The sequence below is a fragment of the Sphingorhabdus sp. genome, assembly GCF_044239005.1.
Taxonomy (GTDB): Bacteria; Pseudomonadota; Alphaproteobacteria; order Sphingomonadales; family Sphingomonadaceae; genus Sphingorhabdus_B.
The window spans coordinates 1-43,242 of record NZ_JBIICH010000002.1 but is presented as its reverse complement, the minus strand read 5'-3'; the positions used below and the strand labels follow the sequence as shown (position 1 = coordinate 43,242).

The 43,242-nt window shown below is 56.2% G+C and carries 36 protein-coding genes and 1 tRNA gene; 10 read left to right on the top strand and 27 right to left on the bottom strand.

What is annotated here, in order from left to right; translation table 11 throughout:
* The 3 genes from ACILQA_RS00400 to ACILQA_RS00390 all read right to left on the bottom strand — a co-directional run.
* Positions 1-952, bottom strand: a 952-nt coding sequence (locus ACILQA_RS00400; protein WP_395627896.1) for a DNA polymerase III subunit delta', incomplete at its 3' end; no start/stop codon positions are given.
* A complete protein-coding gene (tmk, locus tag ACILQA_RS00395; protein WP_395627895.1) occupies positions 952-1,590 on the bottom strand; it encodes a dTMP kinase in 639 nt (212 codons plus the stop codon). The genes ACILQA_RS00400 and tmk, both read right to left, overlap by 1 nt.
* 198 nt (positions 1,591-1,788) lie before the next feature.
* A complete protein-coding gene (locus tag ACILQA_RS00390; RefSeq protein ID WP_395627900.1) occupies positions 1,789-2,778 on the bottom strand; it encodes a lytic transglycosylase domain-containing protein in 990 nt (329 codons plus the stop codon).
* Between the two features lie 247 nt (positions 2,779-3,025).
* On the opposite strand from ACILQA_RS00390, the gene ACILQA_RS00385 reads away from it, so the two are divergent.
* Positions 3,026-3,115, top strand: a tRNA-Ser gene (locus ACILQA_RS00385).
* Between the two features lie 39 nt (positions 3,116-3,154).
* Here the strand turns inward: ACILQA_RS00385 and ACILQA_RS00380 are convergent.
* From ACILQA_RS00380 to ACILQA_RS00360, 5 genes are all read right to left on the bottom strand, one after another.
* Positions 3,155-3,499 carry a hypothetical protein gene (locus ACILQA_RS00380; RefSeq protein WP_395627894.1) on the bottom strand — a complete coding sequence of 115 codons (345 nt, stop codon included), beginning with the start codon at positions 3,497-3,499 and terminating at the stop codon, positions 3,155-3,157.
* Positions 3,500-3,591: 92 nt separating this feature from the next.
* The gene (locus tag ACILQA_RS00375) at positions 3,592-4,893 is read right to left on the bottom strand and encodes an amidohydrolase family protein (RefSeq protein WP_395627893.1); all 1,302 of its coding nucleotides are present in this window, start codon (positions 4,891-4,893) and stop codon (positions 3,592-3,594) included.
* A gap of 83 nt (positions 4,894-4,976) precedes the next feature.
* Positions 4,977-5,627, bottom strand: coding sequence for a phosphatase PAP2 family protein (locus ACILQA_RS00370; RefSeq protein WP_395627892.1), 651 nt, complete (start codon positions 5,625-5,627; stop codon positions 4,977-4,979).
* Entirely contained in the window at positions 5,624-7,015 is a 1,392-nt protein-coding gene (gene lpdA / locus ACILQA_RS00365; protein WP_395627891.1) for a dihydrolipoyl dehydrogenase, read from the bottom strand. The genes ACILQA_RS00370 and lpdA overlap by 4 nt, the downstream gene beginning before the upstream one ends.
* Before the next feature lies 1 nt (position 7,016).
* Positions 7,017-8,297, bottom strand: coding sequence for a pyruvate dehydrogenase complex dihydrolipoamide acetyltransferase (locus ACILQA_RS00360; RefSeq protein WP_395627890.1), 1,281 nt, complete (start codon positions 8,295-8,297; stop codon positions 7,017-7,019).
* Between the two features lie 153 nt (positions 8,298-8,450).
* Here ACILQA_RS00360 and ACILQA_RS00355 point away from each other — a divergent pair, with 153 nt between their 5' ends.
* Positions 8,451-8,906, top strand: a complete 456-nt coding sequence (locus tag ACILQA_RS00355; RefSeq protein ID WP_324476619.1) for a universal stress protein — start codon at positions 8,451-8,453, stop codon at positions 8,904-8,906.
* Here the strand turns inward: ACILQA_RS00355 and rnr are convergent.
* The 4 genes from rnr to ACILQA_RS00335 are packed head-to-tail and all read right to left on the bottom strand — an operon-like array spanning position 8,903 to position 13,442.
* Positions 8,903-11,176, bottom strand: a complete 2,274-nt coding sequence (gene rnr, locus ACILQA_RS00350; protein WP_395627889.1) for a ribonuclease R — start codon at positions 11,174-11,176, stop codon at positions 8,903-8,905. The two genes, ACILQA_RS00355 and rnr, sit on opposite strands and share 4 nt — an antisense overlap.
* Before the next feature lie 3 nt (positions 11,177-11,179).
* Positions 11,180-12,709 carry a proline--tRNA ligase gene (gene proS, locus ACILQA_RS00345; RefSeq protein WP_395627888.1) on the bottom strand — a complete coding sequence of 510 codons (1,530 nt, stop codon included), beginning with the start codon at positions 12,707-12,709 and terminating at the stop codon, positions 11,180-11,182.
* 38 nt (positions 12,710-12,747) lie between these two features.
* On the bottom strand, positions 12,748-13,305 hold the full coding sequence (phaR, locus tag ACILQA_RS00340) for a polyhydroxyalkanoate synthesis repressor PhaR (protein ID WP_395627887.1): 558 nt from the start codon (positions 13,303-13,305) through the stop codon (positions 12,748-12,750).
* An 11-nt stretch (positions 13,306-13,316) separates the two neighbouring features.
* Positions 13,317-13,442, bottom strand: a complete 126-nt coding sequence (locus ACILQA_RS00335) for a hypothetical protein (RefSeq protein WP_395627886.1) — start codon at positions 13,440-13,442, stop codon at positions 13,317-13,319.
* A gap of 175 nt (positions 13,443-13,617) precedes the next feature.
* Between ACILQA_RS00335 and ACILQA_RS00330 the strand changes: the two genes are divergently transcribed.
* Positions 13,618-16,824, top strand: coding sequence for a TonB-dependent receptor domain-containing protein (locus tag ACILQA_RS00330; protein WP_395627885.1), 3,207 nt, complete (start codon positions 13,618-13,620; stop codon positions 16,822-16,824).
* 90 nt (positions 16,825-16,914) lie between these two features.
* Here ACILQA_RS00330 and alr read toward each other — a convergent pair whose 3' ends face one another.
* Positions 16,915-17,958 carry an alanine racemase gene (alr, locus tag ACILQA_RS00325; protein ID WP_395627884.1) on the bottom strand — a complete coding sequence of 348 codons (1,044 nt, stop codon included), beginning with the start codon at positions 17,956-17,958 and terminating at the stop codon, positions 16,915-16,917.
* A gap of 31 nt (positions 17,959-17,989) precedes the next feature.
* Entirely contained in the window at positions 17,990-19,576 is a 1,587-nt protein-coding gene (locus ACILQA_RS00320; RefSeq protein WP_395627883.1) for an MFS transporter, read from the bottom strand.
* Between the two features lie 111 nt (positions 19,577-19,687).
* Between ACILQA_RS00320 and ACILQA_RS00315 the strand changes: the two genes are divergently transcribed.
* A complete protein-coding gene (locus ACILQA_RS00315; protein WP_395627882.1) occupies positions 19,688-20,455 on the top strand; it encodes a cyclase family protein in 768 nt (255 codons plus the stop codon).
* Positions 20,456-20,470: 15 nt separating this feature from the next.
* Here ACILQA_RS00315 and ACILQA_RS00310 read toward each other — a convergent pair whose 3' ends face one another.
* From ACILQA_RS00310 to ACILQA_RS00280, 7 genes are all read right to left on the bottom strand, one after another.
* The gene (locus ACILQA_RS00310; RefSeq protein ID WP_395627881.1) at positions 20,471-22,492 is read right to left on the bottom strand and encodes a biotin carboxylase N-terminal domain-containing protein; all 2,022 of its coding nucleotides are present in this window, start codon (positions 22,490-22,492) and stop codon (positions 20,471-20,473) included.
* Positions 22,492-22,842: a DUF1330 domain-containing protein gene (locus ACILQA_RS00305; RefSeq protein WP_395627880.1), complete on the bottom strand. Its 351-nt coding sequence runs from the start codon at positions 22,840-22,842 to the stop codon at positions 22,492-22,494. Before ACILQA_RS00305 ends, ACILQA_RS00310 begins: the two co-directional genes overlap by 1 nt.
* A 28-nt stretch (positions 22,843-22,870) precedes the next feature.
* Complete coding sequence (gene bioB / locus ACILQA_RS00300; protein WP_395627879.1) at positions 22,871-23,878, bottom strand: biotin synthase BioB; 1,008 nt, start codon at positions 23,876-23,878, stop codon at positions 22,871-22,873.
* The gene (scpA, locus tag ACILQA_RS00295) at positions 23,875-25,998 is read right to left on the bottom strand and encodes a methylmalonyl-CoA mutase (protein WP_395627878.1); all 2,124 of its coding nucleotides are present in this window, start codon (positions 25,996-25,998) and stop codon (positions 23,875-23,877) included. The genes bioB and scpA overlap by 4 nt, the downstream gene beginning before the upstream one ends.
* 110 nt (positions 25,999-26,108) lie before the next feature.
* Positions 26,109-26,894, bottom strand: a complete 786-nt coding sequence (locus ACILQA_RS00290) for an enoyl-CoA hydratase-related protein (RefSeq protein ID WP_395627877.1) — start codon at positions 26,892-26,894, stop codon at positions 26,109-26,111.
* 132 nt (positions 26,895-27,026) lie between these two features.
* Positions 27,027-27,467, bottom strand: a complete 441-nt coding sequence (gene mce / locus ACILQA_RS00285; protein ID WP_395627876.1) for a methylmalonyl-CoA epimerase — start codon at positions 27,465-27,467, stop codon at positions 27,027-27,029.
* 9 nt (positions 27,468-27,476) lie between these two features.
* On the bottom strand, positions 27,477-29,003 hold the full coding sequence (locus tag ACILQA_RS00280; RefSeq protein WP_395627875.1) for an acyl-CoA carboxylase subunit beta: 1,527 nt from the start codon (positions 29,001-29,003) through the stop codon (positions 27,477-27,479).
* 144 nt (positions 29,004-29,147) lie between these two features.
* On the opposite strand from ACILQA_RS00280, the gene ACILQA_RS00275 reads away from it, so the two are divergent.
* Together ACILQA_RS00275 and ACILQA_RS00270 are read left to right on the top strand one after the other, a co-directional pair.
* Positions 29,148-30,089: a rhodanese-related sulfurtransferase gene (locus ACILQA_RS00275; RefSeq protein WP_395627874.1), complete on the top strand. Its 942-nt coding sequence runs from the start codon at positions 29,148-29,150 to the stop codon at positions 30,087-30,089.
* A complete protein-coding gene (locus ACILQA_RS00270; protein WP_395627873.1) occupies positions 30,082-30,711 on the top strand; it encodes a glutathione S-transferase in 630 nt (209 codons plus the stop codon). Before ACILQA_RS00275 ends, ACILQA_RS00270 begins: the two co-directional genes overlap by 8 nt.
* 59 nt (positions 30,712-30,770) lie before the next feature.
* Here ACILQA_RS00270 and gorA read toward each other — a convergent pair whose 3' ends face one another.
* Positions 30,771-32,117, bottom strand: a complete 1,347-nt coding sequence (gene gorA, locus ACILQA_RS00265) for a glutathione-disulfide reductase (RefSeq protein WP_395627872.1) — start codon at positions 32,115-32,117, stop codon at positions 30,771-30,773.
* Between the two features lie 94 nt (positions 32,118-32,211).
* The gene (pgi, locus tag ACILQA_RS00260; protein WP_395627899.1) at positions 32,212-33,714 is read right to left on the bottom strand and encodes a glucose-6-phosphate isomerase; all 1,503 of its coding nucleotides are present in this window, start codon (positions 33,712-33,714) and stop codon (positions 32,212-32,214) included.
* Positions 33,715-33,870: 156 nt separating this feature from the next.
* Between pgi and lepB the strand changes: the two genes are divergently transcribed.
* Genes lepB through era form a run of 3 tightly spaced genes read left to right on the top strand, consistent with a single transcriptional unit; the run spans position 33,871 to position 36,274 of the window.
* Complete coding sequence (gene lepB / locus ACILQA_RS00255) at positions 33,871-34,719, top strand: signal peptidase I (protein WP_395627898.1); 849 nt, start codon at positions 33,871-33,873, stop codon at positions 34,717-34,719.
* Positions 34,716-35,384 carry a ribonuclease III gene (gene rnc / locus ACILQA_RS00250; protein ID WP_395627871.1) on the top strand — a complete coding sequence of 223 codons (669 nt, stop codon included), beginning with the start codon at positions 34,716-34,718 and terminating at the stop codon, positions 35,382-35,384. Before lepB ends, rnc begins: the two co-directional genes overlap by 4 nt.
* Complete coding sequence (era, locus tag ACILQA_RS00245) at positions 35,381-36,274, top strand: GTPase Era (protein ID WP_395627870.1); 894 nt, start codon at positions 35,381-35,383, stop codon at positions 36,272-36,274. Before rnc ends, era begins: the two co-directional genes overlap by 4 nt.
* Before the next feature lie 129 nt (positions 36,275-36,403).
* On the opposite strand, the gene topA is transcribed toward era, so the two are convergent.
* The 3 genes from topA to plsY form a co-directional block, all read right to left on the bottom strand.
* A complete protein-coding gene (gene topA, locus ACILQA_RS00240) occupies positions 36,404-38,947 on the bottom strand; it encodes a type I DNA topoisomerase (protein WP_395627869.1) in 2,544 nt (847 codons plus the stop codon).
* Between the two features lie 80 nt (positions 38,948-39,027).
* Positions 39,028-40,122: a DNA-processing protein DprA gene (gene dprA, locus ACILQA_RS00235; protein WP_395627868.1), complete on the bottom strand. Its 1,095-nt coding sequence runs from the start codon at positions 40,120-40,122 to the stop codon at positions 39,028-39,030.
* An 8-nt stretch (positions 40,123-40,130) separates the two neighbouring features.
* Complete coding sequence (gene plsY / locus ACILQA_RS00230; protein WP_395627897.1) at positions 40,131-40,709, bottom strand: glycerol-3-phosphate 1-O-acyltransferase PlsY; 579 nt, start codon at positions 40,707-40,709, stop codon at positions 40,131-40,133.
* A gap of 299 nt (positions 40,710-41,008) precedes the next feature.
* Between plsY and hemA the strand changes: the two genes are divergently transcribed.
* A complete protein-coding gene (gene hemA, locus ACILQA_RS00225) occupies positions 41,009-42,268 on the top strand; it encodes a 5-aminolevulinate synthase (protein ID WP_395627867.1) in 1,260 nt (419 codons plus the stop codon).
* Here hemA and ACILQA_RS00220 read toward each other — a convergent pair.
* Positions 42,256-43,242: a threonine/serine dehydratase gene (locus tag ACILQA_RS00220; RefSeq protein ID WP_395627866.1), complete on the bottom strand. Its 987-nt coding sequence runs from the start codon at positions 43,240-43,242 to the stop codon at positions 42,256-42,258. The genes hemA and ACILQA_RS00220 overlap by 13 nt on opposite strands.

Below are 43,242 nucleotides of genomic sequence, written 5' to 3'. Positions count from 1 at the left end.
CCTTATGCGCTTGAACCGATGCCAGCAAGCTTCCCATTTGAAAGACGACGCTCTGCTTGTCCAAACTTAACGCGATGGCGCGTGCGGCCAGCCCGCTTGCGGCCTCCCACGCATCAATCCCGGCGCGTAGCTGACTGACGCCGAGCATCCGCGTATGTTCCGCGATTAGTGCGGGGGCGCGGCGCAGAAATGCTTCATATCGGGGCTGCGCGGCCTTGAGCGACAGTTTTTCGGCCAAAGCGATGCGAATGGCATTATCCCGGTCGCCTGAGCGCAAAATGGACGCCATGGCATCTTCCAACTCGTCGAGCCTTAGCCCAAGGAAATCCAACGCTTGGCCGGGTGCCCCGTTGCCCAAGCGCACCAGCGCATCAAGATCCGACTGGCTCGCCTCAGGCGCGGCGCGTTGCAATGCCTCGGCCATATCTGCGTCACACAAGGGTTCAAAGCGCAATATCTGGCAGCGTGACCGGATGGTCGGAAGCAACCGGTCGCTGGCATGGCTGACCAAAAAGAAATAGGTCCCAACGGGCGGTTCTTCCAAAGATTTCAACAATGCGTTGGCACCGCCGCGTTCAAGGTCGTCCGCAGAATCAATAATGATGGCGCGCTTATCGCTGAGCCCTGGACGCGATGTCAGTACCTGCTGAACACTGCGGATCTGATCGACCGTTATGCTGCGTTTGAGCTCGGTTTCATCGGTGACGTCTTCATCGTCCTTGGGTGCATCCTTCGGAAGCCGCTTAACCCACAAAATATCGGGATGAGAACCGCGTGCGATGAGGTTTGCGTGGACATTCGTTGGGTCAACAAGCGCGGATGCTGCTTTCAGCGCGAATGCAGATTTGCCAAGCCCCCTCGCCCCGGCCAATATCCAGCCATGGTGCGTTTTCCCGCTGTCGCAGGCTTTGGAAAACTGGCGCCATGCCTTGTCATGGCCGACATAGTCCATCAGGCGGGTTCCACCAACAAATCGGATATCTGCGCCAAAAGCCGTGCGGTCACGTCTGCGGCCTCTCCTGACGCGTCCACCAGACGCACTCTGGGTTCGCGCTCAGCATAACCCACAAATGCCATATCGACCTCCGAATGAAAGTCCTCTGCCCGGCCCTGAATACGGTCAGGACGGTTCTGGTCTCGGGCTGCTGCGCGCTGTGCAGCTTCTTTCGGATCGAGGCGCAACACCAATGTGCGATCGGGTAATAGGCCGCGACTGCCGATGCCATGCAGCGTCATGATGTCACCATCCGACAAGCCGGAGCCTGCACCTTGATAGGCACGGCTACTGTCGATGAAGCGGTCCGCAACGACCCATTTGCCGCTCGCTAAGGCGGGTTCGATTAAACGTTCGACATGGTCGCTGCGTGCTGCGGCAAATAACAACGCTTCTGCCCGCGGGGCCCAGCGTTCTGCGCTTCCGCCCAGCAACAGTTTCCGGATGACTTCGGCACCCTCTGTTCCGCCGGGTTCACGCGTCAAAATCACGTCATGCCCATGGCTGCGGATCACATCGGCAAGCGCGTTGATCTGCGTAGACTTGCCCACGCCCTCCCCGCCTTCAATCGACAAAAAACGGCCACGCGCGGTCATGCGGCCACCCATGACGCCAAGCCATTAAAAGCGCGCGTTAAAAAGCCCGCTCGGGCTAGTGATTCGTCAGCCAATAAGGGCATGATTTGCTCTGCTCCGTCCTCATATTTCGCGACAAGCCGTGCACGTGCACACTCCGCTTAATAGGTGCCTTTAACGGCCCCGTATAGCGTTCGTGCCTATCAAACGATAGCTGGCTTAATTCCGAACCGCATCGGCCAATAACCCCACCGATAGCGCGTAAAAATTTGAACAATTATAGTCCAATATCACACGGTAGTTTCCGCCCAGCAAATAAGCGGTCCGGCCGACGCCATCGGGCTCAATCAAGGTCGCCATCATGCTGTCTTTTGGCCAAAATCCGCGTTCTGGCGTGATGCCCAGTGCACGCCATTCGGCGATCGTTTTCCACTGGCTGTGGCGGCCAAAAACGCGTGGGCAGCGCGGCGATGCCATCCGCGAATTCAACGCGGCGCGGTTGAACGACGCGGGCACATTTACAGCAAAACCCCATTCCTCTCCGCGCCGCCAGCCTGTGTTGACGAAATAGTTGGCGATCGACGTCATGGCGTCAACCTCGCTACGCCAGATGTCGGCATATCCGTCGCCGTCCCCATCGCGCGCCAGACGCAAATATACCGACGGCAAAAACTGCGGCTTTCCAAGTGCGCCTGCCCAGCTGCCGGTAATGGCATATTGCGGAACGCCCTTGTCGATCATTTTGAGCACCGCAATCAATTCGGCCTCAAACAAGGAACGACGGCGGCCTTCATATGCGAGCGATGCCAAGGCTTCGGGCGCGTTGAAGTTCCCCATGACCGATCCATAATTGGTTTCATGGCCATAAATGGCGATCATGATTTCTTCCGGCACGCCGGTTTCATTTTCGATCCGCTGCAGCAGTGGGCGAAGCTCGGTATATTTCGCGCGGCCCCGGCTAATTCGCGATGCATCGACATGGCGCGCTTTATAGGGCGCAAAATTGGGAACGGGCGCATTGGAAGCGCCCTCTGGCTGCTGCCGGTCAAGCCGGACAACGCGGGCATTAAAGCTTATCGAAGGCAACACCCGATCGAGCGTGGCCGCAGATACGCCCTCGGTCAGCGCCTTTTGCCGCACTTGGCCAAGATAGGCGCGAAATCTGGCCTCATGTGCATCATTGTCAACAAGGTTGGTCGGCGCGGCAATATCTTGCGCGGTGCTGGCGGGCCCAAACACGCACGCGCTGGTGCAGATTAGCGTTGATAGCCAAAACTTCCGGTTAATGCGCACGCGGCCCCCATTTCAATTGAAGGCCGCATATTGGCACATTGTACCCACCGTGTGAAATGCTTTGGTCCCGGCCAACCCACATCCGGTCGCGAGCAGAACCCACACTTAGTCCGCATCTGCCCTTGCCATCGCTTTGCGGGATGGCTAGGGGCACTTCGTAAGCGGACAGGTGGCCGAGTGGTTTAAGGCAACGGTCTTGAAAACCGTCGTGGGTGGAAGCTCACCGTGGGTTCGAATCCCACCCTGTCCGCCAATTTTCTCAACCGAATTTATTGCACCCACAACGCCGAGATTATTTCTCGGGCGTCAGCTTTGCGCCATTTTCAACATTTTCGTTGAAGCTGGTGACGATTGAGTCGACGATCATCTGAATTTCTTCCGCTGCAAATTTTTCGGCGTCCGCCATGCTTGAACCGTATGAGCGTTCGGATTTGATCAGAATTTCCTTATACGCGGCGCGCTCCGTTGGGCAGGCTGCGTCGCTGGTTTTGATGAAATCGCTGGGGCTCGCTTTTTCGCCAACCGCAGTGTTGTGCGTTTCAATCATGCAATTGTTGAATGCCTTGCGGGCATTGTCCATGGCGTCGCCTTTCATGGCGGCCATGCTGAGCAAAGTTGCTGCGACCAAAGAAATCATAGTTCAAACCCCCAGAAGTTCATCATATCGGTTCTATTTATCACAGTGTGCGGTGCGCAATCAATGCAACATCGCACAATGTCATATTGGCTTTAGTTGACGACCTTGCCACCTTTTACGACGGCATCGACCGATTCCAGTTCGCGAACATTGGCCAACGGATCGCCATCCACCGCAATGATATCGGCAAAGCGGCCGACCGCGATTGCGCCGACATCTTTTTCACGGCCCAACGCCTGCGCCGCATTGCGCGTTGCCGCTTGGATCGCCTCCAGCGGTGTCATGCCATATTCGACCATGACCTTAAACTGCCCGCCGACCAATGCGTGCGGCATAACGCCAGCATCTGAGGCGAAGACCATTTTGACGCCCGCTTTATGCGCTTTACGGAAATTATCGCGTTGGATTTGCGCGACTTCGCGGTCTTTCCTAAGATTATCTTCGAGCACGCCGTTCTTGGCGCCTTCGGACTGGGTGTAGTCGGTGTTGAAGATATCCATGGAGAACCAGACTGGCCGTGGCCGCGCGGCTGCAAGCTTGATGCCTTCATCATCGACAAGGCTGGCATGTTCAATCGTATCAATACCGGCCTTGATCGCAGCCTTAATCCCCTCGCCGCCATGCGCGTGCGCGGCAACGCGAAGACCCCATTGATGCGCCTCGTCCGCGATCACGCGAAGTTCACGTTCAGAAAGCTGCTGCTGTCCGGGTTCGGTATTGCGCGAAAACACGCCGCCCGTTGCGCAAACCTTGATGACCTCTGCGCCATATTTGCGCTGACGTCGCACTTGGTAGCGCAGTTCGTCTTCGCTGTCGGCTATGCCTTCTTCCTTACCCGATTTTTCAAGGCTGGGTGGCAAGAATGTGGAGTCGCAATGGCCGCCAGTCGCACCAAGCGCATAGCCCGCCGGAACAATGCGCGGCCCTGTTGCGTAGCCATTTTCAATGGCTTGTTTCAGGCCGATGTCGTTGCGGTTGCCCGCGCCAACGTTGCGAACCGTCGTAAATCCGGCTTTTAGCATCGCCTGCGCCGATCCCACGGCGGTCATGCCCCAAAAACTGTCGGTGAATTCCAATCCCCGATAGCCGCCAATGTCCGCTGGACCGTCGAGATGGACGTGCATGTCGATCAAGCCAGGCAATATGGTTTTACCGCTGAGGTTGATATGTTTGACGTCACTGCCCCATTTTACGGTGCGTGCATCGGCAATGCTGGTAATGCGGCCATCGGCGCCAACAAAGACGGCGGGATGGTCCACGGTCTTGCCCGTAAGGACGTCGATCATCTTGTCAGCAGTGATAACCGTATTTTGCGCGGATGCAGGGGCAGAAACTGCCGCCAACGCAATCGCGAAAACGCCAGCATTTCTCAGAAAGTAGAGGCTATGTCCCATGGTCGTTTCTCCCGAAAAACTGTTAAGATATATGCATGACAAATTCCGCGCGTGTAGGACAGCAAAAAGCGCAGCTGTGGGTATTAAGGTGCGAGGACCGAAGGAAACTGTCCCTGTCGCTGATGCTCGCGATAGGCAATAACGCCGCCCGCCATAAGCGCGAAGGACGCACCGAGCATCCATCCTCCAAGCACGTCGGTTGGCCAATGGACGCCAAGCATGATCCGCGAAATTCCGGTCAGCAAGATCATCGTCGCGGCCGCCAACTGCCACACAGGATGGCGCGCCTGCGGTACCAGCATGATGAACAATATGTAGACGACTGCCGCATTGTTGGCATGCCCGCTGGGGAATGCCGGGCTGGTGATGGGATCCAACTGCGCCACAAAATCAGGGCGCACACGCGCAAAAAAATACTTCATGACGTCAGACGTCAGTGCCGCGATCAGCGTCGCTACGCCCATGGCAAGCGCAGAGCCCCATCCCCACCAACGCCATAAGGCCGCGGCAAGGATCGCGACGATGATGTAGCGTTGAACGCCGCCGCCAATCCAGCTGATGCCTTGCATGAGCAGGATCAGCCAATCGGGGGAAACCCCGCGCTGCATATTGAGTGCGTGCGAAACGGCGAGGTCAAATGCGCGGAAATATCCGGCGGTAACAGCATATCCCAACGCGATAACAAGGACGAACAAAACCGCCGCCCCCGCCCAAAGACGAAATGGCAAAATCACATGTGCAACATTTTGCCATAAGCGCCGAGCACGCTTTCGTGCATCATTTCGCTCAATGTCGGGTGCGGGAACACCGTGTGCATGAAGTCTGCCTCAACCAACTCCGCCGTTTTGCCGATGGTATAGCCTTGGATGAGCTCCGTCACTTCAGCGCCAACCATATGCGCGCCCAGCAATTCGCCCGTTTTGGCGTCGAACACGGTTTTGATGAAACCTTCCGCCTCACCCAGTGCAATCGCTTTGCCGTTGCCAAGGAAGGGGAAATTGCCGACTTTGACGTCATATCCGGCCTCCTTCGCCTTGGCTTCGGTCAAGCCAACGCTCGCGACCTGCGGGTGGCAATAGGTGCAACCGGGGATGTTCTTCGGGTCCATCGCGTGCGGATGCCCGCCAGCAATAGCTTCGGCGGCGATTACGCCTTCATGGCTGGCCTTATGCGCCAACCATGGCGGCGCGGTGATGTCACCGATGGCCCATAGGCCGGGCACATTGGTGCGGCACATCGGATCGGTTTTCAGGAAACCGCGGTCCATTTCGACGCCAAGCGCCTCTAGCCCGATATTTTCTGTGTTGGGGACAATGCCAATGGCAACGATGCAATGGGTGAATTCGGACGCAACAACTTTGCCGTCCTTACCCTTGATCTTCGCAGACACACCCGTCGCGCTGGCCTTAAGTTCTTCGACCCCTGCCCCGGTCATGATCGTCATACCCTGCTTTGTCAGCGCCTTTTCAAGGAAGGTCGAAACATCGGCGTCTTCAACAGGCACGATGCGGTCGAGCATTTCGACGACGGTGACCTCTGCGCCCATATCATTGTAGAAGCTGGCAAATTCGATGCCAATCGCACCCGATCCGATGACCAGCAGCTTTTTCGGCATTTCTGGTGGCACCATCGCGTGGCGATAGGTCCAGATACGTTTTCCATCGGCAGGCGCAAATGGCAGGTCACGGGCGCGCGCACCGGTGGCGAGGATGATATTCTTTGCGGTCAGCTCTTCGGTCTTGCCATCTTTGGTGACGGTCAGCTTGTTGGCAGCGGTCAACTTGCCATCGCCCATATGGACGGTGATCTTGTTCTTCTTCATCAGATGCGTGACGCCCTGATTAAGCTGCTTGGCGACACCGCGCGACCGCTTCACCACCGCGTCAATATCCGCGCTGATATTCGCCGCCGTCAGGCCATAATCGCCCGCATGCTGCATATAATGATAGATTTCCGCCGAACGCAGCATCGCCTTGGTCGGGATACAGCCCCAGTTGAGGCAAATGCCGCCAAGATTCTCCCGCTCAACAATCGCAACTTTCAGCCCAAGCTGCGCCGCGCGGATGGCCGCAACATAGCCACCGGGGCCGGAACCAAGGACGATGAGGTCGTAATCCGACATATTACGCCACCAAGCCCAGTGGCTTCTCCACCAACTCCTTGAACACCTTCATCAACTGCGCGCCGTCTGCGCCGTCAATGGCGCGGTGGTCGAAGCTGCCGGTGGCGGACATGACGGTGGCGATGGCCAGCGCGTCATCGACGATATAGGGCCGCTTTTCGCCGGCGCCGATCGCCATGATCATCGCCTGTGGCGGGTTGATGACGGCTTCGAATTGCTTGATGCCCATCATGCCCATGTTGGATATGGACGCGGTGCCGCCCTGATATTCATGGGGTTGCAGCTTGCCTTCCTTCGCGCGGGCCGCAAGTTCGGCAATTTCGGTCGAGATTTTGGACAGCGACTTGTTTGCTGCGTCCGTCACGATGGGCGTAATCAGGCCGGTGGGCACCGATACCGCAACGCTGATGTCGGCGCGGCTATATTGCAGCATATTGTCGCCGGCGAAGCTGACATTGCATTTGGGGACCTGAATCAGCGCAAGGCCAAGTGCCTTTATCAGCATGTCATTGACCGACAACTTGATACCGCGTGGCTCCAGCGACGCGTTAAGCTCTCCGCGCAGCTTGAGCAAAGCATCGAGGCGGACGTCTACGGTGAGGTAGATGTGCGGCACTTGCTGCTTGGATTCGGTCAGGCGGCGCGCAATGGTCTTGCGCATGTTGGAGAGTTTGACGACTTCGTGCGGGATGTCGCCACCATCCACCGTAAGCCCTGAGCCTGTCGAAGGGCGGCTGTCGCCTGTGGGGCGTGCTTCGACAAGCTCAGCACTGGCGGTATTTTTAGTGGAGCGTTCAACGTCAGCTTTAACGATGCGGCCATTGGGGCCCGTTCCGCTAATAGCAGCCAGATCAACGCCCGAGTTCGCCGCGATGCGTTTCGCCAATGGACTCGCCTTGATGCGGTCACCCGAGGAATGCGATGGCGCGGTCACTGGCGCTGGAGCTGGAGCTGGAGCTGGAGCAGCAGCCACTGCTGCAGGCTTAGGCGCTTGCGCAGCTACCGGTGCAGCAGCCTTGGGCGCAGCGGTCGTTCCGTCATCTTCACCCTGAATGATTGCAATGACCGTGCCGACTTTTACGCCGTCGGTGCCTTCGGCAACGAGCAATTGTGTGATCACGCCTTCGTCGACCGCTTCGAACTCCATTGTCGCCTTGTCGGTTTCGATCTCTGCGATCAAATCACCTGACGAAACGGTGTCCCCTTCCTTCACCAGCCATCTGGCAAGCGTGCCTTCTTCCATGGTTGGGGAAAGTGCGGGCATTTTGAGTTCGATAGACATCGGGTGTGGCCTTTTTTGGTCGCAATTTGAAATAATCGCATAGCCAAGCTTTCCCAAGCGTCAAGCGCGATAAGGTTGCCAAGGATGCAAATTTCGCGCAGGCTATACGAATTCATAATGGCTGGCCGCAGTGGACCATGCCGGGGGAAGCGCATGCGGACATATCTGGTTGTCATTGATGAGACCGAAGAAGCGCGGCTTGCGCTGCGGTTTGCGTCGCGTCGTGCCGCAAAAACGGGTGGGACCGTCCACATCCTTGCGCTCGTTGAGCAGGCTGATTTTGTCGCCTGGGGCGGTGTGCAAGCGACGATGGAAGAAGAAGCGCGCGACCGCGCTGAGCAGCTTGTGACCGCTGCTGCTGGATCAATTTTTGACGAAATGGGTGTTCGTCCGGCAATTACCGTGAAGCCCGGCGAAGCCATTGACGTGGTCAAGGTCATGCTGGAGGAACATCCAGGTATCGCCGCGCTTGTGCTCGGTGCCGCAGCCCAGGGCGCTCCAGGGCCACTTATTGCGCACTTTACCGGTATTAATGCAGGGACATTGCCCTGCCCGGTTATGGTCATCCCCGGGTCTCTGAGCGATGCGCAGCTGGATGAATTGAGCTAGCGCCGCTTGCCCTGATGCCGAATATTCCCGGGGCGTCCGCGTTTGCCCGCGTCATATTTGCCCGCTTTCGGCTTACCCTTATGTTTGAACCGATCCGGCGCATAGCTGCCGCCTTCGGGCAATTCGAAGCGGAGTGATCCGGAAATAGGGTTGGCTTCTGCCAATCGGAGTTCAAGGCGCATGCCGGGGCGATATTCCTGCCGCGTTTTTTCACCGATGAGCACTTGGCTCGCCTCATCATAATGGAAATAATCTTTTCCAAGAGTGGAGACCGGAACTAAGCCATCGCCGCCAACACCCTCAACTGTTGCGAAAAAACCGAAATTCTGAACGCCGGTAATGCGTGCCTGAACCACTTGCCCGACCTGCGCCGATAGATATGCGGCGATATAGCGGTCTGTGGTCTCGCGCTCTGCTTCCATCGCGCGGCGTTCCGTGCGGCTAATCGCTTCGGCGGTCGCGGGTAATCGTGCAATCGCGGCCTCAGTCAGACCGGTAATTGGCTCGATATCCTTGATCTTCGGCTTGGGCATTTCCAGCCGATAGGCACTGACCAAAGCGCGATGCACGATCAGGTCGGCATAACGGCGAATGGGCGAGGTAAAATGCGCGTAGCTGCCCAAGGACAGGCCGAAATGTCCGACATTAGTCGGGCCGTAATAAGCCTGTGTCTGGCTGCGGAGGACCGCTTCCATAATTTGCGGGCGGATTTCTTCGTCGATGACCTTTGCCAAGATCCCGTTGAAGGTTTCCGGCTTAACCACCTGCCCCAGCGCAAAATCAATGTCGAAGGTTTTGAGATATTCCTTCAACGCGACCAGCTTTTCGCGGCTTGGCGGTTCATGGGCGCGGTAAATGAGCGAGGATTTCTTCGCCTCTAAGGCTTTGGCGGCCGCGACATTGGCCGCGATCATGAAGTCTTCGACCAAACGATGCGCTTCAAGCTGCTCACGCTCGGCAACGCCGGTTACTCGGCCTTGCGCATCCAGCGTGATACGCTTTTCAGGCAAGTTCAGTTCCAATGGCGCACGCTTGGCACGCGCCTTCGACAGCAAACGCCAACATGCCCATAATGGCTTTAGCGCGGTTTCCAGCAACGGGTTTTCCATAGTCCCGTCAATCGCGGCTTGCGCGTCGGGATAGGGGATATTGGCGGCTATCCGTGCCACTGCGCGTGTAAAGCGCCATGACGTCACTTGGCCCGTCTTGCCAATGGCAAGGTGGCAGGCCAGCACGGCGCGGTCTTCCCCTGCCCGCAACGAACATTTGTCCGATGACAATGCGTGCGGCAGCATGGGCACTACCAAGTCGGGGAAATAGACACTGTTCCCGCGCTTCGACGCCTCATGGTCAAGCGCACTGCCCGGACGGACATAATAGCTGACGTCCGCAATCGCGACGATGGCGTCAAATCCGCCCGTATCCGCATTTGGCGTTGCCCAAATCGCATCATCGAAATCACGCGCATCGCGGGGGTCAATGGCTATAATCGGCAGATGGCGTAGGTCTTCGCGGTGGTCGTCGGTGACGGGCAATTCGCGTACACGCTCCGCCTCACGCTCCACGGTTTCAGGCATCTCAAACGGAATGCCGAATTTATGAATGGCAATGAGGCTGAAGCTTTTCGGCGCAAATGGATCGCCCAGAACCTGCGTTACCCGCGCCGATTTTTTGTGCGCGTTCCCGGTCAGTTCAGCAAGCACCAGCTCGCCAGCCTTTGCGTCGCCAACATCGCCGATTTGGGTGTCGAAACGTGATTTCTTGTCGACGGATTTCAGCCAAAAACGGCCATTTTCGCCGCCCTCAACAACACCCAATATCTGTTCGCTGCCCTTGGCGAGCTTTTTCATGACATGCGCGGCCCAGCCATTGCCGCGTTCTTCAGTGCGCGCCAAAATGCGGTCGCCAATGCCCAGCGCACTGTTGCGCTTGCCTTTGGTCTCGATCACGCGAATTTTTGGTGCCGGAATGCCTTCGGCTTCCCAATGCTCCGGAATGGCCACAGGTTGGTTGCCGTCAATCGCAACGATTTTCAGCACCGTGACTTTTGGCACGCCACCCATTTTGTGAAAGGCACGACCCGGCGCCATGTCGATCAGGCCTTCGTCGGTCATGTCTTTCAACAACGCCTTCAGCGCGATCTTTTCATGCCCGCGTAAGCCGAATTCCCGCGCAATCTCTCGCTTTCCCGCAGGGTCATTCGACGACTGGATAAAGGCGAGTATTTGTTCGCGGGATGGAAGACCTTCAAAATGGGTGCTTTTGGTCATTCCCTAATAAGTCCGGCCAATAAGGATCCGTTCCACGGCGGGTTCGCCGGTAAAAAAGCATGCGCCGTCGACGGCAGCCGCATCGATTGGGCTATTGCGCATCGTCAGCTTGAGCGCTTTTAACTGCTCAACGATTTTATCGAGTGCAGCGCCGGTTGGGCGTGCCCACTGAACCTCTACCCAGCCAGCAAACTTGGCCTCGTCACCGGCAAAATGCGCGGCAAGGTCGGTGACATCACGTCGGATGTTGGCATCGAGCCGTTCTTTTGCTTCTGCGTAGAGGGTGGACTGAATGTCCTCAAGCAAACCAGCTGCGGCGGCCACAAATTCACCACGGGGGGTAAATGCCGTCGCCAGCTTGCCGTCGTCCTTATAGAGGCGATCACGGCGCAACACCGCGGCTTTGCCTTCGCCTACATCGCGTGGGCCCACTTCAACGATGATTGGCGCGCCTTTCTTGACCCAAGACCAACGCTTGTTCGATGCCTTCGCCGCTTTGGTATCCAGCAGCACGCGCAAGGGTTCGCCGAACGCACTTAACGCGAGCAATTCGAGGCGCAGGCTGCGGCAATATTCCAACACGGCCTCGTCTTCGTCATTGTCCCGCAACATCGGTATAATCACGATTTGGTGCGGGGCAATTTGCGGCGGGCAGCGCAAGCCATCATCATCGCCATGCGTCATGATAACGCCGCCAATCATCCGCGTGGAAACGCCCCAGCTGGTGGTGTGCGCAAATTGTTGGCTGCCGTCCTTATCCTGATATTTGATGCCCGATGCTTCGGCAAAACCCGTGCCTAGATAATGCGACGTGCCAGCCTGCAAAGCTTTGCCGTCCTGCATCATCGCTTCGATGCTGTATGTTGCAACCGCGCCGGGAAAGCGTTCATTCTCGGGCTTTTCGCCGGCCACTACGGGCATGGCCAGTGGACCCTCGGCGAAGGCACGATACATTTCAAGCGCGCGCATCGTTTCCTGCATCGCATCGGCACGATCGGCGTGGGCGGTATGCCCTTCCTGCCATAGAAACTCACTTGTACGTAGGAACATGCGTGTGCGCATTTCCCAGCGCACAACATTGGCCCATTGATTGACCATCAACGGCAAATCACGCCAGCTTTGGACCCATCGGCTCATCGCCGCGCCGATCACGGTTTCCGATGTTGGACGCACGACAAGCGGCTCTTCCAACTTGGAATCGGGATCAGGAACCAACTTGCCTTTGCCATCACCAATCAAGCGGTGGTGCGTGACGACAGCCATTTCCTTCGCAAAGCCCTCCACATGGTCCGCTTCTTTTTCAAAAAACGACAAGGGGATGAACAACGGGAAATAGCAGTTTTCGACGCCAGCAGCTTTGATTTCCGCGTCCATCAGCTTTTGGATGCGTTCCCACATGCCATAGCCCCAAGGCCGTATGACCATGCACCCACGGACACCCGATTCTTCTGCGAGATCGGCCTCCGAAATAACTTCCTGATACCAGCCCGCGAAATTTTGCGCGCGCGTGACGCTTAAAGCATGTTTTATCAAAATCTTACCCGTTATTGTGTAGTGAATATGATTGCGGATCAATCTGCCGCAATTTTATCGAGCTTCGCCTGCAATTCTGCAATCTGTCGCTTGAGGTCGGCAACCGACTCTGTTTGCGCAGCCTTGCCACCCGCCAGACCGCCAAGATTGGGGATCAACGCCTCACGTGCAGAACGCATGAACTCGATATTCTGTTTCGCAATATGACCAAAAGGACCGGAGGTTATTGCGGTTTCAATCGCATCCTGCACTTGCTTTTGGTTCTTGCGGAAATTGTCCATTGAGCTTTCGAGAAACTGCGGAACCATACCCTGCATGGAATCCCCATACATGGCGATCAATTGTTTCAGGAACCCGACCGGCAACATTTGCTGACCGCTATTTTCTTCTTCCATGATGATTTGTGTCAGCACACCATGGGTGATGTCATCATTCGTTTTGGCATCAACAACTTTGAAGTCGATATCCTTACGAGTCAGTTCCGCCAGAAAGTCCAACGTAATATATTTGGACGAATGCGTATTGTAGAGCCGCCTGTTCGCGTATTTTTTGATGATGATGGGCCCATCACCATTTCTGCTGGCTGCACGTGCCATTCATGTTCCTTTCACGGATGATAAAAGCCCGATAGCACCAAGCTGTGGTGCACTGCAACATCGGCGCGCCGTGCAACGAAAATTGCACCCAGTTCAAGGCCTTCTGGCATCACATTGCAGAGGAAATTGGCTGCCATGCTCTGACTTTTTGATGCCTAAACCTGTCCGATACAGCGGTTTGCCCTATGTGGCCTGACAGCAACAATATCGGAAAAAGCAGTTTTTTTCTTCGGAATCTATTGCACATTTTGTCCGTCTGCGCTTTAGCGGAATATTAATTGAAAATGAACAAACAAGCTGGGGATCTTTTTGATGAAGAAGTCACGTTTATTGGTCGCAGGTTCCGCTATCAGCCTCGCGCTGTTTAGCGCTGTTCCATCTTTTGCGCAGGATGCGCAGCCTGATGCAGCCAACGCACAGGAAGAAGAAGCCGAGGCAGAAGAAGCATTAGAGGAAGGTTCTGGCCAACCAATTTTGGTGACCGGTTCGCGCATCGCACGTCCAACGCTGCAATCTTCCGTTCCGTTGACTTCCGTTACGATTGAAGACTTGACCGGCACTGGCGAGCTTTCTCTCGGTGACGCATTGAACGATCTGCCTTCGCTCCGTTCGACATTCAGCTCGGGCAACTCGAGCCGCTTCATCGGAACCGCGGGCCTCAGCCTGCTCGACCTTCGTGGCCTCGGCACCGACCGTACGCTGGTTCTGGTCAATGGCCGTCGTCACGTTACATCGACGCCAGGCGACAATGGTTTTGACGTCAACACCGTCCCAACCGATTTGGTTGAGCGTATCGACATCGTTACGGGCGGCAACTCGGCTATTTATGGTTCGGATGCTGTTGCCGGCGTTGTAAACTTCATCATGAAGCGCGACTATGACGGCGTTGCTGTGCGGGCACAGGGCGGCCTTTCGTCGCGCGGTGACCGTGGCACATATTTCGTAAGCGCACTTGCTGGTCAAAACTTCGCAGACGGTCGCGGTAACGTTGCTGTCTCGGCAGAATATACACGCCAACAGCCATTGTACTTCAATCAACGCGACGGCTTGAGCGGCGCGGCCAGCGGCCGTTGCCAGTTCCAGCAGACCGACCTTCAAGGTGCTGCCGGTGGCGAAGTTGGCTTCAGTGCGACTGACGGAATTCCAGATAACACATTCCTGTGCGGTATCCGCAACGGAACGATCTCTGACGCGGGTACTGTCGGTGGCCTCAGTGGCGGCCGCTTCTTGCGCTTTGACGATTTCGGCAACCTGTTTGTCGATACGCCAACACAGAGCTTTGCCGGCGTAGGCTCAGGAAACACGCAGGGTGGCTTTGGTTCAACGCTGCGCAATACCGGCAGCCTTTTGGCCGAAGTTGACCGTTATGCCGTCAACCTACTGGCGCATTATGACGTATCTGATGCGTTCAAGCCATTCATCGAAGCCAAATATGTCCGTACCGACGTATCGGGCGAAGGTCAGCCAAGCTTCTTCTCCGGCGTGCCGCAGACACTTGGTGGCCCAGCATTCCGTTGCAACAACGGCTTCCTGACCGCGCAGAACCTGACCGTACTTCAACAGAATGGCCTGTGCTCGAACGTGGCAACGGGTACATTCGGTCTGAACCGCTTCAACATCGACCTTGGTGGTCGTCGCTTTGAAGGTACACGCGAGACCTATCGTGCAGTTGGTGGCGTTGAAGGAACGTTCAACGAAGATTGGAACTACGAACTCGCAGTGAACTACGGCCGGTTTAAGGCAGTTGGTTTCAACACGAACAATCTCGTAATCTTTACCCAGGATGGATCGGGATATGACGGCTTCAACCTTGCTGCCGACGCTGTCGTTGCTCCTTCAACCTTCACGGGTACAAACTTTGTAACCAACGCTGCTGGTCAAAAGGTTATCTGCCGCGTCAATGCGGCATCGAACGTAAATACTGCCTGTATACCGGTTAACGTATTCGGTCAGAACGTTGCTGATCCACGTGCACTTGACTTCATCAACACCGAAGGCCGCACGGACGAGTTTGCAAGCCAGTTCGTCGCATCGGCATTTGTCGGTGGTGACCTTTCGCAATTGTTCGAACTGCCCGGTGGCCCAGTCGCATTCGCTTTTGGTGCTGAATACCGTCAGGAAAAAGCAAGCATCGATTATGATGAACTGACATCAAGCGGCGCAACCTTCCTCAACGCATTGCAGGACTTCCGTCCACCAGCATTTGCTGTCAGGGAAGCTTACGGCGAAGTTCAGGTTCCATTGTTGAAAGATGTGCCTTTCGCCAAGGAACTATCGGTAAACTTTGCAGGTCGCGTATCAGACTATAATACTTCGACGGGTACGGTTTATGCGTACAACGTTCAGGGTATATATGCGCCAATCGAAGATGTTCGTTTCCGCGCTGCATATGCAACGTCGGTTCGTGCACCAACGCAGGGCGACTTGTTCTCGACCGCTTCCGAAAACTTTGCGTTCATCGGTGACCCATGTGATCTGGTTTCGCCAGGAAGCACAACTGCAGCTAACTGCTTGGCCGCTGGCGTTCCAGCCACTGCCAACGCGGCATTGGTCGCAGCTTGCGCAACCACCGCATTCCCGGTTGCTTTGGGCGCACCATTCATCAACTGCACCGCGCGTACAGCTTCGACCGGCTTCCTTTCGGGTGGTAACCCCACTCTGATCGAAGAAAAGGGCAAGAGCTTGACGCTTGGCGTTGTTGTTGAACCAAGCTTCATTCCAGGCCTCAGCCTGACTGTCGACTATTACAAGATCAAGGTTGAAGACTTGATTGCCGCGTTGAGCGCGCAAACAATCATCAACCTTTGCTACACCAACGCTTCGGGTATCAACAACCCGTTCTGCGCCACTGTGCAGCGTGATCCGACAAGTGGTCTTTTCGTTGAGCCTGCGGTTATTTCGGGCGGCGTTAACTTCGCTGCGCAACGTACCAAGGGTATCGACTTTGACCTCGCTTACCGTAAGACTTTTGACAATGGTGATCGTTTCACGACGCGTTTGATCGCAACCAAGGTTCTTCAGCTGAATAACTTCACTGATCCAACCAACCCTGCGAACCCAAATCGTCAGTTGAGCGAATTGGGTGATCCAAAGTTGTCGGCAAGCTTCTCAGCGGCTTATGACTTCGGTGATTTCGATATTCTGTACGCCGCACGTTATATCGGTAAGCAGACCATCGGTTCGTTTGAAGCGCAGAACAGCTACTTCGGCCAGTGCCCATTGACAGGCACGTTCCGTGGTCAAACTGGCATTAACGGCGGTACTTGCGATGCAGTGTTGGGTAACATTGTGAAGCTGGCTCCAGCTAACGCTGACCAGTTCCCACAGATTAACTACCCAGACGTTCTGTATCACGACATCCGTGTCGGCTTTGACATCGGTAACGACTTCCGTTTCTATGCGGGTGTCAACAACCTGCTCGATAAGCAGCCACCACTTGGCTTGCTTGGAACCGCCGGTGGCGATCCGTTCGACAGCTTTGGGCGTAACTTCTTCTTCGGAATCAATGCTGATTTCTAAGTCGAAATATCTTCGAGACAAAAAGAAGGGCGCCCATGTGGCGCCCTTTTTTATTGGGTTATCCGCAGGCCACTAGAACGCGCGAGCGAACTACCGCCAAATGCGTTCGAAGCGGGTTCCCAAATTGGTGAGCAATTCATATTGCGATAGCCCCGTCAGCGCCGACGCTGTGGGCAAGTCATACTCCACGTCGACCCAGTCGCCTTCGCGAAGATCAGGGGCGGCACTGATATCGATTGTCACGAGATCCATGGATACGCGCCCCAAAACAGGCAATGCGGCCGCGCCATAATGCGCTGTTCCCTTACCGGAAAATGCGCGCAGATACCCATCTGCATATCCCACCGAAATCGTCCCGACGGTCGTATCGTTGCCACAAACATGCGTCGCATTGTAGCCAATAGGCGCACCTGCAGGCAGCGGGCGTACCTGAAGCAAGCGTGCGGAAAGCCGCGCGACGGGCTTGATGAAGGCCTCCATGCCGGAGCGTGCAATGCCGCCATAAAGGCTAATCCCCGGGCGGGTCAGGTCATAATGATAATCCGCACCGAGCATGATGCCCGCGCTATTGGCAAGGCTCAGGCGTTTTGCCCCTGAAACGGCCGCTTGTTCATGGAATGAGCGCTGCTGCGCGTCGTTCTGTGCGCTATCCTCATCCGCAGACGCCAGATGCGACAACAGCAAATCGATATCGATGCTTCCCAGATTGCATTGTGACATCTGCTCCGGCCCGATGCCAAGCCGATTGATGCCGCTGTCGAACATGATGTGGCAACGTCCGCCACCTGACGCGCGCCAGATCGAGACCTGTTCTGGTGTGTTCAGCACGGGCACTGCGCCTAAAGCGCGTATGTGCGGAATGTCAGCGGCCTGAATGCCGTTTAAGACGGATATCCACTCAGGAGGAATAATATCCGCGATCGCAGCGGCTTCGCCCCAATGGGCAACGAAAAAGTCGCGGCACCCTGCATCGCGTAACCGCGCAGCCACTTCGCGCGCGCCAAGACCATAGCCGTTGGCCTTTACCGCCGCGCCAGCCTGCGCCGCGCCGCTGCGTGCGTTGAGCGCTTTCCAATTCGAAGCGAGAGCTTCGCCATCAAGGATTAAACGCAGCGGGGGTTCAAAATCGGTCATCCGCGGCCTTTTGCCCCTACCCCATTGCGTGTCAATCCAGCTTGGTCCTTCCCGACGTTTCCGGCAGCCATATCAGCGCAACGACAAAGGCCAATGCTGTGACACCGACCGTATACCAAAGACCGGAGAAAGGCTGTCCTGTCTGCGCGACAATATATTGCGAGATATAGGGCAGAAAGCCGCCAAAATAACCTGCGCCAATATGATAGGGTATCGACATAGAGGTGTAGCGGATTTTGGCCGGGAACATTTCGACCAAAATGGCCGCGACCTGTCCGTACGTCATTCCCGACAACGCGACCATCAGGAACACCGCGAGAATGATTTTCCATGGCTGGCGCTGGGCTGGGTCGGATTTATCGGGATAGCCCGCCTTCTCCAATGCGGCGATATAGGCATTTTCGTCAAAGCCCTGAAGCTGTGATTCCCCGACCTTCAACCCCAGTGTTTCGGACGACTGTTTGCTGTACGCAATCCCGCGCTTGGTCAGGAAATTCAGGGCCTGCGCACATTCGGTCTCATGCGTGCGGTTAAGCACGTTGAAATCACATTCCGGCAAAGAAAGCGTGACCGGGTTGCTAACAGTCGCGCGCGCAAGAGCGGGATTGGCTGCATCCGCCATCATCCAGAAAATTGGGAACACGCCGATGATGGAAAGGCCGTAGCCTAACAAAAGCATCCGCTTGCGGCCCCATTTATCCGACAGCCAGCCACAGGCAACATAAGTTGGTGCAGCGAGCGCGGCGCCGACGGCCATGTACAGCAAGGCATCGGTCTCTGGCACGCGCGCCGTACCTGTCAGAAAATAGAGCGTTCCGAACTGCGATGTATAATAGATCACCGTAAGACCCGCGGCGACGCCGAACAGCGCGACAAACAGGCGTCCGATATTGCCGGGGTATTGGAAGCTTTCGACAAATGGATTTTTAGACGTCGTGCCTGCCGCTTTCATGGCCTTGAAAACGGGGCTTTCGGACAATTTAAGCCGCATGAAGAGCGATATGGCGAGCAAAAGGATCGAAGTCAGAAACGGCACGCGCCAACCCCAGGCTTCAAACGCTTCGTTACTCATCGACTGACGGGTGACAAGGACCACTATAACCGCCAGCAAAAAGCCGCCAGCGACGGACGCTTGAATCCAACTGGTATATTGGCCGCGTTTTCCGTCGGGTGCATGTTCGGCAACATATATGGCCGCGCCGCCATATTCGCCGCCCAGTGCCAACCCCTGAAGACAGCGCATCAGCAACAATAGTCCTGCGGCCCAGACGCCCGCAGTCTCAAATGTCGGTAATAGGCCAATCGCGGCGGTCGCGACGCCCATGAGTGTAATGGTCACGAGGAACGTATATTTCCGGCCAATCTTATCACCAAAATAGCCGAATAAAATTGCGCCGAATGGGCGAACGCCAAAGCCGGCGCCGAAGATAGCCAATGAAGCCAGCGTTGCAGCGGTGGGGTTATCTGCGGGGAAGAAAAGCTTGCCGATCAGCGCCGCAAGAATGCCGTAGACGAAGAAGTCATACCATTCGAACACGGTGCCAAGCGATGACGCCGTTATGACCAGGCGGTCACGTTTCGGATCAAGTGTGATTTCGTTCTCGGCAGCAGTGGCCATGATATTCCCCTAAAAACCCTATTACCTGTCTTAATCGCTATGTCGCGCCGTTCAAGCGGCTTGTTGCGCTTATCCACAAGGGCGATTATCGATTTTGGAGAGGAGAAGAGCATGCCGCAATTTATTGATCTGTCGATCCCGATTACCAACGACGTCATTTCCGATCCGCCAGTCATGCGGCCGCAGATTTCCTATATGACGCACGAAAATACGTGGGAACAGATTGCGATGTTCTTCCCGGGGCTCACGAAGGATGACCTTCCCGATGGGGAGGGTTGGGCCGTCGAAAGCCTCACGCTATCCACGCACAACGGCACGCATATGGACGCGCCGTGGCATTTCCATTCAACAACCGATGCCGGTGCAAGCCCTGCCCCATCGATTGATGAAGCGCCGCTCGACCTGTTTTTTGCGCCGGGCGTGAAATTGGATTTTTCGCATTTGCCAGCTGGCCATGTCGTCAGTGCGGAGGAAGTCGAGGCGGAGCTCAAGCGTATCGGATATACGCTGCAACCACACGACATTGTTCTGGTGCAGTCTGGTGCGGTTTACGGAACGGATAACTTCACCGACCAAGGCGTTGGCATGGGCGCGGAAGCCACGCTGTATTTGACGTCGCTGGGTGTCGAGGTTGTCGGTACCGACGCATGGAGCTGGGATGCGCCGTTTAGCCATACGGCAAAGCGTTGGGCCGAAAAGCGCGACCCGTCGATCATTTGGGAAGGGCATAAGGCCGGACGAATCCAGCCTTATTACCAGATTGAAAAGCTTACCAATTTGGAAGCACTTCCAGCATTTGGTTTTACGCTGTCATGCTTCCCCGTGAAAATCGAACGTGCGAGTGCCGGATGGATACGGGCGGTGGCGATTTTGGATTAAGCCACCGCGCGGATATTATTCCATTTCCAAAATGACCGCATCGACGGCAAGGCTGTCCCCTGCCTTCGCGTTGACAATTTTCACCGTTCCGGATTTCTCGGCGCGCAGGATATTTTCCATCTTCATCGCCTCCACCACGGCGAGCGGTTGCCCTGCTTCCACAGCATCGCCGGCATTGACATGCAATGTCGTCAACAGGCCGGGCATTGGGCAAATGAGGAACCTGGAGAGATCCGGTGCGATCTTTTCAATCATATGATCGGCCAAATGCGCGATATGCCCCGGCAAGACGCGTGCGATGTGCGTTGCCCCGCGCGTGGTTAGCTTAAAGCCAGTCCGCATCTTCGAAACTTTGACCGCCAGTTCTTCGTCGCCGACTTCAGCCTCAATCAAGCGATCGCCCGGGTCATATTCCATCGAAAGGTCGAAATGCTCCCCGTCGACGTGCATGTCACCATCAACCATTTCGATATTATGGACAGCGTCACCGATCTTCACTTGCCAGCGTGCAGGCGGCTCCAGCGTGTCGCCCAATTGGCCATCAACATGGCGCGCGCGGTCGGCTTCTGCTGTCGCCACGAACCCTGCGATGGCCGCAAGTGATTTGACCAATTCGGGCGTTGATGCCGCGCCGTGGAAACCGTCAGGATATTCCTCGGCGATGAACCCAGTGGTCAATTCGCCGGAACGGAAGCGCGGGTGCTGCATGATGGCGCTGACGAAATCGATATTGTGGCCAAGGCCTTCGATTTCGAAACGGTCCAGCGCAGCGATTTGCAAGTCAGCCGCTTCGTCGCGGGTTTGGCCCCATGTGATCAGCTTGGCGATCATCGGGTCGTAGAACATAGACACTTCGCCGCCATCATAAACGCCGTCGTCAACGCGAACGCCTTCGACACCGCGCCGACCGTTAGCGTCTTCATCCTCAGTCCAACCAGCCACCGGCGGGCGATAGCGCGTTAGGCGACCTGTTGAGGGCAGGAATCCGCGATAGGGGTCTTCGGCATAGACGCGGTTTTCGATGGCCCAACCGTCAATCTTGATATCATCCTGCGTCATGGCGAGCTTCTCACCCGCGGCAATGCGGATCATCTGTTCGACCAGATCGATGCCGGTGATGCATTCGGTCACCGGATGCTCAACCTGCAAACGGGTGTTCATTTCAAGGAAGTAAAAGCTCTCGCCGCTCGGGTCTGCACCCGATACGATCAGTTCCACAGTACCCGCTGAGTAATAGCCCACGGCGCGTGACAACGCGACGCACTGCTCGCCCATTGCCTTGCGCATCTTGGGCGTGACGAACGGCGATGGCGCCTCTTCCACGACCTTCTGGTGCCGCCGCTGGATCGAACATTCGCGTTCATTCAGGTATAAAATATTGCCGTGCTGGTCGCCCAATATCTGGATTTCGATATGGCGCGGGTTGAGAATGAATTTTTCGATAAAGACGCGGTCGTCGCCAAAGGAATTCAGCCCCTCGCGTTTCGTGGCTTCAAAGCCTTCGCGCACATCCTGCTCATTATAGGCAAGCCGCATCCCCTTGCCGCCGCCGCCCGCGCTGGCCTTCATCATCACTGGATAGCCGATTTCTTCCGAAATACGCACGGCATGTTCGGTGTCGTCAATCTCACCCACAAAACCGGGAACGACGTTGACGCCTGCTTTCATGGCCAGTTTCTTGGACTCGATCTTGTCGCCCATCGCGGCAATTGCGTTCACGGGCGGGCCGATGAACGCGATGTTTTCCTTGGCCAAAGCCTCGGCAAAGCTGGTGCGTTCGGACAGGAAGCCGTAGCCCGGATGCACCGCCTCAGCGCCAGTCGCCTTACACGCAGCGATGATCTTGTCGGCAATCAAATAAGACTGCGCGGCAGGTGAAGGCCCGATATGCACAGCCTCGTCCGCCATTTGCACAAATGGTGCACGCGCATCCGCATCGGAATAGACCGCGACAGTTGCGATCCCCATCCGGCGTGCGGTCTTGATGATGCGACAAGCGATTTCGCCACGGTTGGCGATCAGGATTTTCTTGAACATTAAGGAAGCGTTCCTTCAACAATCATAATGCGGGATATAGCTGTCTTATGCCGGATATCAGCGACAGGACGATATTCTTCGGACCTCAGAAAGGCCTGGGCAGCGGCAAAATGCGGAAATTCAATGACGACCATGCGGCCGCTGGGATCGCTGCCCTCAACGCTTTCGATCTGCCCGCCACGGGCAATGTAACGTCCGCCAAATTGGGCCACGATAGGGACAACGGCGGATTTGTAATCTTCGTACGCAACGGAATCGCGCACCTCAACCTCGGCAATGACATAGGCCTTTGGAAGTTGCGCGGCGTTGGCGCTCGCGGAAAGCGGCATAGGCGGTGTGGAACCTACCATAAATGTTTCCCACAAAGTCTCATGCCACTTACTCTGCTGGTTCCAGCGCTTTGCACGCCCGCAGCGGCTCTTCGGCCTCCATTGGGACCAGCCCCAGTTTCGCCAGCATTGCGGCGTCCTTGTCGTCGCCTGCATTGGCCGCGGTCAACAATTTGTCGCCGGTGAAGATGCTGTTCGCACCCGCCATGAAGCATAAGGCCTGCGTTGCTTCCGACATGCTTTCGCGTCCGGCGCTTAACCGCACCATGCTCATGGGCATGGTGATGCGCGCAACCGCGATCGTGCGCACAAATTCGATGTCGTCGATCTTCGCCAGTGGCGTGTCTGCAAGCATATCGCCCAGCACGGTGCCCTTTACCGGCACGAGCGCATTTACGGGCACACTTTCGGGGTGGGCCGGCAGGGTCGCCAGTGTGTGGATGAAACCGACGCGGTCTGCGCGTGTCTCGCCTAGGCCAACAATGCCGCCACTGCAGACATTGATGCCCGCACGGCGGACCTCGGCCAGCGTATCAAGCCGGTCGTCCATCGTCCGCGTGGTGATGATCTCATTATACCGCTCAGGCGAGGTGTCGATATTGTGGTTATAATAATCGAGCCCCGCGTCGGCCAGCATATCCGCCTGCTTGGGCGTCAGCATGCCAAGCGTCATGCAGGTTTCCATACCCATCGCGCGCACGCCCTGAACAATTTGAACAATTGCGGGCATGTCCCGATCTTTGGGGTTGCGCCACGCCGCACCCATGCAGAAACGACGCGAACCAGAGTCTGCTGCCTCTGCTGCCTTTTGCAGCACGGCCTGAACGTCCATCAGCTTGGTCGCTTCAACGCCGCTGTCTGCCTTTACGGATTGTGAGCAATAGCCGCAGTCTTCGGGGCAACCGCCGGTTTTGATCGATAGCAATGTGCAAAGCTGGATCTGCCCGGCTGCATGATGTGCGCGGTGGACGGTTTGTGCCTGATAGACGAGCTCGTCGAACGGCAGGTCAAACAATGCCGCGATTTCTGCGCGGGTCCAATCGGTGCGGACGGTCATGTGCCTTCTCCCAAAGGCGGCATGTTGTGCCCCAATAACGTCAAAACATCGGCTGCGCATTCCACAACGTTGCTGCCCGGGCCGTAAATGCCCTGAACGCCGGCTTCACGCAGAAAATCATAATCCTGCGGCGGAATCACGCCACCGGCAATGACCTTGATATCGCCACGGCCCGCTTCGCGCAGCCCCTTTATGAGCTCTGGGATCAGCGTCTTATGTCCTGCAGCAAGGCTGGAGGCACCCACGGCATCAACATCATGCTGAAGCGCCAACACAACGGTTTCTTCGGGTGTCTGGAACAACGGCCCACTGATGACATCAAAGCCCATGTCGGAGAAGGCAGAGGCAATGACGTTTGCACCGCGGTCGTGGCCGTCCTGCCCCATTTTGGCGACGAGCAATTTCGGTTTGCGGCCCAAACGGCGGCCAACCGAAGCAACGCCGTCGAGCACTTGCGCCCAGCGTTTGTCGAATTCATGCGCGCTGCCGTAAATACCCTGCACAGGCACAGGCGTGGTCGCATAGCGGCCAAACACAGCCTCCATTGCGTCCGATATCTCGCCCAGTGTGGCGCGTGCGCGGGCGGCGTCTACTGCAAGCGCGAGTAAGTTCGCGCCGCTCTTAGCCCCTTCGGTCAGCGCATTCAACGCGGCCTGACAGGCGGCTTCATCACGCGATGCGCGCGTGGCGGCGAGGCGTGCAATCTGGCCCTGACGGACAAAGTCGTTATCGACCTCCAGCGTATCGAGCTGGTCTTCGGTTTCCAGACGATATTTGTTAACGCCAACGATGACGTCTTCGCCTTTGTCGACACGTGCCTGACGCGCAGCGGCAGCTTCTTCGATCAAACGCTTGGGCATGCCCGATGCGACAGCCTTGGTCATGCCACCGAGTTCGTCGACCTCACCAATGATCTTCCACGCCTGATCAACCAGCTCAGCGGTCAAGGCTTCGACATAATAGCTGCCTCCCAAAGGATCGACGACCTTTGTGATGCCCGTTTCTTCCGTCAGGATGATCTGTGTGTTGCGGGCAATACGTGCCGAAAATTCCGTCGGCAACGCAATGGCTTCGTCCAACGCATTGGTGTGAAGGCTCTGCGTGCCGCCAAGGGTCGCGGCCATGGCTTCAACCGTGGTGCGGATGACGTTGTTATAGGGATCTTGCTCTTGCAACGACACGCCCGATGTCTGGCAATGCGTCCGCAGCATTTTGGAGCGTTCGTCCTTAGCGCCGAGCTCATCCATGACGCGGTACCACAAAGTCCGCGCGGCGCGCAGCTTGGACACTTCCATGAAGAAGTTCATGCCAATGCCAAAGAAGAAGGACAGCCGCCCGGCGAACGCATCAATGTCCAAGCCCGAAGCCATCGCGCGCTGCACATATTCCTTGCCGTCGGCAATGGTGAAGGCAAGCTCTTGCACAGCCGTCGCGCCGGCTTCGTGCATGTGATAGCCTGAAATCGAAATGCTGTTGAACTTGGGCATGTTCGCGCTGGTGTAGGCGATAATGTCCGAAACGATCCGCATCGATGGTTCGGGCGGGTAAATATAAGTGTTGCGGACCATGAACTCCTTAAGGATGTCGTTCTGAATGGTGCCGTCAAGTTGGGCCTGTGAAACGCCCTGCTCTTCACCCGCGACGATGAAGAACGCAAGGATCGGAATGACCGCGCCGTTCATCGTCATCGACACCGACATTTGGTCCAGCGGAATGCCGTCGAACAGGATTTTCATGTCCTCGACGCTATCGATAGCGACACCCGCCTTGCCAACATCGCCAACGACGCGCGGATGGTCGCTGTCATAACCGCGATGGGTGGCAAGGTCGAAGGCAACCGAAAGGCCCTTTTGCCCGGCGGCCAAGTTGCGTCGGTAAAAGGCGTTCGATTCCTCGGCAGTCGAGAAACCCGCATATTGACGGATGGTCCACGGGCGGCCCGCATACATCGACGCACGCACACCGCGTGTGAACGGCGCAAAGCCGGGAAGTCCGGGGTCGCCAGCATCCGCACTGGTGTACAGTGGCTTCACCGCAATGCCCTCGGGCGTGTGCCAGGTCAGGTCCTTGCCCTTGACCTCTTTGTCGGCCGCCTTTTTCCAGTCGTCGATATTCGTCATTACAAACTCACATTTCAATCCCGTCATGCTGAACTTGTTTCAGCATCTTACTTTCACCGTTGCCGATTAAGACCCTGAAACACGTTCAGGGTGACGGCCTTGGTAGACAGTTACTGCCCCTTAAATTCGGCCTTCCGCTTCTGCAAAAACGCGATTGCGCCCTCGCGCGCGTCGTTGCTGTCACCGGCAATCTTCTGTCCTTCGGCCTCACGCAGCAGAGCCGTTGCATAATCCGCATCCAAGGCCGCAGCGATATTCTGACGCATGATGCCAATCGCGACCGTCGGCCCGTTGGCCAACCGTGTTGCCAAAGCCTTTGCTTCCGTCATCAGTTCGGCATCATCGACAGACTTGTAGATCAGGCCCCAATCGGCAGCTTTATCCGCAGGGATTTTTTCACCAAGCAGCATCATTTCGGTTGCGCGTGCCTTGCCGACAAGGCGCGACAGCATCCAGCTTGCGCCGCCGTCTGGCACCAGACCAATGTTGACAAAGGCCTGAAGGAAATAGGCAGATTTACCCGCAATCGCAAAATCGCTGGCGAGTGCAAGGCTGCAGCCAACGCCGGCCGCAGGGCCATTGATCGCGGTGATAATCGGCACGTTGAGCTTGGCAAGCTTGAGCATCAAAGGGTTGTAGCTTTTGGTCAGCGAAGAATAAGCACCCTGCCCGCCGCTCACTGCCGCGCCTGCGCCGCGTGCCGACAAATCCGCGCCTGAACAAAAGGCGCGGCCCTCGCCAGTGATCAACACAACGCGCGCGCCGTTCAATTGGTCAAGCGCGGCGCTGATCTCGTCCGCCATTTGCGGCGCCATCGCGTTCAGCCGCTCAGGACGGTTGAGGGTTATTGTTGCAACATTGTCCGCAATATCGAGGCGGATGGTTTCATATGTCATAGTTCAAGCTCCCTTTATTGCATTCACCGTCATGCTGAACTTGTTTCAGCATCCATTTCGCCGCCCAAAAACCATACTCCGGGATTATAAATGGACCCTGAAACACGTTCAGGGTGACGATGTGGTGGTTGGTCAATGTGCCTGCGAAGGCACCTCCATAATTTCAGTCAGCACGCCCTGCATATCTTTAGGATGCACAAAGAATATCAAGGTTCCATGCGCGCCAATACGTGGCTCGCCCAGCACGCGCTTGCCCATCGCCTCAAACTCCGCCTTGGCAGCGTGAATGTCGGGCACTTCATAACAGACATGGTGCTGCCCGCCCGCCGGGTTCTTCTCCAGAAAAGCAGCGATGGAGGCATTACCCGGCAGCGGCTCAATGAGCTCAATCTGCGTTCCGTTCAACGCGCCATCGGCTCCCGGCGTGTCGACAAAGCAAACCTTCACACCCTGATCCGGCAGGTCGAACGGATCATGAATCTTCGTCGCGCCCATCACATCGCGGTAAAAGACGATGCTGTCCGCGATAGAAGGCGTTGCGACACCGATATGGTTGAGACGACCGAGTTTCATGCTTCTGCCTTACAACGGAATATTATCATGCTTCTTCCAAGGGTTTTCCAACGCCTTGTTCCGCAATTTCCGTAATCCCAACGCAATCCGCCTCCGCGTGGAATGCGGGTAGATGACCTCGTCGATAAAGCCCTTGCTCGCCGCGACGAACGGGTTGGCGAAGCGGTCTTCATATTCCGCTGTCTTCACGGCTTGCTCTTCTGCCGAAAGCCCGCGGAAGATGATTTCCACAGCGCCCTTTGCGCCCATCACCGCTATTTCAGCGGTCGGCCATGCGTAGTTAAGGTCGCCGCGTAAATGCTTGGACGCCATCACGTCATACGCGCCGCCATAGGCTTTGCGGGTGATGATGGTGATTTTGGGCACGGTCGCCTCGGCATAGGCAAAGAGCAATTTTGCGCCATGTTTGATGATGCCGCCATATTCCTGCGCCGTGCCGGGCAAAAATCCGGGAACGTCGACGAAGGTGATGATCGGAATGTCGAACGCATCGCAAAAGCGGACGAAGCGTGCCGCTTTTTTGGAACTGTTGATGTCGAGCACGCCCGCCAGCACCATGGGCTGATTGGCGACGATGCCAACCGTGCGGCCCTCAATACGGCCAAAACCGATGATGACATTGGCCGCGTGCGTTGGCTGAACCTCAAAAAAGTCGCCCTCGTCCACCGTTTTGCGGATCAGCTCATGCATATCATAAGGCTGGTTCGCGCTTGGCGGGATTAAGGTGTCGAGGCTTGGTTCAATACGGTCCCACGCGTCTTCAGTTGGCCGTTCAGGAACGCCGGTGCGGTTATTCTCTGGCAAATAGTCAAAGAAATCACGGACCGACAGCAGCGCCTCAATATCATTTTCGAACGCATTGTCGGCAACGCCCGACTTGGTCGTATGCGAAACCGCGCCGCCCAATTCTTCCTGCGTCACCACTTCATTGGTCACGGTTTTCACAACATCAGGGCCAGTGACGAACATATAGCTGCTGTCCTTCACCATGAAGATGAAGTCCGTAATCGCTGGCGAATATACCGCACCGCCCGCGCATGGGCCCATGATGAGGCTGATTTGCGGAATCACACCGCTTGCGAGCGTATTGCGTTGAAACACCTCGGCATAGCCGCCAAGCGACGCGACGCCCTCTTGAATACGCGCGCCGCCGCTGTCGTTCAGGCCAATGACCGGCGCGCCGACCTTCATCGCATTGTCCAAGACCTTGCAGATTTTCATCGCATGCGCTTCGGAAAGCGACCCGCCGAATACGGTGAAATCCTGACTATACACATAGACCAAGCGGCCGTTGATTGTGCCGCTGCCGGTGACAACGCCGTCGCCGGGGATCTTTTGTTCGGCCATGCCAAAGTCGGTGCAATTGTGCGTCACATAGGCGTCGAGTTCCTCGAAGCTGCCTTCATCGAGCAGAATATCAAGCCGCTCGCGCGCGGTCAGGCGACCCTTGGCATGTTGCGCGTCAATGCGCTTTTGTCCGCCACCCAATTTGGACGCTGCGCGCCGCAATTCCAGTTCAGCGATGTTGGCCGACATGGTTTTCCCCATAAGCAATTTTGTTGCGTGAAGCTTTGGCATCGTGGCGATGCAATTGCAAATTAATCGTGCGATTAAATCGACGAATATTCAGGCAATATTGAAAGCTGCCAAAAGCGAAAAAGGACGCTATAGGGCCACGTCATGGAACAGGTTCACCCCATCAAAGTCGCCGCGCTCTATCGCTTTGTATCGTTCGATGCGCCTGAAACGCTGCAGCCGCAAATCCACGAGCAGTGCACAGCAAGCGGCATCAAAGGCACCATTTTATTGGCGCGTGAAGGAATCAATGGCACCGTCGCCGGAGAGCCCGCCGCTATCGACGCCCTCATTGCGTTTCTGCGTGCCATTCCGGGCTGCGCAGAATTGGACGTCAAATATTCGCATGCCAATGAAATGCCCTTTTACCGGATGAAAGTGCGGTTGAAGAAGGAAATTGTGACGCTGGGCGTAGATGGCATCGACCCGAAACGGGAAGTCGGCACTTATGTGCAGCCAGAGGATTGGAATGCGTTGATTTCCGATCCGGACACGGTGCTCATTGATACCCGCAATGATTATGAGGTTGCGATTGGTACCTTTGAAGGCGCAGTCGATCCGCGGACTAAGTCGTTCAGCGAATTTCCGGAATGGTTTCGCGCGCATCGCGATGAGCTGGCTGCCGGTAAAACCAAGTTCGCGATGTTCTGCACCGGCGGCATACGCTGCGAAAAATCGACGGCCTTCCTGAAAGCGGAGGGCATCAACGACGTCTACCACCTAGAAGGCGGTATATTACGCTATCTGGAGAATATTCCAGAAGCCGAGAGCAAATGGCAGGGCGAATGTTTCGTTTTCGACGAGCGCGTGTCCGTGAAGCATGGGCTTGAGCTGGGCGAAATGGAATTGTGCCACGCGTGCCGCAGGCCTATCTCGCAAGAGGACAAGGCGTCAGCGCATTTCATCGAAGGCGTCGCCTGCCCGGCTTGCTATGCCGAACGCACCGACGAAGACCGCGCGCGTTTCGCCGAGCGGCAGAAACAGATCGCGCTCGCCAAAAAACGCGGCAAACAGCATATCGGCGTCAATCCGCGCATTGATGACTGACCTGCCCATCCTCTATAGTTTCCGCCGATGCCCCTACGCCATGCGCGCAAGGATGGCGATTGCGGTGAGTAGCATCCGAGTTGAGCTGCGCGAAGTGGTGCTTCGGGACAAACCACCAGAAATGATCGCGGTGTCGCCAAAGGGTACAGTTCCGGTGTTGGTTGTGGGCGACGGTCATGTTGTCGACGAGAGCCTGGACATCATGCGCTGGGCATTGGCGCAAAATGATCCCGAAAACTGGCTGGCCCATGCGGATGCGGACATGATCGCGGCCAATGATGGCCCGTTCAAGCAGGCGCTGGACCGGTACAAATATCCGCATCGTTATGGTCTGGCGGACGGTTTGCAACATCGTGACACCGCGCTGAAACATTTGTCGGGCCTGAACAATATATTGGCGACGCAACCCTATTTGGGCGGCAGCGCTCCTGCGTTTACTGACATCGCCCTGTTTCCCTTTGTTCGCCAGTTTGCCGCAACCGACCCGCTATGGTTCGATGCATTGCCATTGCCGGCGCTTCAAGCGTGGCTGCACGGACTGCTTGCGTCAGACCTGTTTGGCCAGATCATGACCCGCTACCCCAAATGGACAGCGGGCGACGAAGTTACTGTCTTTCCATAAACCTCAGCGAGAACCGATCAGCGCCCTTCGACAGGCTCAGGGCTACGGCGAGTTTTCGGTTATTTCATCAACACCAGTTCTTCGGACATGCTGGGGTGCAGCGCGACGGTATCGTCGAAATCCTGCTTCGTAAGCCCTGCTTTAACCGCAATTGCGGCCGCTTGAAGTATCTCGCCACTGTCCGGCCCAATCAGATGCAACCCGACCACACGCTCGTTTGCGCCTGCGACCACCATTTTATACAATGCACGCTCGTTGCGATCTGCCAGCACATTTTTCATCGCGCGGAAATCGCTTTTGTAAATTTTGACGTCAGGATGCGCCGCGCGGGCTTCGGTCTCCGTCATACCGACGCTGGCGATTGGCGGATTGCTGAACACCGCAGTCGGTATGCAGTCATAATGCACCGTGCGCGGATTGTTACCAAAAACGCTGTCAGCAAAAGCATGGCCTTCGCGGATCGCAATGGGTGTAAGCTGAACGCGGTTGGTAACATCGCCCACCGCATAAATGCTGGGCACATTGGTCCGATTGTCGTCGCCAACCTGTACCGAACCATCCTTACCAAGCGCGACGCCAACCTCTTCAAGGCCAAGGCCTTTGCTGTGCGGCGTCCGACCAATGGCCCACAGCAGCAAATCGGTTTCAATCGTCTCGCCTTGGTTGGTTTCTATCACCAAGCTGCCATCATCCTGCTTGGCGATGGATTTGAAGCTGCAGTTGAAGCGAATATCGATGCCCTTATGACCGCTAATGTCGACAAGGCGGTCGACAATTTCGTCGTCATAACCGCGTAAAATGCGGTCGCCGTGGGTCACAAGGCTGACCTTGACGCCAAGTTCGTTGAAGATACCCGCGAATTCGTTGGCGATATAACCGCCGCCTGCGATCACCGCCCGCTTGGGCAGTTCGGGTAAGCTGAACACTTCGTTTGACGTGATGCCATGCCCAGCCCCGGCTATTTCCGGAACCGATGGCCAAGCGCCCGTGGCAATGAGGATATAGGCCGCCGAAATTTCGCGCCCGCTTGCCAAGCGCACACTGTTCGGCCCCGTCACAACCGCGCGTTCACGAAACACCTCAACCTTGTTGTTGCCAAGTGTCTGGCCATAAAGGCCCTCGAGACGGTTCACCTCCGCCGCGACATTGTCGCGCAAGATGTTCCAATCGAACGTTGCGCCTGTCGTGTTCCATCCGAAACGCTGCGCGTCGTGCAGATCTTCTGCGAAATGCGATCCGTACACGAGCAGCTTTTTGGGAACGCATCCGCGGATGACGCATGTCCCACCAACGCGATGTTCCTCCGCAACCGCGACGCGCGCGCCATGCGAAGCCGCTATCCGCGACGCCCGAACGCCGCCCGAGCCAGCGCCAATGACAAACAGATCATATTCAAATTCAGCCATGCGATTATTTCCTTATGTCATGGCCATATGGTTGCGTCGCAACGCATTTGCCAATGGCATTTTCTTATCTGTCTTATCGAACAAGCATAAGAGGTCAGTTGTCGCCCAATGCCGCCTCAATCAATGCCGTCGTGGATGGGTCAAATCCAGTGGCGCCATTTTCACCGATGCTTTTTGCGATCTGCTTGCCCAGCTCCACGCCAAATTGGTCAAACGGGTTAATGCCAAGCAGCACCGCATTCACAAAAGTTCGGTGTTCGTAAAACGCAATCAATGCGCCCAAAGCAGATGGCGTCACATCGTCCATCAATATCGTGGTTGATGGCCGGTTGCCGGCATAGTTGCGTGCCAGATCATCTGATTTCTGCCCCGCCATCAACGCCGCGCCTTGGGCAAAACAGTTCACCAACAGTGTTTCATGGTGGGCTGTATCAAAGTCATGTCCGGGTGTTTTGCTGGCAATGAATTCGACGGGGATAAGATGCGTCCCCTGATGCAGCAATTGGAAGACTGCATGTTGCGCGTCGGTACCAACCCCGCCCCATGTGACTGGCGCGCTGTTGCGGCCGAGCGGCACACCTTCGGCTGTCACCGATTTGCCGTTTGATTCCATTTCCAACTGCTGAAGATAATCGGGCAGCAATCGCAGCCGTTCGTCATAGGCAAAAACGGCGCGGGTCTGGCAGTCCTTGATCTGGGCGTAATATAGGTCGCAGAACGCGGCCAATGTCGGCGCATTTTCCAACAGGGGCGCATTGCGGAAATGCCGGTCCATGGCCGCTGCACCTTCAAGCAGTTCTTCATACACGGCCCAGCCAAGCCCGAGTGCCACGGGAAAGCCAATTGAGCACCACAGCGAATAGCGCCCGCCAACCGATTCATTGAACGGCAATATGCGGCTTTCATCGACGCCCCATTCAAGCGCTTTGTCGGGATAGGCCGTAAGCGCCACGAACTGGGCATAAGGATCGGCAACACCGCCGTCGCGCATCCACTCCATCGCGCTGGTTGCGTTCAGCAAGGTTTCCGTCGTGGTGAAGGTCTTGGATGCTACCGCGACGATTGTCTTATGCGGGTCCATGCCTTTCACCGCCTCAGTCAGTGCAGCGCCGTCGATATTCGACACAACCTTGACATCGTACCGCGCGCCATCGCGGCCCAACGCATCGACCAGCAATTTGGGCCCAAGCGCGGATCCGCCGATGCCGATGTGCAAGATATGTTTGATGTCACCCATAAATCCGGCGTCGATCGCTTCGACAAGGCCGCGCATCCGTTCTTGAAGTGCACGTGCATGGGCGACGGCCTGCACATCGCCATTACCGCGCTCCGCTGCATGCTCGGCAGCACGGCCTTCGGTTATATTGATCGCAGCGCCCGAAAATAATGCCGATTTGGCGTCGCCCAAATGCATGTCTTCGGCAAGTTTCGCGAATTGGGACAGCATGGCGTCGTCAAGATGCGTTTTCGACACGTCAAAGCGCAATCCCGACTGCTCTATGGTCATTTTGGCAACGCGGTCGGGGTCTGACGCAAATAGCTCAATCAGCGTTTTTTCTTGCTGTTTTTCAAGCTCAGCCCAGCTGTGAACCGTCATCATATACCCTTTATCAATCGTGCGAATGTCGCCTGTGAATCTCGACGCTGGCAAATAGCGCGTCTACGCGATAAAAGGCCAGCCAATCCGTCATAAGACGACATTAATTTGCGAGATTATGTGACTTCACCCACCGACAAGACGGACGATGCGAACGTGACCGCACATCCGCAACCAGCAGCGCCCCCTTCCGAATGGCGCGAATTTGGCGGCTTCCTTTTGAAGTTAGCCGTTTTCGTGTTCATTCTGCGCAGCTTCATCGTCTCGCCATTCAATATTCCTTCGGAATCGATGCAGCCCCGCTTGCTCATCGGCGATTATCTGTTGGTTGCAAAATGGCCGTACGGCTATTCCAAATATAGCCTGCCCTTCTCTTTGCCCCTCATACCCGGGCGGATATTCGCCAGCGAACCAAAGCGCGGCGATGTTGTGGTGTTCAAGGCACCCATGTCGAACGGCACAGACTATATTAAGCGTGTGATCGGCCTTCCCGGTGACGTCATCCAAATGCGCGATGGCATTTTGGAGATTAATGGCGTGGCGGTCAAAAAAGAACGCATTGCCGATCTTGTCATTCCGGTAACGCAAAATATGCGCGACACCGCGGAAATGGACCGCAACCCCTTCCCGTGCTGGCGCCCCGATATGGAAGAGGCCAGCCCCGATGGTGGCACCCAATGCCGATACCCGCGTTTTCGCGAGACCTTGCCCGAGGGCAAGAGCTACGAAATTCTCGACCTCGCCAACGGATTGGAAGGCGACAACACCGAAGCCTTTGTTGTCGGCGAAAAGGACCTGTTCCTGATGGGCGATAACCGCGACCGCAGCGCCGACAGCCGCTGGACACCGATTGATAAGCCCGGAGCCATCGGCATCGTGCCACAAGAAAATCTCGTCGGGCGCGCTTTGGTGTCGGTGTTTTCGACCGATGGCTCGTCACATTGGCTGCTACCATGGGCTTGGTTTACCGCGGCACGCCCTGACCGCATTGGACAAGGGTTTTGACCAACAGCGATAAAGACAATTGGCTGAAGGCATTAATGCCCAAGCCGCCGTCGGATCTGGCGCTATATCACCGCGCGCTGACGCATGGCAGCACCGGACAGGCGGACTATCAACGGCTTGAGTTTCTGGGTGACCGGATATTGGGTCTGGTCATCGCAGACATGCTGTACCACCGATATGCCGAGGAAGCCGAGGGTCGCTTGTCGCACCGACTGAACGCCTTGGTATCGGGCCTGACATGTGCAGATATCGCCCGACAGGTTGGCGTTCCGGACCAACTGCGGCTTGGCAAACAAGCGCGCGATGACGGCGCGCAACAAAGCGACAATGTGCTTGGTGACGTCATGGAGGCGCTCATTGGTGCTCTTTATTTAGACCACGGCATCGACGCCGCGCGCGTTTTTATCGAGCGCCTATGGGGTCCGTTGATTGAAACGGCCAATGGTGCGCCAAAGCATCCCAAATCCGCGCTTCAGGAATGGTGTGCCGCGCATGGCCGCAAGGTTCCCGAATATGTAATAACGAAAAAAGAAGGCCCTCCCCACGCTATGACATTTGAAATTACCGTCACCGTAAAAGGTTTTGACCCAATCACCGCGACAGCGCACAGCAAACAGGCTGCTGAAACTGCCGCCGCGCTCGCATTTTTGGACATCCACGCATGACCAAAAAATGCGGTCATGTCGCCATTATTGGCGCACCAAATGCGGGCAAATCAACGCTGGTCAATGCTTTGGTCGGTCAAAAGGTCGCGATTGTCAGTCCAAAGGCGCAAACGACGCGCACGCGGATGCTGGGCGTCGCGCTTGCTGGCGAAACGCAGATCATATTGGTCGACACGCCAGGGATTTTTGCGGCGCAACGCCGCCTTGACCGCGCCATGGTTGCCGCAGCATGGGACGGTGCGGGCGATGCGGACATGATTGCATTGATCGTTGATGGCCGCGCCGGTGCCGGTCCAAAGGTCGAAAAGATATTGGAGGGGCTCAAGGACCGTCCTGAACGCAAGTGGCTGGTGCTGAACAAGGTCGATATCGCCGCCAAGGAAAAGCTGCTGTCACTCACGACGAAATTGACCGAAAAATGCGATTTTGAACAAATTTATTATATCAGCGCAGCGACGGGTGATGGCCTTGATGAATTCAAACAGGCGCTGGCCGATGCCATGCCGGAGGGCGAATGGCATTTCCCTGAAGATCAGGTTTCCGACGCCACAGACCGTCTGATCGCGTCTGAAATTACGCGCGAGCAGCTATATCTGCAACTCCATGAAGAGCTGCCTTATGCCAGCGCCGTGGAGACTGAGAAATATAGCGAACGCGAAGATGGTTCTTTGGAAATTCATCAGCAAATCCTTGTCGCCAGACCAACCCAGCGCGCGATCGTGCTGGGCAAAGGCGGCGCACGGATCAAGGCGATTGGCGAAGCGGCCCGCATGGAGTTGGCCAAATTGATGGGCGTGAAGGTCCATCTATATTTGCATGTGAAGGTATACGCCAAGTGGGACGAAGATCGCACCTTGTATCGCGATATCGGGCTCGAATGGGTCGAATAACGAAACTGCCGCCTAAATCCAAATAGTGTCGTTCCCGCGTACGCGGGAACCCATGGCCTGACGGTTCAGTTTAAGGCTTACAGCCAAGGCCATGGATTCCCGATCAAGTCGGGAATGACAAAACTGGAACTACTTCGCTGTTTTTGCCTTGGGCTTGGCCGCTGCCTTTTTCTTAGGTGCAGCCTTTTTCTTCGGAGCCGCTTTTTTCTTGGTCTTCGATGGCATGGCCGCGCGGGCGTCAATCAATTGCGCCGCTTCCTCCAAGGTGAGTTCGTCGGGTGCAATCGACTTGGGTAAAGTCGCGTTGGTCGTGCCGTCGGTCACATAAGGCCCAAAGCGGCCTTCCATCAGCTTGAGCTCAGCCTCGGTACGTGGATGCTTTCCAAGCTCCTTCAACGGAGCACGTGCCGCACCGCGCCCACGGCCGGGATTGGCGGCCGCCTCGGCCAGCTTTGCCACGGCACTGTTCATGCCCGTTTCGAACACTTCGGTCGTCGACTGCAATCGTGCATATTTGCCGTTGTGCGCCAGATATGGGCCATAACGCCCAATGCTTGCGGTTATCGGCTCACCGCTTTCGGGGTGGGTTCCAACCGTGCGCGGCAAGGACAGCAACTTTACCGCCCATTCAAGGCCGATGTCCTCTGCAGGAATATCTTTGGGTATAGACGCGCGCTTGGCCTCTTTGCCCTCACCCATTTCGAAATAGGGGCCAAAACGCCCCGATTTGCGGCTAACCTCCAATTGCGTTTCTGGATGTTGGCCGAGTACTTCAGGCCCCGTGTCTTCGCCATTTTCGCCACCGGGCTGCGCGAATTTCCGTGTGTATTTGCAATCGGGATAATTGGAACACGCAACAAAAGCGCCAAATTTACCGCCACGCAGGGCAAGCCTGCCCGCACCGCATTTCGGGCATAGGCGCGGGTCCGTGCCGTCTTCACGCTCAGGAAACAGATAAGGCGACAGGAAGATATCCAGCTCAGCGGTTACTTCCGAAGGCTTTTGCTCCATGACTTCAGCCGTCTTTGGCTTAAAATCGCGCCAGAAGGATTCCAAAAACGCCTGCCAGTTTGCACGGCCGCCGCTGATTTCATCAAGCTGATCTTCCAGCCCTGCGGTATAATCATAGGCAACATAACGTTCAAAAAACCGTTCGAGAAATGCTGTGAGCAATCGGCCCGATTCCTCTGCAAAAAAACGATTTTTTTCAACGCGAACATATGCCCGGTCTTTCAGAACCTGAATGGTCGACGCATATGTCGATGGACGACCAATACCCAGTTCCTCCAGCCTTTTGACGAGCGTCGCTTCGGAAAAACGGGGTGGTGGCTGTGTAAAGTGCTGCGTCTTCTCAACAGCATGCTTTGCGGGCGCATCGCCGACGGACATCGCTGGCAAAATTGCGCCATCTTCGCTCTCGCTATCATCGAGGCCTTCCTCATACACCGCCAAGAAACCGGGGAATTTCATCACCTGTCCCGTTGCGCGGAGCACAGTCTGTCCGGTGCCATCCACCAGATCAACCGTGGTTCGCTCCATACGTGCAGACGCCATTTGGCTGGCCATCGCGCGTTTGTAGATCAGGTCATATAAACGGCCATGATCGCCCGAACCGGCCCTATCCTTGGAGAAATCGGTGGGGCGAATGGCTTCATGGGCCTCTTGCGCGTTTTTGGCTTTGCTTTGGTAGAGCCGCGGTTTGTCAGGCAAATAGCCGCTGTCAAAGCGGTCAGAGATCGTTTTACGCGCGGCTGAAATAGCGCTGTGGTCCATTTGGACGCCGTCCGTACGCATATAGGTGATCGCACCATCTTCATACAGCCCCTGCGCAATCCGCATGGTGTGGCTGGCCGAAAAACCAAGCTTACGCGCGGCTTCCTGCTGCAACGTTGATGTCGTAAATGGTGGCTGTGGGTTGCGCGTCACCGGCTTTGTTTCAACAGAATCGACGGTGAACTTACCGGCTTCGACCGCGGCGCGTGCCTGCTCTGCCTCGGCCTCGGTTTTCAAATCCATCTTGTCGAGTTTTTTGCCGAGATATTGGGTCAGACGGGCATCGAACTTCTGCCCCTTATGCTCCATCGCCGCCTTTATCGACCAATATTCTTGCGCACGGAACGCTTCGATCTCACGCTCACGTTCAACGATTAAGCGCAGCGCAACCGACTGGACACGGCCAGCAGACTTTGCACCCGGCAGCTTGCGCCAAAGGACGGGCGACAGCGTAAAGCCGACAAGATAATCCAGTGCACGGCGCGCGCGATAGGCATCGATCAAGTCGATATCCAAAGCCCGCGGATGCTTCATGGCGTCGGTGACAGCTTGCTTGGTGATAGCGTTGAACGTCACGCGGCCGACATTTGCGGGCAGCGCCTTTTTCTTGGCGAGCACTTCTTGCACATGCCAGCTAATCGCTTCGCCTTCGCGATCAGGGTCGGTCGCGAGGATCAATCCGTCGGCCTTTTTGGCCTCGTCGGTTATCGCCTTCAGCTGCTTTGCCTTGTCGGCATAATTATCCCACAGCATTTCAAAGCCATTTTCAGGATCAACAGACCCATCCTTGGGCGGCAAATCGCGGATATGTCCGTAGGACGCCAATACCTTAAACCCGGGGCCCAAATATTTCTCGATTGTCTTGGCTTTTGCAGGTGATTCAACGATGACTAATTGCATGATAATATGAGCTTTTCTAAAATCTCTCGCGTACGCGTATAGGCTGATGGGGTTGGAGGGGTGTCGTCAAGACGAAAATTTCATGCGGCGATACGTACTTTTCCGCCTGCCCCGCGCTCCAGTTTTCCGGCCAGTTCCATTTCGAGCAGAACCATCTGCACATTGGCTTGGCTGCTGCCCGATTGGCGCACCAATTCATCCACCGAAACATAGGTCATGCCCATCAGGTCGATGACAGCTTGTCGTTCGCTATCGGTGTCGTCGCCGATGGTTGCCGGCTCAGACGCAACATATCGCGCCGGCGCCGTGTGCATGCGCTGATCCAATGGCCGGACAAGTTCCGCAATCTCTTCGGCATTCTGCACAAGCGTTGCGCCTTCTCGAATAAGCTGGTTGCAGCCCCGTGATCTTGGATCAAGCGGCGACCCCGGAATGGCCATGACTTCACGCCCCGCCTCCGCCGCAAGCCGCGCGGTAATGAGCGATCCGGATTTGGGTGCAGCCTCAACCACCACCGTGCCCGCTGATATCCCTGCAATAATCCGGTTGCGATATGGGAAATGCCGCGCACGTGGTTCGGTCCCCGGCGGTTGTTCGGCGATGAGCAAGCCGCGCTCTGCAATCGCATCCTGAAGCGCCTTGTTCTCCGGCGGGTAAACAACATCAATGCCGCCTGCGATCACGGCAATCGTTCCGCTTTCAATCGAACCTGCATGCGCGGCGGTATCAATACCGCGCGCCAGTCCTGAGACGACCGGGAACTCCATTTGACCAAGGTCATAGGCCAGCTGCCGTGCGAACTGGCATGCACCAGCCGACGCATTGCGCGCACCAACGATGGAAATGGCGATGCGGTTGAGCAGCGCCAAATCACCCTTCACACTCAAGACGGGCGGCGCATTGTCCAAGTGCGACAGCAAAGATGGATATTCGGGATCGCCAATAAAAATATGACGCCCGCCAAATTTCTGAACAAACTGCAACTCGCGGGTGACACTCGCTTCGTCGGCAAGAAGCGACGGACCGCCCCCGCCGCGACGAACAAGGTCGGGCAAAGCCTCCAGCGCAGCCTTTGCATTGCCAAAGCGGCCCATGAGCTGGCGATAACTGACAGGTCCAATATTGGGTGATCGAATGAGCCGAAGCTGATCAAATTGTTCCTGGCTGCCCCCCATTGCCGCGGTCAGCTTTTGCTTTTGCCGATACGCGGTTCGGTGCCGTCCAACAGGTTTTCGATATTGGTCCGATGTTTCCAAAACACGATCAACGTGCATGCGACCAAAAGGGCGACCAAATCATATCGACCGAAATAAGCCGCGGCTATGGGTGCGCATAAAGCGGCCAGCAGGCCGGCAAGTGAAGATATCCGGAAAATCAGAAGCGCGCCGATCCAAGCGATGGCATAGACAACGCCGCCTTGCCAAAATAGGCCGAACATGATGCCGGCATAGGTCGCGACACCCTTACCGCCTTTGAAACCCAGCCACATAGGGTACAAATGCCCGAAGAACGCGCCTGCAGCGGCAAATGCGGCACCACCCGGCAGACAATGCGTTGCGATAAAGACTGCGACGAAACCCTTTAGCAGGTCGAGCAACAAAGTGAGCGCAGCAAGCCCTTTGCGTCCGGTCCGCAACACATTGGTTGCGCCGATATTGCCTGATCCTATGTTCCTTATATCGCCGCCGCCCGATGCCTTAGTCAGCAACAGCCCAAACGGAATTGAACCGAGCAGATATCCAAGCAGAAGACCCGCAATCATGTTGAACCCAATATCATCCACCGGTCGAATCCTCTAAATATCTGTATGACGTAACTGTTTTGTTCCGCCTGCTCAAGGCCACCGACTTGTCAGCCAGCGTGGCGCATTAGCCTCGTGGCGCGTGACCAGCTTTGGCCTGACACCAACACAGAAGGTATAACTGTCCCGCTCTATCGCGTTTTGGTTTGTCGCAAATCAAATCACTCTAAGCGAAAATATCGCATAGAAGCCTCTATTATCCCGCTTGTTGCAAGTCGTTCGCGCTGGATTTTTCTATTTCCGGGGACTAATGGGCGACGATGTGCCGCAGCAGCGGCTTAAACCCGGGGTTAGTATCCGTGAATTACGATGCTGTTTTCGAAAAAGCGATTGACCGCCTTCATGCCGAGGGCCGCTACCGCGTTTTTATCGATATTTTGCGGAACAAGGGGAATTATCCCAACGCGCGCTGCTTCGCCGGACATAACGGCCCCAAGGACATCACCGTATGGTGTTCAAACGACTATCTCTGCATGGGGCAGCATCCCAAAGTCATTACCGCTATGGAAGATGCGCTGCATGACGTAGGCGCTGGCTCTGGCGGGACGCGCAACATTGGCGGCAACACACATTATCATGTCGAACTAGAACATGAACTTGCCGATTTGCATGGCAAGGATGGCGCATTGCTGTTCACGTCGGGCTATGTTTCCAACGATGCGACACTGTCGACCTTGGCTAAGGTATTGCCCGGATGCATCATCTATTCGGACGAATTAAACCACGCTTCCATGATTGCGGGTATTCGCAATGCGGGCTGTGAAAAGCGCGTTTGGCGGCACAATGATCTGGCGCATTTGGAAGAGCTGCTCGCGGCCGATGATCCAGAGGCACCGAAGCTGATCGCCTTTGAAAGCGTGTATTCGATGGACGGCGACGTTGCGCCCATCGCCGCCGTTTGTGATTTGGCCGATAAGTATAATGCGCTTACCTATTGCGACGAAGTGCATGCCGTTGGCATGTACGGCGCACGTGGTGGCGGCATTAGCGAACGGGACGAAGTCGCGGACCGCGTAACGATTATTGAAGGCACGCTGGGTAAAGCATTTGGCGTGATGGGCGGTTATATTGCCGCTGATCAAAAGATCATTGACGTCATTCGGTCCTACGCACCTGGATTTATCTTTACGACATCGCTCTCGCCTGTGCTTGTGGCGGGCGTATTGGCATCGGTTCGTCACCTTAAGGTGTCTAGCGAAGAGCGCACCGCGCAGCACGCAAATGCCGCCATGCTAAAGACGTTATTTGCGGATGCGGGGTTACCCGTGATGGTCAGCAATACGCATATCGTGCCGTTGATGGTCGGTGATCCGGTGAAGGCCAAGAAAATCAGTGACATATTGCTCGCGGAATATGGCGTATATGTTCAACCGATCAACTATCCCACTGTACCACGCGGTACGGAGCGGTTGCGCTTTACGCCGGGTCCGCAGCATACCGAGGCTATGATGCGCAATTTAACGAGCGCATTGATTGAAATTTGGGGCCGGATGGATATCCGCGCGGCTCAGGCTGCTTGAGCCAAAAGCTGCACGAAGGTTTCCCGGTCTACATTCCCGCCCGATAACGTAACCGCGGTTACCGGCTTTAATTCTATCTTTCCGGCAAGAACGGCCGCGAGCGCAACTGCGCCGCCCGGTTCGACCACGAGGTGGAGTTTCTCAAACACCATTCGCATGGCTGCAGCCACTTCAGCGGTGGTAACCGACACACCCTGTGATACTCGATTGCGAAGGACGTCAAAGTTTATTGGGTAGGTTTGCGGTGTCTGTAACGCATCACAATAAGTTGGGTGCAAAAGGTCTTTAACAGGCAAAATCTCGCCTGCTTCAAGCGAACGGATGATATCGTCCCAGCCTTCAGGCTCGACGATGGCGATGTCCGCGTCGGGACAGGCAAGCGCAAGGCCGGACGCAAGACCGCCGCCACCGCAACAGGAAACAATCAAATCTGGCCCTGTGATGCCAAGGCTTTGCAACTGTTCGGCGATCTCAATGCCGGCGGTGCCCTGCCCTTCGATAACCCACGGATCACCAAAGGCATGCACGAGGGTCGCGTTGCTTTGTGCAATCAACGCGGCAGCGACTTCCTCACGCGATTCCGTTGCGCGGTCATATAATACCACTTTCGCTCCAAGCGCCTTTGTCGCCTCAAGCTTCATACGCGGCGCATTGGAAGGCATGACGATGGTTGCATCTATGCCAAGCTTTTTCGCGGCCCAAGCGACGCCTTGCGCATGGTTGCCGCTCGATACGCCAACGACGCCGCGCGCACGCTCGTCTTCGTTCAAATCGGAGAGCCGGTGCCACGCGCCGCGAATCTTGAACGCGCCGATTGGTTGCAGCATTTCGGCCTTGCACCAAATCGTGACGCCATCCACCTCAAGCGGCAGCAAGGGCGTTTTTGGCAGAATAGCGGCTATCTTGGCCATCGCCCGCTGCACCCCTTCGTGCGTGGGCGTCGTGATGGCTACAGCCAATTCTTGTCCTGTCAT

What these genes read in the sequence shown, in the direction of transcription:
- gorA (WP_395627872.1), bottom strand. Translation starts at nt 32,117, where the DNA reads ATGGCTGAATTTGAATATGATCTGTTTGTCATTGGCGCTGGCTCGGGC.
- ACILQA_RS00355 (WP_324476619.1), top strand. Translation starts at nt 8,451, where the DNA reads ATGCGGACATATCTGGTTGTCATTGATGAGACCGAAGAAGCGCGGCTT.
- scpA (WP_395627878.1), bottom strand. Translation starts at nt 25,998, where the DNA reads ATGACGAATATCGACGACTGGAAAAAGGCGGCCGACAAAGAGGTCAAG.
- alr (WP_395627884.1), bottom strand. Translation starts at nt 17,958, where the DNA reads ATGACCGATTTTGAACCCCCGCTGCGTTTAATCCTTGATGGCGAAGCT.
- pgi (WP_395627899.1), bottom strand. Translation starts at nt 33,714, where the DNA reads ATGACGGTTCACAGCTGGGCTGAGCTTGAAAAACAGCAAGAAAAAACG.
- plsY (WP_395627897.1), bottom strand. Translation starts at nt 40,709, where the DNA reads ATGATTGCGGGTCTTCTGCTTGGATATCTGCTCGGTTCAATTCCGTTT.
- ACILQA_RS00375 (WP_395627893.1), bottom strand. Translation starts at nt 4,893, where the DNA reads ATGGGACATAGCCTCTACTTTCTGAGAAATGCTGGCGTTTTCGCGATT.
- ACILQA_RS00220 (WP_395627866.1), bottom strand. Translation starts at nt 43,242, where the DNA reads ATGACAGGACAAGAATTGGCTGTAGCCATCACGACGCCCACGCACGAA.
- ACILQA_RS00270 (WP_395627873.1), top strand. Translation starts at nt 30,082, where the DNA reads ATGACTGACCTGCCCATCCTCTATAGTTTCCGCCGATGCCCCTACGCC.
- ACILQA_RS00305 (WP_395627880.1), bottom strand. Translation starts at nt 22,842, where the DNA reads ATGGTAGGTTCCACACCGCCTATGCCGCTTTCCGCGAGCGCCAACGCC.
- ACILQA_RS00330 (WP_395627885.1), top strand. Translation starts at nt 13,618, where the DNA reads ATGAAGAAGTCACGTTTATTGGTCGCAGGTTCCGCTATCAGCCTCGCG.
- hemA (WP_395627867.1), top strand. Translation starts at nt 41,009, where the DNA reads ATGTGCCGCAGCAGCGGCTTAAACCCGGGGTTAGTATCCGTGAATTAC.
- ACILQA_RS00320 (WP_395627883.1), bottom strand. Translation starts at nt 19,576, where the DNA reads ATGGCCACTGCTGCCGAGAACGAAATCACACTTGATCCGAAACGTGAC.
- tmk (WP_395627895.1), bottom strand. Translation starts at nt 1,590, where the DNA reads ATGACCGCGCGTGGCCGTTTTTTGTCGATTGAAGGCGGGGAGGGCGTG.
- mce (WP_395627876.1), bottom strand. Translation starts at nt 27,467, where the DNA reads ATGAAACTCGGTCGTCTCAACCATATCGGTGTCGCAACGCCTTCTATC.
- ACILQA_RS00275 (WP_395627874.1), top strand. Translation starts at nt 29,148, where the DNA reads ATGGAACAGGTTCACCCCATCAAAGTCGCCGCGCTCTATCGCTTTGTA.
- topA (WP_395627869.1), bottom strand. Translation starts at nt 38,947, where the DNA reads ATGCAATTAGTCATCGTTGAATCACCTGCAAAAGCCAAGACAATCGAG.
- phaR (WP_395627887.1), bottom strand. Translation starts at nt 13,305, where the DNA reads ATGGCACGTGCAGCCAGCAGAAATGGTGATGGGCCCATCATCATCAAA.
- rnr (WP_395627889.1), bottom strand. Translation starts at nt 11,176, where the DNA reads ATGACCAAAAGCACCCATTTTGAAGGTCTTCCATCCCGCGAACAAATA.
- era (WP_395627870.1), top strand. Translation starts at nt 35,381, where the DNA reads ATGACCAAAAAATGCGGTCATGTCGCCATTATTGGCGCACCAAATGCG.
- ACILQA_RS00360 (WP_395627890.1), bottom strand. Translation starts at nt 8,297, where the DNA reads ATGTCTATCGAACTCAAAATGCCCGCACTTTCCCCAACCATGGAAGAA.
- ACILQA_RS00290 (WP_395627877.1), bottom strand. Translation starts at nt 26,894, where the DNA reads ATGACATATGAAACCATCCGCCTCGATATTGCGGACAATGTTGCAACA.
- ACILQA_RS00315 (WP_395627882.1), top strand. Translation starts at nt 19,688, where the DNA reads ATGCCGCAATTTATTGATCTGTCGATCCCGATTACCAACGACGTCATT.
- ACILQA_RS00280 (WP_395627875.1), bottom strand. Translation starts at nt 29,003, where the DNA reads ATGTCGGCCAACATCGCTGAACTGGAATTGCGGCGCGCAGCGTCCAAA.
- ACILQA_RS00310 (WP_395627881.1), bottom strand. Translation starts at nt 22,492, where the DNA reads ATGTTCAAGAAAATCCTGATCGCCAACCGTGGCGAAATCGCTTGTCGC.
- ACILQA_RS00380 (WP_395627894.1), bottom strand. Translation starts at nt 3,499, where the DNA reads ATGATTTCTTTGGTCGCAGCAACTTTGCTCAGCATGGCCGCCATGAAA.
- lpdA (WP_395627891.1), bottom strand. Translation starts at nt 7,015, where the DNA reads ATGTCGGATTACGACCTCATCGTCCTTGGTTCCGGCCCCGGTGGCTAT.
- ACILQA_RS00335 (WP_395627886.1), bottom strand. Translation starts at nt 13,442, where the DNA reads ATGGCAGCCAATTTCCTCTGCAATGTGATGCCAGAAGGCCTTGAACTG.
- dprA (WP_395627868.1), bottom strand. Translation starts at nt 40,122, where the DNA reads ATGGGGGGCAGCCAGGAACAATTTGATCAGCTTCGGCTCATTCGATCA.
- bioB (WP_395627879.1), bottom strand. Translation starts at nt 23,878, where the DNA reads ATGACCGTCCGCACCGATTGGACCCGCGCAGAAATCGCGGCATTGTTT.